Genomic DNA, 57,671 nt, shown 5'->3' with positions numbered 1-57,671 from the left:
GCAAAATACCATGCACCTTACCTGCATATACATAGAGCCGACTTAATAAATGTGTTAAAACAAGCGATTACCACGATCTCTTCGGACGTCATTCACTTAAATCACACGGTAGTAAACGCAAACTCCAATGCAGACGGCGCGGAACTTACATTTTTAAATGGTAACAAAGCACACGGTGACGTCATCATAGGTGCCGATGGAATACATTCCAAAATAAAAGAAATATTTTCACCTTCACTTCCCCCTAAATTCACTGGCAATGTCGCTTGGCGCGCACTGATACCAACCATTAAACTTCCTACAAACTTAATTCCGCCCTCAGCCACAGTCTGGACTGGCAATAAAAGGCATGCCGTTACTTATTATGTAAGTCAGGGCAGATTTGTGAATTTCGTTGGTGTCGTTGAAGAAGAAAACTGGACGAAGGAAAGTTGGAACGAAACTGGAGATTGTGAAGAGTTGCGTTCAATATTTTCTAATTTTCATCCTACAATTCAAACTCTTATAGGCTCAATTGAGGCCTGCTTTAAAACCGCGCTTTTTGACCGTGAACCACTCTCCAGCTGGTCCAATGATCGATCTGTCATCATCGGCGATGCCGCACACCCCATGCTGCCATTCATGGCACAAGGAGCAGTAATGGCCATAGAAGACGCTTCCGTCTTAGCCGCACTCCTTAGTAATCAAAGCAGCACGCTTGAAAAGCCTTTCAGTCAATTTGAAAGCATAAGAAAACCGCGCACAAGCCGTGTCCAAGCTGCCGCCAGTTCAAATATGGCGCTTTTCCATCATGGCACCCACTTTTCACAGCTCTTAAACTATGGCCCAATGTGGTTAGCAGCTCGCCTTGCCCCTTCTTTTGTCAACTCTAGACAAGATTGGTTGTACCTCCATGATGCAGAAAACCCCAATTAGGAGTATTCAACACCCTTAAATCTCGGCTATAACACGAAAGCGATTGTGATTACTGCTAAGCAGTTGTAGCGTGTTATCTGAATGGGAATTTTTCAGTTTAGTGTTTAAGTTAGTGGGACAACGCCATCATGGTCATGACAATTTTAGTCTTAATCGGTGCAGTGCTATTGGTAGCATTGCTTGGTGTGTTGATCTATCGCGCATCAAGAACATTCGACGCAAACCCTAATCACACTTATGTTGTCCAGTCTGAGGGTGAAATTGTAGGTGCCCTTCGTGAACCAGCAACATTGTGGGACCCTAAAATGTCTGTGCTTCGGGATAAGGATGCACCAGATATTACCTACCCAGCCCGAAAAGCACAAACTGGCGAATTTTATACTCGCTCTCTGGTCAATCGAAGAACAGGTAGGATCTCCCTCACTGTTAACACGTGTACGCCTAAACCATTCCGCAGTATCACCTTAGACCGCCATCAACTAGAAATTACTGCTAACGTCGTATTTCGCCTTGATATTGAACGCATCCATATTTGCAGTCAGTTAGATAATTTTGGAGCAACTTTATCTAATCGTATTGAAAACCTCTTTGATAATGAGATCACTAGCTGTCGCGATGAAGATATTCGCGCCCAACAAACTCGTATAGAGCAATCAGTTACTCAAGCGCTGAGATCTATCGAAGAAGATGCCAAAGGTGACAATATGCTGAACGGCATGCCACTTGGTATCAAGATATATGAAGCTAATTTCTCGTTTTCAGAGATTGATACTATGGCTGAAGCGCAAGCAGCACATGCAGGTCCTGAGGGGCGTCCTATCGGACCAATCTGGATCGACCAACAGCACATCGACAAGCTAGCGGACACATTATCAGACCGCACGCCCGAAGTCCGCGACGCAGTTATGCGTATGATAGAACTTCAGACCCGCCAAAACATCGTTGAAATACTATCCAAGTCGGGTGGTCTAGTCGCTTTCACAGCTAAAGAACTTGGCTTAAACGATATCCTTTCGGATACCAAAGAAGAGCGAGGCGGAGCTAACAGAATGGCAGCTCCAAAAGCTGGCTTAAATGGCAACTCGAACAAGGAAAGCTCTTCATCAGAGTTAGACGATGAAGCTCAAGACACACTCGATACAAGCGGTCCTATTCAACGAGACTATTATGGCCGTCCGTTGCCTAAGCAACAATCAAAGCAATAACACCACCCTTGATCACAGAGATAAAAACGCAGTCCACAAGCTGTTGATTTAATAGTATATTATTAAAAATATTTGATCCCACCATCATATATTTTAAATTGAATCTCTCGCATTAAGAAATCGAAAACTACCTTCGGTCCATTCTATGTTGGATGATGTTCGTGCGAATGTCGCAATCTATGGGGGATTGAAATGAAGTCTTACGAAGTTTTAGCTCGACGATATTGCGCTTTTCTAGGCGAAGACCCAGATGAAGAAATTGAAGGGCTACCTATATGGAAGATAGCCCTAGCTGACTTGGAAGCTGCTATAAATGCACTAGAAACATTCGGTGTATCCGCACGCGCGCCAATGACGGATGAGAATATACCTTTATTGGAAGAACAATCGAAACCTGAACGTTCGCCTCCAAACCTTCGGTGCGTTGCTTAGATAGATTTAATCCCCCACCTCAGTTTTAATCTGTCTGTACTAAATTCGCTATCTGACGAACCATAGCGCGATCTTGTTCCTTTACACTGTCGTCCAACTGACCATAATCAACCAGGTGATTGTGCAAGCGCATATTGTTGTCGCGCAATCGTCCCAAGCGCCATCCATTTAACAGCCGATCTAACATCCACCTTTCGTGCTGCAGTCTGGCGAGCCGTTCCAGTTCTTCGACATCATCCATATCGAACACTTGAATACTTCTGGGTAAATCGACGCAACTATGCGGCTGACCATCGGAAGTCCCTTCCTCTAACCATGTTTCTAAATTAAACCCTGCAGAATCAAGGGTTGCGCGCATATGAGCCGCGACACGTCGATTGGACACTCGGTACTCTTCTTCAAGATAATCCCAATTGTGCTCTATGGCAGATATGTTTGCCGTATTTGTCTGTGTTTTGAGATATGTTTCATGAAATGTGCGGGCCAAAGTATCATAGTCTGGAGACAGCAGCGCAGTTCCATCCATCCCCCTTCTCCAAGATCCAAATGGTACAAGTTTCAACTCAGATACATATTTTGCATGCTCTTTCACCTGAATTTCATTATAATTTTCAATGCCATACAAACCACTTCCTTGAAGGACGCTCCTCAATCCTGAACCGTTCCGGCTGTTTACAAAAATTGGTGCATCAAACCACGCCTCTCGTTCAGCGCGGTCTTTCATAGCAACTGCCGTAACAAGTGGCTGCGCATCTTCGCTTAATGCGATATAAACTGCGCAGGGTGGTATTTCGCTACACCTTTGTTTTATAAAGGATTCAACTGTTGGCGAATGCAGGGTCAAATTTCCGGCAACAAAAGATAAGTCTATCGCATTTTTAATTCCTGGATGACGCGCATGAAACTCGGCAGCTAACGCTTTAGCTTGAGGGTCTATAATCGTCACGGCCATCTTCAATGGGTTGGAAGATACTGATGTTATTAAAAATTCTCGAACAAGCGCTTGCCCAAGCTCACCAAACCCAATGATTATAATATGCTGCACAGCATGTTTTTTTCTACGCGCCAACAAGTAAGGAGGATGAGCTAACATGACCTCCCGCGCTACGCCTGCTACCAGAGAGAAGGGCTTCAGCTTAGTGGCTGGGTCCGCCTTGCTTACCCTCTCCAATAGCCATGAATCCATGAAGTGTGCGAGGATCTCCATGTTAGGATAAAGGCTGGCTATCTCCTGAGCTTGAGACCAAGTTTCGACGTCTAAATTATGCGCAACAATTATCCGTCTTGCTCGCTTTGCGCCACAACGCTTCAAATCATCAGCTATAAATTTTGAAGGTTTGAAACAGTTTTCATTGTTAGGAGTTTGACAAAGAAGCGTGACCTTCCGTTTTTGAAGTTTGGCATATTCAAAGGCAAGCGGATGATCTCCCACCACAATATCATGATCACATCGCGCCCATAAAAAAACACGAGAAGCTCTGCCTCCCAACGCAAATAGAAAAAAACGGCCCACCATGAGTATGAAAGCAACAGCACCTGCCAAACGTGCTATTTGTAAAGAAAGAGGCATCTGAGCGAGAGAAGTTGCAACATAAATGTCTGAAGCAAAAATAGCCTTGATACTTAATTGGATCGTTTCAACGAAAACTTGCCAATTTTGGCTCCCTACTTCTCGCAATTGGTAAATGGCGTCTGCAGCATCAAATTCCCAGCGCCACCAGCCATACACCCCCGCCCCAAAAGCCAATAATGATAACCCAATAAAGGACAACCAATATAAAGCGGCTGCTTTTCTAAATGCCAATTTTTCAAGACGGCGTAGAAATATTCTGAGCAGAACAAGCATAACTGGCACCCGTGTATGCGTAAAATGAGCGTCTTGTGAGCTTACTCCATGTGGACGCGCTTACAAGTCGTATCAATTTGAGTGCAAGTTAACTGTCTTTTGAAACCTTACCATTAGTATAGAAAAATACTTTGGAGAGTTTAAGCCGTGGCAAATCCAATTTCGGAAGACCAAATACAAATCATTGCACGCGTCATGCATGAAGCTATTCGCGCATTTCAAGCGGCACATGGTGAGCTTCCAGCACCTCATTGGAATCAAGCACCCAAATGGATGAAAAAAGCATCTGTGGAAGGTGTATTATTTAAAATCAATAACCCCAACGCTTCCGTCTCTGCTCAACATGATCAATGGATGGAGACCAAACTAAAAGATGGTTGGGTGTTCGGACATGAAAAAGATGGGAAGAAGAAAACCCACCCGCTCCTTGTTCCCTACGAAAAACTGCCTTTTCCAGAACGGCAAAAAGACGCACTCGTTGCGGCAATAATCACATCCCTGACGCAAGAATTGTAAGCTGCCGAAACTATCTTTTTAAGATAAAGAGACGAGACCGAATAAGGTTGAACCCAGCCCAACTCACAAGCCCTGCAGCAACAGGGAATGCATATGTCAAAAACGTTTCACCTAATTTGTGATCTAATGTCAGCCCAATTACAGCCCCCAACGGCGTGCTGATTCCTGCGGCAAGTACCGCTACGATTATAGCCAGAGCAGATCGAGAAAACACAGCAAAACACAATACAAGCGTTATTAAACCTTCAGGTATTTCGTGAAGTATCAATCCAATAGCGGTAAGCGTTCCGCCGCCATGATCATGATCGAGTGAAGCTACATAAACCATTCCATCGAGAAAAGAGTGCAAACCTATAGCAACGATTGGAGTAATCAAATGTGCATTGACCTTACCAACATTTGCGTGACCAACTTTATCAAGAATCGCTCCAACACTACAGCCAATGAGAACTAGGATGATGGATACGATATTTGCTGAAAGCGCTTCGGGTAATAAATGCGTAATAGCGATAATTGAAAGAAGTATACCACCAGCAAATGCTGCATAGTCTCCGAATTTTTCAGCCAATTTTCTATTTGATGCCGCAAGCCCAATTCCGAGGCAGGAAAAAAACATCGCTAATAAAGCGAAACCAAATGCAATAGGAATTCCGATCGCGTCTTCTAATAGGTGTATAAACGCGGTCAAAGCGGTCTCCAGAAATCATGCCTCCACACTTTTAACAATAAAGGTGTGGTATAACGCGTCACCCTCATAAACTAGGCTTTGCGAAAGAGGATGTTATATAATAACGTTGTTATGATAGAGCAATATAAATTGCACCCCTAACCCAAATATATAATTCGCCCCAGTTTAGGTTAAAAAGACATGACAGATACATCTTTTGCAATAGAGGTGAAAAACCTTCGTTTTCAATGGAAGTCAGACCAACCTATATTAGACATTCCCAGCCTAGTTCTAACACGGGGGTCACACACCTTTTTAAAAGGTTCTAGCGGCTCGGGTAAATCAACACTTTTAAGTATTCTCGCTGGCATTATCAAACCAGATCAAGGCGAAGTCTTTATCCAAGGGGCTGACTTTCTCTCGTTATCTCCATCCAAGAAAGACCAGTTTCGCTCTGAACACATGGGCATCATTTTTCAAATGTTTAATTTGCTGCCTTTTTTGAGTGTATCTGACAACATTTGCCTTCCATGCAGGTTCTCATCTGCTCGCAAACAAAAGGCCATCCAGAAATTTGGAAGTCTTGAAGAGGAAGGAAAACACCTTCTAAGCGCTTTGGGAATGGCACCTTCAAACGTCTGGGATCGTGCGGTAGGTGAACTATCTGTTGGTCAACAACAGCGTGTTGCAGCAGCAAGAGCCCTAATTGGCGCGCCCGACCTTATTATAGCGGATGAACCAACTTCTGCGCTTGATACAGACAATAGAGATAGCTTTATCAACCTTCTCTCACAACAAGCTAAAGAGCATGACACAACACTCCTTTTTGTAAGTCATGACGAAAATCTAGCAGGTCATTTCGATAAAATAATACACCTAGAAGAGATAAACCAAATTCAAAAACTGGGCGTGGAAGCATGATAACGACAATATTCAATCTCGCATGGAAAAGCATATCCGCTCGAAAGACCACAGCAATGCTGACCATTTTGGCAGTCGCTTTAAGTGTGGCCCTTTTCCTTGGTGTGGAAAAAACGAGGCACGCTGCTCGCACTAGCTTTGAAAGCACTATTTCTGGCGTTGATGCTATTGTGGGTGGGCGAACAGGGCCGATAAATTTGCTTCTATTTTCTGTATTTCGTATAGGCGATGCAACAAGCCCCATGTCATGGGAATCATATGAAGCTATCTCACGTCGTCCTGATGTTGCTTGGGCCATACCAATATCTCTTGGCGACAGCCACAAAGGGTTTCGAGTTCTTGGCACGTCACCTGCTTATTTTGAACATTATCAATATGGCAGCAAACAAAACTTAACTGTCAAAAAAGGACACACTTTCGACCCTCACGCGCTGGAAGTCGTACTTGGATCAAAGGTGGCTCAGAAACTAGGATATGATCTAGGAACAGAACTCACTTTATCTCATGGTGTCGGGGATGTGTCTTTCCATGAACATGACAAACAAAAATTCAAAGTCGTAGGTATTCTCGCGCCAACAGGCACGCCTGTGGACCAAACCGTTCATGTGAGTTTGGAAGCCATTGAGAGAATACACGACACCTCACCCGTCAAACTTGGTGAACACGCTCATGAAGATGAGCATGAAGAACACCATGAGAAAGCAGATGATCATCACCACGAACACGAGCATGAGCATGAGCATGAGCATGAGCATGAACACGAGCACCTTGAACCAACTTCTATCAATGCTGCCTTTGTAGGACTAAAATCTCGTGGAGCCGTTTTACGTTTCAACCGAGAGGTCAACACCTACCCTAGAGAAGCACTGCTTTCTATTATGCCAGGAATGACTCTTTCGTCTTTATGGTCAGTCATTGGGTCTGCTGAAAACGCTCTTAAAGCTATCTCTGTATTTGTCATTTTTGTTGGATTGGCGACCATTCTCATCTCCATATTTACGACACTGAATGAACGTCGCCGAGAGATGGCCATTCTGCGGTCTGTTGGCGCAAGACCACTTCACATTTTCAGCCTCATTATTGCAGAATCAGCACTCTTAGCTTTCGCTGGTGCCGTCATAGGAGTTGTAGTCACTCATATATTGCTCGCTGTTCTCGCGCCTTGGGTAAGCAATCAATATGGATTAGAATTAAAAGACTTAGGGTTTAGCAGTTTTGAGATCGTTACTATTTTAACCGTGACGCTATTCTCTGCACTAATGTCTCTCTGGCCGGCAGCGCGCGCCTTGAAATCAGCACTTTCTGATGGCTTATCTATACGTGTCTAAAACTTACCTCCCCAAAAGGTCTCAAATATGTCCTTGAAACATACTCTTATCCTCTCCGCTTTGCTTTGCTGTGCACCTTCTATTTCAGTTGCACAAACAACGTCGGAAAAAACATATGTCGTCCCGTCTCAAACGGACATTGATCCTTTAGCTTATGTGTTGCCTGAAGATAAGAATGAAACTTTTGAAATTGGCTGGTCTGACCTGCTACCACCCGGAGAAGAGGAAAGAATTGCAGCCCAAATGCAATCGCAAATGCAATCTTTGTTTGATGTGTCAGAAGGAGGCGAAGGAGACGTCGCTATTCAATTTGGAACACACAATACAGTAAAGGTTCTAGATGGACATAAAATCCGAATCCCTGGCTACACAGTCCCTTTTGAGTTCGCCAAAAATGCAGAGATTAAAGAATTTTTGCTCGTGCCATATTACGGAGCATGTTTGCATGCGCCGCCGCCACCTCCCAATCAGACACTCTACGTAACCACAGATAAGCCAATCAAACTCAAAGACCTGCAGCAAGCTGTATGGATTGAGGGGTATGTCGAAATAGTGAGCACAACAACGGATTTAGCCGAAGCAGCATACACTATCAAATTAACGGATATTGAAGTTTACGATAACTGATTTTGTACGAAGGCGAAAAAAATTCTCTAAACCAGTGAATTAATTGAATTTCAGACTTGCAGTCTCCTAGCAAAACCCGCTAGGAGAGTATCCTTGACTAAGGAGAGGTGGCCGAGTGGTCGAAGGCGCTCCCCTGCTAAGGGAGTATACCAGCGATGGTATCGAGGGTTCGAATCCCTTCCTCTCCTCCAGGTCAATGTAAGATAGACATCTCCCTTAAAAACAAGATGGTACAGAAGCACTAAGGGTCAATGCAGGACGCTTTTGATCCAAAATGTAGGACACGTCCTACATTTAGAACTCATCTAATGTTTTTGAGTGACCAGTGAGCGCATCCAATATTCGCTATTTCAGTCAAAATTACTTCTTTATCTATTCTCTATGAAGCGTACATATTCTTGAGCAGCTTTATATCCGGCGAATACACAAGAACGCTGTTAGTCCGGCCCCTGACGCTAATGAAGCTATTAGATCTAGCTGTCCCTCCAGCAGCAAAGCTGCCACAAGGCCGCTAAGACTAATGATAAATAGAATTACTGGAAACAGAAAAACCCTTAATAGGCTTATGCGCACACTTGTACGCCTTGATGCTTTACTCATGTTTTGATTTCAGCCCAACTATCATCACTGCCTGCCTCAGTTAACTTTCGTGAGGCAGAAGAGTTTCGTTTCTTTAACCAAAGAAACAGGCCCGAAATTAGAACAAAGATAGTTATAAGATCCAATACAAACCAAATCATCTTTAGGAGTAATCCCCCATAATCACCAAAGTGCAACGGGCGCGATAAAGACAAGGCTTTCATATACCAAGGCATCTGACGCAACCCGACAACCTCGCCCGAGCCTGCATCAATGAGGACCGGAGTTATAATGTTTTCCGTCAGCGGAGAATTACCATGCAAGAAGACAGTGTAATGAGCAGCAGTAGAATAGTCGCCGCCTGGAAAAGCAACAAATTGCAGGACCATATCAGGAGCTAACTTTACTGTTTCAGCAACAGCTGCATCTAGAGAAGCCCGTTCGCTGATAGGGGGCACCTCAGAATTCTCAGAAATTAAATCTGATAGCTCACTTGTACGCCATGCATCTATTATGGGTTGCTCTAACGTATTTATCACCCCCGTTAGTCCCACAACCAAAACCCAAGCAACAGTCACCACACCAAATAGATTATGATAATCGAGCCACTTTAAACGTGTGGACTGACCTGTTCGTACTGATGCAAAATCCAATTTACGCATAAAGGGAGCATATAGAACCACACCTGAAATTACAGCGACACAAAAAAGAAATCCCATTAATCCAAGGGACAGCATACCAGGTAAGCCCAGAAACATGTCTGTGTGCAGCTGGAGGATGAACTCCATAACATTATCCCCCTTTGCGGCAGGAGGAACGATATTTCCGCTTGTTAAGTCAAAGGACTCAAAGTGCATCGCACTCCCAGCAGCATCGACTGTTGGACCCGTGGTTACGTTAACGACAGGACGTTCTATGTCGAAGCTTACATATATTGGCGTTTCATTTGGTCGATTGGCCAAAGCAATGCTTATTACATCATCTAAACTAATGTACTCGGCTTCTGGATTGGCGGGTTGCCAGCTTTCAGGATTGAGTAAGTCATCAATTTCATCATGAAAGATCAGGGGTAATCCCGTTATGCACAGCATTAACAAAAATAATGTGCATACTAGGCTGGTCCATTTGTGAACCGCACTCCATGCCTTGATTGTCCCTGATCTCATTGTCCCACCCTAAAGCCCTAAAAGTCCAATGATGCCGATAGACTATAGGTCCGTGGATTGGCCAATATTAGATAATTTGCACCTGGAAACCCACCTGTTGAGGCCCAATAGCTTTCATCCATTACATTCTCAACGCGTGCTCGCAGAGTGATCTGCTTACTCGCCCAATCCAATGTATATCTTGTGCCTAAATCCAATCGAGTCCAGCTATCCAATTCCATCGTATTTGCAGCATTCGTATACTGACTTCCAGTATAAACCACACGCCCATCAATAGTTAGGCCTGTAACCCCAGCAACATCCCATTCGGCATTAAGGTTGGTTTGGAATTCAGGAATACCTATCGGTGTATTTCCTTCGTTCACTTCACCTTGGGTGCGCGCTAATTCGGAGTTGAGGTAAGTAGCGCCTCCTAAAAGCCGCATCCCGTCAATCGGCTCACCAAACAGACTGAGCTCTATACCCGTATTTTCTTGCTCGCCGGATGCTGAAAAGACCTGATCAATCACAACGGAATTGGGACGAGAAAGTTGAAACAATGATGCAGTCGCACCAAATTGACCACCATCATATTTAGCACCAATCTCCATTTGCTTTCCGGTGAACGGTTCCAACACCTCGCCTACATTCAAGATGGGTAAGTTACCGCTAGTTGCTGGGGCAATCTCGCCCGGCTGCAAACTTTCAGCGTAATTCCCATACATGGAGAGTTGCGAATTCAGTTTGTAAACGATCCCGATTGCTGGAGATGTTTTGTCATCTTTATAGTTTGATTGACGAACACCAGTATTGTAATTGAAAGTTGATGTTTCAATACGCTGATGGCGCAGCCCAATCGTTATCAATAACTGGTCATCTATAAATCCCAACGTGTCAGCCACAGCAAACGACAAATTGGATGTCTCTTCTGTTTTCAGAGGTGCATTTAATTCACCGCCTGTGAAAAAATCTGCGAGCGGAGCATCTACATCGACAGGATTGTACAAGTTCGTCGAAAACGGCGTCGAAAAGCTAGAAAAAGCATAGGCATTTTTCGACTCCAAAGAAACGTGTGAAGCGGACATGACGACACGGTGACTGACTGCCCCTGTATCAAATCGACCAGATATACCGGTGTCGAACGAAGCAACATCATCTTCACGAGAATTGTCAAACCGGTATGCCGTAAGAGAGCCATCAGCTGCTGCACTAGGGTTTGCTAGAACATTGCTCTCCTCTCCAGTTCTTACTCCTCCGCCTAACCATACAGTGACCGCATTATTTAGATCATACTCACCACGCGCTGTAAGAAATGTTTGTTGTTCTTCTGAGTAAGTCCAAGGTTGAGCAAAATTCACATTTGCATCAGGCTCTTCTGGGATCGCTGCAAGCGGTCGTACTTGTGGGCGTGGCGCATCTAAACGATTGTCCTGATATCCAAGATCGACAGAAAAACGAAATTTATCACCAGCATAATCAGTGCCAAGTGAGAATGCTTGAAGCGAACGATCTTGGTTTTCGATGGCAGTTTCACCATCGCGTACAACGCCATTGAAACGAACGCCCCAATCACCACTTTCGCCAAAGCGTTCACCGATATCTAACGCTCCATATAGCTGACTCGCATTTTCTATACCTGCTGAGATACGCTTTATTCCGCCTGCTGGGGCGCGTTTTGGGACTAGGTTAATCGCACCTCCGACACCACTTCCTCCCGGTGCTGCACCATTTACAAATGCATTCGCACCGCGCAGAACTTCCACGCGTTCTATAAACTCCGCAGCAACAAACTGGCGAGGTAAGACACCAAAAACGCCGTTAAGTGTTATGTCATCGGAATAAACTGGAAAACCGCGCAGCATATAAACCTCTTGGAAATTCCCAAAGCCTTTGGCTACCCGAACATTCGGGTCATTCTGCAGGACATCACCAATACTTTCTGACTGCTGGTTCAACGACAATTCGGATGTGTAAGCTGTTCCAGAAAATGGCGAGTCTAGAAAATCCAAATTACCTAGCAAACCCGTTCTACCACCACGCGCCACCTGACCGCCTGCAAACTTGCTGGTCAATTCTACTTGCGAACCGATCACTACGACTGTGTCGAGCTGACGCTCTCCATCTGAAGCAGCAACCTCCTCTTGCCCCAAAGCTAAGGGGCTTACAGTACAAAAAAGCACGCAAGCAGTAACAGCAGCCGGACGAAGGGATAACATAAAAACACCTTTATGAGAATGATTATCAATATTATCTGGAGGCTTTACAGCTATCTCTGCACTCTGTCAAACGAAGACGAAATTGCTCTACTGAGGGCTTCCTAAAAGCACCAATTTCACTAGTTACTGTTTTCACGCATTGATGTTGTAAGAGCTAGTCTGCCGTTGGTCATAACGAACTTTATGTGCAGCAAACTGTCTGCAATTGCTCAGTTTCACCCCTTTGATCAGCGGAGACGAAATTAAGCTAGACACTGCTGAAAGCTTGTAGAGTTTTCCAGACAAAAAGTTCCATTCAATATAGAAACTAAAAAGTGAGACAACTTTCTCAACTTTCCACGCGCCGACGCTTCTTTTATCTATTTAGGCGGAAACAATTTTGTACAGAAAAGCGCTAGTTTACACAACTTAGCTGCATTTTACGATGACATTTTTCAATGGGAACTTTATCTTCATGCGCGGACGCCATTCCCGAAAAGGAATGGCGCGAGTGACGGGGTTCGAACCCGCGACCTCCGCCGTGACAGGGCGGCACTCTAACCAGCTGAGCTACACCCGCGCATCGCCAAACTTTGATTAATCATTGTTTGGAGCGCTGTGTGTAGTCTAGTGTACATACGATCGTCAAGCACTAATCTTACGGAAAATGCAACTTTTCGAATTTTTATTTCAGCTATTACGGCAAGAGGTCGCGCCGCCCACTGGAATCACCATTTTCCACCCCTCAGGAGAGCTCATACGAATAGATGCTTTAGATATTTGTGAACCACCTTCAACGGATTCAGCTTCGTTTATCGTCACCCTCAGCTCAACACCTTCAATCGGGGCAGTATAAACCTGTTCAGTGTAATGAAGATCCAATACATCTCCAGATACATCCGACCTGATTAACGTGGTCTCCGATCCATTCAGCACAATTTTAGCTGTACCTTTTCCCGCTTCACCAAAAAATACAAACCGTGGCTCAGGTCGAGAAGCAAACAAAAACAACCCGCAATCACCGAGCTCCAATTTCTGCGCATTCAATTCACCTAACTCATAGGGCAAACCTGTTTCATCCGTCACAGCGACGACTTTAGGCTCTTCTACAGGTGCTGACTCTATTGGCGTTGATGCACACCCAGCTACGCATGTAAGCGCCACCAAGGAAATAAATTTCAATAAATTTACAAACAAAATACATGCCCTTCATACGTGGAACAAAATTCTTTTTAAGATGCTGGAGCTGAGGCCTGCGCAATTGCAGTCTTGGAATAAAGATAAGCGCCCTGCTCTGGCTGAGCTACAAATCCAAAACTTATCAATGCATTAGACAGTCGAACATCTTGCGTTTTGACATGAGATTCTACGTCATAACTCAAATCGCTACGAAATAGACCTCGAGCTTGAAGCTGATCAATTCCGCTTTTATTCTTCATATCAACAAGAAAATGCTCACCCTCACACAAGATAGAACCATCCATCTCTGGACCATCCCACCCCCAAGACCGCCCTACAGCAGACAGTATATCTGAAGTCAGATGACCAGAAGCATCTAAGCATTGTCCTTCAGCATTCGTCTTTAAATGACGAATTGATAGATTTAACTTTGACGGGGAACGCCGTAACTGCATGTCCAAATGCTTCACAGCGTTTAATTGTATATTCCCCAAAACATCTCTCACAGTAATGGATTTATCTAACCCAAACGCCATGAGGCCTTTGCCTGATCCAACAGCACCTGCAAACTCAAATGCTAACTCAGGTTTTAGCTTCAGAATACTCAACGGTTTTAAGGATATGTTGAGTTGACCAATGGCTTCTCCGGCAATGTGCACATCACTTAAACCACCATCCCAAACAGTGCCCACGACACGATCATAATAAACCCCTTTAGATTTCAGAGCGCTAAGATCAACGACAAACTTCAGAGGCAAATATGCAATAATTGCCCCTATAAACAATGCGATAAACAGTAACCCTACAGATATGAACCGCATTTAATTGCCTCCTCGACTGACGAAGACATTTGCATTTACCGTCACCGTATCTTTATTGGCACGAATGGATGCTTTGCTTACCGCAATTCCGTGATTAACTTCTAAATCTGTCAACCAAGCATATAATGCTCTTGGGTCTATTTGCTCTATCCAGAGCGTTAAGTCTCCGTTCTCAGTGGGTTCGATCCGGTTTATTTCAATACCAAATACTGCAGAACTATCCGTCACGACGCCCTGTATAGGACCGTTGGATTTGGCATTTGTTTGACGCGGGGAATTTTCAAACGCCCGCAAAGTTTGAACGACTTCTGTATGCGTAGCAGCTTGCGCATTATAGCGTCGAGACGCTTGATCTCTAAACTTTGAGGACGGCATATAGACAAACTGAAATAAAATCACTGCCAGAGTTAACATGCCGCATAGGCATATTAATAATTGCTCTCGTGGGTCGCGCGTATTCCACCAATTCTTCAAATTCATAATGTCACCGTGATTTCACCAGCGCGCGAATTACCCACTTGCCTTGAACCACCTTCACGTACAGATCCGCCAAGTGCTTCAATTGTTTCCTTAAATTGCGTCAACTCTTCGTAATTTGCATACATTATGCTTGCTTGAATTTCTTTGCGTCGCGCGTCATAGCGTAATGAATCCAAAGATATGCCCTCAACCTCCTGCACCCCTACTGATAACAGGCCGGATAGCTGGAGGAAGTCGGATGCTTGCCCTGTGCCAGCAGTCAGAGTCTTAAGTTGTGCCCGCGCGTTCACAATGCGCTTCACGCCTGGAAACACCCGTCGCACCTCATTTGTTACAGAAGTACTCAAGACTCGAGTCTCAGATTTAAACGTAAGACCTTCGGCAATATTATAGCCCGTAGCAATCAACACACTCACCATTGCCAAAACAAGTGGCATTTTCCATTGCTTAAATGTATTAGAGCTACTTGAAGATTTAACGACATATCTCCCCTGCATTAATGTGAATTTTTCATTCACCACTTGGGCAGCCAATATGTCTAAACTATCGCTCGTGTCGTGTGCGATTTCACTAAGTTCTATTGTATTTGATTGTCCAGCATAATCCCACTTTTCGGCCGCTGATTGAACAATCTTTTCAATCAATCCACCATCTACATCAGGATCAAAACTCGCCCCCCAATCTTGATATCGATAGAGGCTTCTATTGTTTAGTAACAGGCAGGTGACGTGTTCGCTATTTTTGGGAAGACAAAAATAATCAGGCAATATTTTAAATGGAACCAAACCAACTTCTTGCAAGGCATTTTGCCAAATGGTCATGTAATCGTGTGATACAACGGCCAATGTATAATGACGCGTCTCATATGCATGATACCCAATTGAAACATGCTGACCGTCAATATCCGCCGCAATATCATCTTCAATTACGAAGGGCGCAATTGCACGTAATTGGGCGTCATTTTTGGCATTCAATACTGCCCTAAAGGCGGAAACATTCTGTCCGGGTAAGACAAGAACAAACCGGTCGTGTTTTATGTCTGCCAAGTCTTGCAATGATGCAAACCCACGGGTGAGAATATCCCCCTTGTCAGACAGTAAGCGCCAATCGCACCCGTCTGCTGGACTTTCTATTGCGATTGCGACAAGCCAATTTGCCATCAGAAATTCCCATATCTGCGAGAGATGTTCGTGATGTCTCCGCTATTTGTAATTTGTAAAGTCGAATGCAGACTAATCACAGTCTGGTAATAGCTTATCTGTGCGATCACATCAAAATACTCAGACTTGAGACCAAATAAGTGCTTATCTTCATCTTCTATTTTATCATTCTCAAATACTGACAAGGCCCACATATCATCTACATTCTGAAACCCTGTCACAGGACGTTCGCCTAAAATAGCGTTGACTGTCGTATCGCTAAAACTAGGTCCTAAATAAGTGAGAAACAGCGGCAAATCTTCCAGCGTCAGCGTATTTATGTTTAAAGGTGACAACTTCATATTCGGACGTGCACAAAGCCAAGGTGCCATTTTGTCAACCATCTCGGGAGTGAACCCTTTTATAACTTTCAACTCGCTGACATCGGCTAATAGAGTGGCGCTCGTTCGATAAGGTGGTTGTTGAATTGAATAATCTGGATCTTCTGCACCGCCATATTCAGGTGTATTATTTGTATCAATCCAATCAGCTATACTATTGGCCAAACCCACAGACTCACCAAGAGAGACGCCCGTATACTCAAATAATCGTGCAAGACGTTTTATATTCTCACCATCCGCAACGATTACCCTCTCACCTTCTCCCAACCTAACCACAGCGTTTAAGTTAAAGCAGTTGGAACCATCTTCGACTTTTCCTTTGATTGACCCACCATCAATGGGAAACAAAAGAGGAGTACGTGTCCATTCATCTAACGCAGGATAGCGTTTTTCTTCGCCTTGTGGAGACAATTTTCGCGCTGCATTAATGGTTGCAATTGCAAGCTGCTCCGCCCCCAACGCATACAATCTTGCTTGCTCTCGCTGTGCCATATTCCCCGACAATTTCATGGAGAAACGCAAACTTTCAATCACGCTTAGCGCGGTGACAGACATAACAGAAACTATCAATAAGGCGGTAATCAATGCTGCGCCATGCTCTGCATCTTTGCTTTTTCTTGATGCTTTATTTCTGTCAAAGATTTTATGGATTATCGCTTGGAACATCATCAATGCCCCGCAGGAGTTGCAAAAAGCAATTGAACTGGACCATAGCGTTTTGAGTCCAGAGTCAAAGAAACTGCGGGCGGCGCTGCAATACCTTGCAAGTCAGATGAATTAAAACCCTGCCAACTATTGCCCCAGCCTGTTCCGTCAAAAAATGCGACCTTTACGGATGAAAGATCTGACATAAGGACACGATCATGGATTGGAGTCTCACTCACAGCGTCAACCCGCGCACGTGTTCGACGGATAAAATTACCTTGCTCAAACCTATATTGAACGTGCTGAAGCGTTGAAGCAGCATTGCTCAAACCAGGCATTTCATTTCCATTACGGACGAAAGTAAGCAACTCAACATTGTCCAGATCAACGCCTCCCTCAAATACTGCTTCAGAAGAAAAGCCAAATTCATCACGTGCAAGCCGTGTTGTGACTTGAGCTAGATCACTCTTCAATATGGAGCGCGTTTGTTCTAAGGCTTGGACTTCACCCAGCACATTCTCCAACGTATTTTTAGTGGAAAGAGTATTGTCCAACATGATGAGCCCCATCACAGACAAAATGCCCATAATGAAAGTTGCGACCATTACCTCAACCAATGTGAACCCAGCTTCGCTACGCATTACGAGGTCTTCCCCTTGAATGCGGTGAGTGACACATTTACAGATTGCTCACCTTCAAAGCCTTCATCATAGACCCACGCTTCTATTTTCACTTGCTGAATAAGTGGATTAGGGGTGGTAGAAATTGTCTTTCGCCATTCCCAATCACGTCCACCCACGACTGTGCGTCCCGTCGAAACACCAACTTCTAATGGGGTGCGTTGCACCAATGTGAGCGTCATTTCATTGTCAGCTACAATTGTCGCGAGCATCCGCTCTTCAATGGCGCGAGCACCATGAGTATTTTCAGATGATACGTGAATTAAGCCGAGTGCGGCGATCGCAAAAACACTTAGAGCTGCCAACACTTCTATTAGTGTAAAACCGGCCTCATCGCATGGATTAAATTCTACACCCCTCATCGGTTTACACCACCATTAACGGAGGTGGTTATAAGCTTCCCGCTGGTATTGAGTGCGTAAGAAATATCATAGGCAATGGATGACATACGCACAATTGCCGGCGTCGCCTCTCCCGTCGGAAAAAAAATGATAGGCGGTTCGGGTTTAATCTTTTTATCTTCAAGGTTTTTACGTTGTGTCTCTATGCCCAACAAAGACACGCTTACCTTGATTTCTTGCGTTGTGAGGCTTTTCTCTACAAAACGCGATGATGCATTCAGCGCAATCCATTCGCCTTTATGAAAACGTTCAAATAAATTCTGCCCATCAATATGCGTCCAACTCACAGCCTCACCTGAAGCAATTGCTTCACGCGAGAGTGAATTTATTGCTTTGGCGAGATTAGCTGCCTGTTCTTGTCCATCATCCATGCCTTTGGGCATGGACATGACGACCACACTGGACATCAGACCAATAATAAAAACCACAACGAGCAATTCAATTAGCGTGAAACCATTCTCATGCGCATGGGTTGGAGATGGATTTAGTTTGTCCAATTTCCAATATCCGCATCCAGCTCTTCACCACCTAATTGTCCATCCGCACCGAAGGAATAAATATCCACGACGCCATGCTCACCTGGATAGACGTATTGATAATCATTACCCCATGGGTCCAATGGAAGACGTTTAATAAACCCACCAGCAGGATAAAGCTCGGGACGCGACAAATCTTCTGGCGCAGTTACAAGAGCTTCTAACCCCTGCTCAGTTGTCGGGTAGTCAATTAACTGCAAGCGATAACGGTCAAGACTGCTTTCCAATGTTGCAATATCTACACTCGCCTTTTTAACGCGAGACGTATCCACATTTCCCATCACATTTACTAGCACCACAGTTGCGAGCAATCCCATGATGAAAACTACAACCATCAGCTCAACGAGCGTGAAACCTGCCTCTTCTGAGGTGGCGTTCTCTATCGAATTATTCATTTTACCGTTCGTGTGTGCGTCATGTGTCATCTTATCACCATTTCTTTTTCTCTACGCCGACTAGATTAAAGCACCGGAATTTAATTGTAATATCGGGAGCATAATCGCCAAAATAATCAGCATAACCAGCCCCCCCATAATCACCGTTATTATCGGTTCGAGCAGACCCAATGCGACGCTGGAAGTTTTCTCAAATTCACGTTCAAGATATTCCGCCCCTTTATCGAACATCACCCCTAATTGACCACTTGCTTCTCCGCCTGCAGCCATGTGAGTCACTAAAGGAGGAAACGCCCCCGTTCGCGCCATAGATGCACTCAATGAGCCACCTTCGCGTACATCTTCTATTACTTTTTCCACTGCATCACGCAAAACCAAATTAGGGGTGGTTTCGCGTGCAGCTCGTAGACAATCCAGCACCGGTGCTCCTGAAGAAGCCAGCGTAGCAAAAGTGCGTGCAAACCTAGCTGCTGTAACGCTACGAACAACTTCACCAATGATAGGTAGATTTAAACTAATTTTATCCAGCCGACGCTTCACACGCTCGACTTTGGACACATTGCTCAAAACGATAAAGCCAACAGCCAGCCCCCCGATGATAAACACTCCATAGCTTTGCAAAAAGCCAGAGATATTGACCATAATTTGAGTAAGCAGTGGTAAGGTTTGGCCCATCGTATCAAATTGTTCGACCACACGCGGAACAACAAAAACCAACAAAGCGACGACAACCATCAAAGCGACAACTGCAAGGACAGCAGGATAGATCATCGCGGCGACCACCTTCCCGCGCATATCTTCGCTTTTCTCTTGGTAGTCTGCCAAACGCGACATCACGGAGTCCAATGCGCCGGCACCTTCACCCGCTGCAATAATGGATGTGTATAGAGAGTTAAAAGCGAGACGTTGCCCAGACATTGCGTCTGAAAGAGTTTGTCCTTCAACCACATTTGCGCGAACATCCGCTAAAACTGTACGCACATTGTTTTTCTTTGATGTCTCACCCACAGCCGCCAATGCTTCTTCCACAGGTGTACCTGACGTTATCAGCATAGCTAATTGGCGTGTCAGAAGAACATTATCCTTAGAGGACAATTTTAGCTGGCGAGTTTTCTTGTCGATCTTTCCTTTAGATGCATCCACCTTTAGCGGCGTCAGTCCTTGCTTGCGCAATTCACGACGTGCAGACTTCAGGGAGTCTGCCGAGACAACCCCTTTGGATTTTTTACCTTGCGCATCTAGCGCTTGATATTCAAACGCTGCCATCAGAATCTCTCGATTGTCTTACAACGCGGAGCACTTCTTCAGAAGTCGTCAATCCATGACGCACATGCTGCGCACCGCACCCTTGCAAGGTGTCGGAGTTTGAAAACGCATATGCTTCTATATCTTGCTCACGCGCATTATCATGCACCATGCTACGCAAAGTCGGGTCCATAACGATGATCTCATAGATCCCCAAACGCCCTTCATAACCAAGTTGATTACAGTGTTCACAGCCTTTCGCATGGTAGAATGGACCCGTTTCTGTTGCTGGTAAGTTGAGTAGTTTCAACTCATTCGCATCGGGTGTGTAAGCGACTTTACAATGGCTACATAAGCGCCGCACGAGTCGTTGCGCGACGACTGCCGTCAAAGTAGATGACAGCAAAAAGGGTTCAACTCCCATGTCACGTAGACGGGTGACGGCAGCAGCCGCTGAGTTCGTGTGAACGGTAGAGAGCACCAAATGCCCTGTTAAACTCGCTTGAACGGCAATTTGAGCAGTTTCACCATCACGGATCTCACCGATCATAACAATGTCCGGGTCTTGACGCAAAATAGCACGCAACCCTGCCGCGAACGTCATACCAACTTTCGTGTTCACTTGAGTCTGCCCGACGCCATCAAGGCCATATTCTATCGGGTCTTCTACGGTAAGGATGTTGCGAGACTGGTCATTTAATAGCGTCAATGCAGCATATAGAGATGTTGTTTTACCCGATCCCGTTGGCCCTGTGACAAGCACAATACCATTGGGCTCCTTAAGGACATTTTTCAATGTACTCAGCACCTTAGGTGGCATTCCAAGTTCATCAAGATCTAGTCTTGCCGACTCTTTATCTAGCAAACGCATAACAACACGCTCACCATAACGCGCTGGTAAGGTCGAGACACGCACATCAATCGGACGCCCACCCAAACTCAATGATACACGACCATCTTGGGGCACACGTTTTTCAGCGATGTCCAACCGAGCCATTACCTTGATGCGCGATACAAGCAGCGGTGCCACGCGGCGCGACGGTGTTAGAACCTCACGCATAACGCCATCTACACGCAAACGCACTGATAAACGGTCCTCAAAAGGCTCTATATGTATATCCGAGGCCTTGGTGCGAACCGCTTCTGCTATCAACCCGTTTATGAGACGTATGACGGGTGCATCGTCAGAGGTGTCCAATAGGTCGGCGTTCTCATTCAAGCCGGCTGCAAGACTATCTAAGTCTCCGCGCTCATCCAACGCATCATCAATATCTGATGAATCGAACCCATCACCAGAATAGACTTCTGATAAATGTCTATCAAATTTAACACGGTCGAGCAGCACAGTTACTAAATGGCAATTAGCAATTCTACGCGCTTCCACTGCCGCCATAGGGTCAGCTCCCACAAGCATCCCCAAGCACATAGATTCGCCTTCTGGAAAAAGAACAACACCTTTTTCTTTTGCAAAACTATAGCTTAAACGTTGCTGTGAAACTTTACTCACTCAAACCCTCTACTCTCTCAATCTCAACTTATTCTTCAACGCCGAGAACTTCTTTCATAAACACATCTAAATTGGCGCGTTCATCTCTTGAAGCAGCAATCTGTTCTTGGCGGATGTATTGATACTTTTGCTGTGTCGCTCGACGCATTGTATCAGCATCGCGAATAATCGTTGGTTTTAGAAAGACCATTAGATTAGTTCGCTTCTTGGTCGTACCTTCTGAGGAAAACAGGCGCCCAACGCCGGGAATGTCTCCCAAAAGCGGCACTTTGGAAACATTCAAAGTTTCCTCTTCTTTGATCAAACCACCCAACACGATTATTTCGCCATCATCTGCCAAGATAGTCGTATTTATTTCGCGATTATTCGTAATGAAGTCAGTACCAGACACGGAGTCAAATATAGAAGAAACTTCCTGACGAAGTTGAAGCTTAATACTGTCGCCTTCACCTATTTGCGGCGTGACTTCGAGTGTTACCCCCAGCGGTTTACGCTCGACAGTACGAAATGGATTTGAATTGTTATCGCCCAGTGCTTCACCAGTCGTAATAGGGACTTCTTGACCGACAGTAATGGAAGCTTCTTCATTATCCAAAGTTAGCAAGTGCGGCGTCGATAAAACATTTGATGAAACGTCAGTATCTACTGCATTTAAAATCGCACCAAAAATTGTTCCGTCCGATGTTTCGCCACCAATCCCCAGCAAACCACCTGCGCTACCAAGTAAGGAGTTGATAGCAACAGTTTGCAAAGAGCTTGATGTGGACGTGGTATCACTATCGCCATTCCCATCATCACCCAAAATCAAAGCACCAGCCAAAGCCAACACATTTGGCGTTGACCGTGTAAAATTCGTAGCAGCAAATGGTGTAGTTGAGCTTCCAGTACCAGATAATACGAATTCTAAACCTAACTCTCGGGCCGCATCATCTGATAATTCCACAATAATGGCTTCCACAAGCACTTGCGAACGACGTCGATCTAACTCCTCGACGACACGCTCAAGCTGGCGAACAACCATTGGAGATGCACTCACAACAAGCGAATTTGTAGGCTCATATACAGCTATTGTGGGCACACTTACGTTTGATTTATCTGGACTTGTTTGTTCTGCTAAACGTTTACCCATTGATTCCAAAATGGGCGCTAACTCAGCCGCTTCTGAATGCTTGAGCGATAAAACTTTAAGAGATTCATCATCTTTACGATTTGACACATCAAGGCCGCGCACAATTTCATGCACAGCCGCAACATCTCTTGCATCACCTTTGATGATGATTGAGTTATTACTTTCTATCGCGAGTGCTGATACATCATAACCGCCACTTCCACGATTAGCGGCCTTCATGCCATTGACTGTCTTGGCCATTTCAGTGGCAGACATATTCACCAACGCCATTGTCAGCGTTTCATTTCGATCTTGGTCTATCTCGGCAACAATTTTCCGCACACGCGAAATGTTTGCAGCATAGTCCACTACGATTAGCGTATTTGACGCTGAGCTAGCAGTAAGTTGGCCTTGCGGGTTTGTGATGGGTTTAATCATCTTAGCAGCTTCAGCCGCGTCAAAATTACGAAGTCTCAGCACCGCAGTTTCAAATTGATCGCCGCCAACTGAAGGGCGCGCCAAAGCAGCTTCTGCTGAAGCTGATTGCTCTGGCACAATCTTATACACACCACCTTGGGACGGAATGGCTGTAAACCCATTTACCCGCAGAGTTGAAAGGAAAACCTGAAAAACTTCTCGATCCGTCAGTGGTGTCTGGGAGGATACACTTATACGTCCGCGAACACTTGGATGCACAACAAATGTATGCCCAGTAATAGCAGAGACATCATCAATCAGCACAGATATATCGACGTCCTTTAGGTTCATCACATGCGTTTGTGTACCATCCGCACGCACACGCGTTTCACCCAAATCATCGGCAACAGCATATTGGCCCAACGGCGCAATAAAACCACCTAGCATGGCCAGAGCCGCGCCGTGTAGAACCTTATTTCTTCTCGAAACCATTATCTCTACCCACTCTCTACGGCGCTATTCCAACACATTAACTGTCAGCTTCATGGCACGGCCATTTCTAACAAGAATTATATCTGCACGCGTCGTTTTCTCCAGCGAACTGATCATAGCTTCATAATCAGTATCAGGACTTAATTCTATTCCATTTATGGACTGAACTGTATCGCGTGCTTTTAGACCAGATTTGACGAATACAGCACTATTTAGCGGGAACACGGTCACGCCAGGCATATTATCAACGGTGTTTGCATCAAAACGCGCCCAATTGAGAATATCTTCAATTTCTGCTCTCGCCATATCAGATGTTGCGATGATCAATGCTTGGCTTGATGTCTTGGACGGAGCTGGCTTAACTGACTTCGCTGGCACTTCTCTATGCTCGACAACAGCGCTCATTTGCTTTGATTTAGTCGACTCGTTTGCTGATTTAATCCCAATATCATCATCATGAAAATTAGAAAGCCGCTCTAGTCTTCCCTCTCTCGTCAACAATACGCCATCGGCAAAGATGCTATCGACGGATACATTTCTGAGACCCTCTAGAGGATCACCTTGTTTATACCGTTTTTGGACACCACCACCAACGGTAATGAAAGCAATCCCACCACCATCTCCATCAGCGCGCACGCCATTTAACGTAATATCAAGTTCTGTTTCGGGAGCATCGGGCTGCTGAACTGTGACAGCTAGAACAGGCTCATTCTGCAAGGTCCGAAACGGCGTAATGCGCGACAGCATGCTTACATCAACTGAGCTAACCTGAAGGGAATTTACCCTTCCCGATTTTATGGCAGGCGGTGCTTCATTGAAATTAGGACCAACCGCGAAAAACCATACAAATCGTGCACAGAACAATGCTAAAACGATCAGGGAAACCAAAATTATGGTTAATCTCGATATGCGAGGAAGAAGCGTTATAAATGCTTCAACGTTAAAACGACTTCCTTGCATAGATTTACCACCACAACGCATTGTAATTTTTTGATTGGATATAGACAAACCTCATTGCGTCATATGAGGCAAGTCCCAATACAAAATACGCGCACACCATATTAGATGGAGTGCGCGTACCCTAACTAATTTAGAAACTACGTTTCAATGAGAATGAAATAGTACGCCCAAGCTCATAATTGTTAACGATAGCTACTTGATCGCCCGCTTGTTGATACCAGTCATACTCTTCGCCAAGTATGTTTTTCAATTTGAAACCAAAGCTATAGTCTCCGCCAAGAAGATCAAAGTCACGGTTATATACGAAATCCACTGACATTGGCGGCTGTTCAATCACCTCTGGACGACGAGCACCCACATTGTTGGCACCGAAACGAATACGTTCACTTGCAAAGTTGAACAGAAGGTTAGCTTCTGACTCAGCTTCTAGATCAGTGTATCCGATCTGGAAATTCAGCAAGTGATCAGACTGACCCGACATTGCACGTCCGCTATCAATGTAGAAACGCGCTTGGTCTGTAATAGCCGCTGCCTCAGGTGTACGTGAAGTAAAGGTAAATTCATGCCCTTCTTCATAGCTAAGTTCACTTTGAGACCATGTGTAGTTTGCTTTCAGCGAGATATCTTTAGATGCTAACCATGACCACTCTAACCAGTCAGATACTGGAAGGAGTTGCTCATATTCCAACTCTACACCGTAAAGTTCGGCCTTAGGCACGTTCACGAATGTTGTTGTCAGGTTTTCATCCGAAGTCAGTACTTCTTCGATAACATTTTCAAGTTCTTTGTAGAATGCACCTACAGTGATGAACTGATCACGGCTGAAGTAATACTCCAAACGTCCATCATAGTTTTTCAACTCTGCATCCAACAAATAACGGTTACCAAAATATCCGACATCTGTTTCTTGGTTTTCGAAGAATGTTGGTGACATCTCTCTAAATTGAGGACGGGTTACCGTTTCTGAATACCCGACACGCAATTGTAAATCGTCAGCAAAGTTCCAAGTTACTGTTGCAGCTGGAAGGAAACGTGTTTCTTCGATCGGCGTTGAAATATTACCCGGACCTGATTGGAAAGGACGTGTTTCAACAACTTGGATTGAATCCTCATAACGTCCACCCAGCGCAACACGCAAGAAGTTCGTTACCTGAGCATCTATCCCAAAATAACCGGCATCCACCTCAAGCGTTGCCACAGAATAATCTGGGCTTTCCGTAGAAGATGAAACAAAGAGTGGTACATCATCGCCATTCACACGCTCATTTAGAGCGTAATCAATGCGCAATCCACGTAGATCTGTTGGGAAAGTTGATTGGAAAGTGAAATCAGTTGATTGCGATTCACGGTCCTTCTCAACATATGCGTAACCAGCCTTAATGTTGAACTCTAAATCACCAAAATATAGTGGGAGAAGGAAATCAAAACCTAGGTCAGTCGTGTCATCCATAATTTTGGAGAAACGGAAACGTGTGTCTCCACCACTTGCAGCAAGTTGAAGAGCATCATCAGTTTCGTTTTCCTGACGTTGATACATGTAAGCAACATCATAAGGCGCATCACGTTCAGCTTCTGAATAAGAAGCGCGCCATGTCATTTCCAAATCAGCAAGGAAAGGAAAAACACTCTTACCTTGAGCTTGCGTTGTCCAAAGTTGACGCTCAACCCAAGTCAAAGAGCCCTGGTGTTCAAAGTTCCCTGAGTCGTTATCAACGCGCTCTGTAATCTGGCTCTCTTTATCCGTAGATCGAGTTAAAAAGCCAAGAAATGACGCTTCGTGGTTGTCAAAAAGGTCAAACCCAACAGAAGCCAAGCTGCTGATCTCAATATTATTTTCAGTACTGCGACGATCACCAACACCTGAGTCATTCAATGTATCAGCAGAGGCAAGGAAACTAACACCGCTCTTACCTTCTTTAGTCGTCCATCCATTTGAATAGGATGCTGCTCCCAATATTCCCATGGAAATAGCATTCGAGAAATCAAAGCGATGACCACCAGAAAAATTCATTCCGATATCAGGACCAACATAACCTTCTTGCATAACCAGCAACGAAGAATTGTCTATGATTTCAGAGGAATAACCTACCAATTGATCATTTGTTTGGTTGGCAAGGTTAAATTCACCATCGCCCAATAACGCACCAACACTATCCGGCAAATCACGTGTTCCGTCATCATAACCAAGATAATCAGAATCGCTACCATCATACATCAGTCCATCTTGGAAAGATGTTTCAGTGTTTCCAGAGGTTGATAAACCAATATTGAAGAATGGCGCATCCGGCACGGATTTTGTTCTGATATCAACGTTACCACCACCAAATTCTGCGGAATATTCAGGTGAGTAGGTTTTTTGAACGACCAAGCTTTCCAAAACAGACGTTGGAAACAAATCCAACGGAGCTACACGACGAAGTGGCTCAGGGCTTGGCAAAGGAGAACCGTTCAAAGTTGAGCTAGAATACCGCTCATTCAAACCACGTACATATACAAATTTACTATCAGCAACAGATACACCTGTTACACGGCGCAACGCACCAGCAACATCACTGTCCCCTTGCACTGCAAAATCTTCTGCAGACAAAAGGCTAGAAATCTCAGACGTTTCACGTTTTTCATCGGGAATGAAAGCCCCACGAATAACGATTGTATCTTGTACCAGATCATCAGCGGGCTGCGCTGCTTCTACTTCTGCACTTTGCTGCTCTTGAGCAAACGCGACTGACGGACTTGTCAGAGCTGTGGCTGCGAGCAGTGCCACTACACCTGAATAAAAACGAACATACATAAGGTAATCCCCGATACGAGCCTTGTCACACGAGCGTTTGCTCGAATATCCCAAAAAAAACAAAACAAGAGAGAGCCACATCCCCTGATGCGGCTCTCCCTAGATCAACAAGTGTTTAGTTAGCTGATGTTACATTGCGTGATGAATCGATGGTCCATCCAAGGTACCATTTGTCATCAGCATCTTTAACAGCACCAATGTAGTCAGTAGCTTCAAACCAAGCATCTACAGTGCTCATGTCCTTAGCTGTAACTGCTGCTTCGGCAGTGCTTGGCACAACACCAGTTGCATTTCCAAAGAATGAGAAACCACCCAATGTTGTTGTCGATATTGTGTCGATGTTGTTGTCCGCATCGAAGTGATCAGCAATGAAGGTTGCTGGAATATCACCATCATCACGCAGCTCGTCACCAGTGTTGTCTAGCAACATTGAACTGAAGTCTGAAACTGGTGTTGTTCCATCGAACAATTCGTAAGTTGATGCATCATCAATGTCCCAACCAAATGGTGCACCAGTGATAACTGTGTTTGCTACAGTTGCACCAGAACCACGGCGGATACGTGCACCAGCAACCCATTCTGAGTTACCAATGATCGTCAAGTTAGACAATTGCGGTGCAGAACGTGGAAGCAAGTCGTTTGGACGTTGGTTATCACCTTCAATACCATATGCATCATCACGAAGCGTCTCACCTGGCTCAACGATCGCATACTGAACGCGTCCAACCCAACCATCAGTCCAGTCAATCGCATCATCTGACTGACCAGTTACAACGATGTGTTTCGCATCTACAGTTCCACCAAAGAACTCGATACCATCGTCAAGGTTGTTGTGAATTTGGACATACTCAATCTCAGTACCTGAACCCACACCTTGTGCGGCGATACCGTTAGCTTCGTTGTCATCGTTTACGATCACACCGGCATACTCAACACGCACATAGCGAAGAGCACCAGAGTCATCATTTGACACTTCACCACCGTATGAACCAGAAGCGAACTCACCAGTTTTCTCACATCCACCATCAGCAACAGTGTCGCCTGTTGTGTCACATACGTTGACCGGAGCTTTACCGTTCAACATGATACCACCCCAGTAACCACGAGTGTGCTGAAGTGTTTCACCTGACTTAATGTTGTTTGTAAGAACTTCTTCTGCTGTGAAAACAACTGGAGCAGCTGCAGTACCAACCGCTTCCAACTTGGAACCACGAGATGCAACAAGATAAGCTTCCGCACCAGATTGAGCGAACACAGTAACGCCAGCATCAACACTCAAAGTTGCTTGAACAGAACTTGGAACGTTTGCAGCTTCTTTACCACCGTCAGTACCAATGAATGTAGCACCAGTTAGGCGATAGATAAGGTCATCACCATTGCTCAAACGCACGTCAGAAGTAATGTTTAATGGAATATCACAAACTGTTTTACCATCTACAGGATCACTTGATGAAGTCGTTGTACCTGTTGGACATGTCGCTGCTTCTTCTTCAAAAACAGTACCTTCTTTTGTCCAGCCCGCAGCCCAGTTAGATGCAACTGTTTCTGTAGGAGAGAATGCACCGATGTAATCAACAGCTTCTAAGCCTTCACCCGTTACGTCGAATGCAGTCACAGCTTGCTCTTGTCCACCTGGGAAATATTTGTTGAGCAATGAAGATGTATCTACGACAACATTTGGGTAGTTTGTCAAAGCGAAGTCTGCAGGAATATCATCATCGTTACGGAGCGCGTCACCTGTCGCGTCTACCATAACTGATTCAATTTTGCTTGTTCCGTCGATAATCAAATCATAAGTCGCAGCGTCATCGATATCCATGCCGAATGGCGCAGTACCAGCAACAATAGAGTTTACAAACTTAACAGCAGAACCACGACGGAAGCGAACACCGGCAACCCATTCGTCATTCCCAAGGATTGTCGCGTTTGAAATCACTGGCGCAGAGCGTGGAAGCAAGTCGTTTGGACGTTGGTTATCGCCCTCGATACCATAAGCATCATCACGAAGGTTTGTGCCCGGAGTCACAAGTGCGTATTGCACGCTTCCTGTCCAACCATCTGTCCAGTCAATCGCGTCATCAGATTGTCCAGTAACAACGAGGTGATCAACTGAAACAGTACCACCAAAGAATTCAACACCATCATCTAGGTTGTTGTGAATGTGAATGTGGTTCACTGTTGTGCCTGAACCAACACCTTGGAATGCGATACCGTTTGCTTCGTTTGAGTCGTTTAGAACAACACCACCGTGCTCCACACGTACATAAGTCAGCACACCAGAGTTATCAGCAGCGTTATCACCACCGTAAACACCTGAGTTAGCTTCACCTTCTTTAGTACATCCACCATCAGCAACGTTGTCACCTGTTGTGTCACACACGTTGATTGGTGCGAAACCATTGATCATGATTCCACCCCACTCACCGCGGGTTGTCTCTGTACCTACGTTAGTGATGCCGTTTTGACGCTGGAACTCAGCGTAAGATGTGAAAACGATCGGGCTAGAAGCAGTACCTTCAGCCATGATTTTTCCGCCGCGTGGAATAATCAAAGAAGCGGCTGAACCATCACCAACAACTGTAGTACCAGCCGGGATAGTTAGAACAACTTCTTTTCCGTCAGCAGTAGCAGTTGTTGAAGCAGCACCTGAATCAGCACCGATAGAAAGTGTTTCGTTCAAGTAATAAACAACACCTGTTTCAAGTGTTAGGTCAGTCGCTACTGTACCTGAAATCTGAACGATGTCTGTTGTACCACCATCAGCAGTCGCAACTGTAACACGTGTAAGGTTAGGGTGGCTAACATCAGCAGTACCAGCACCTGTTGCACTTGCAGGAATTGATGTGCCTGTTGGAGGTGTTGGTGTTGTTGGGCCTGTTGGCTCACCAACTGGTGGCGTCGTAGTACCAGGCGAAGAAATGTTTGTATCTGAACAAGCAAAAATTGCTAAACTAGCTGAACTAATTAGCAATGCGCGGCGAAAATTCTTTACCGAAGTCATTCTGGGTAAACCCCCTACAGAGTGGCGTGAAGCAAAACTTTTGTTTTCCAGCAATTACCGCCCCAACGGCTCAATATTGCTAGAAAGACATCCGCGCTATCGCACACCTATGTGACAGTCGTGTAACAGGAGGGCGTTTCTATACAGATGTTGTTGCAATCAAAACGCTTCAAGCTGCGCGCAAAACAAACAAATCTATCGATTAAAAAACCAAGTATATTCGCAACATCACTGCGCTAAACTTTCGTCAGTGCACTGTCTTCATTGATTTTATTGAATTTGTTTTTGATGGAAAAATTTGATCACGCCTAAAGCGACATTTGGCCAAATGGGCCACAAAGCCACACCCACCAGAAACCGAGGGCTATATGGGGACCAAACGCGATTCGAATATCGCGCCGCACACGCCCTTCTCTTAAACTCTTAAACCCCACAAACAAAAGGCCGGACACAGCCCCCACTAATAACGTGGTTGGAATCGCAACCCACCCCAACCACATACCTGCAGCCCCCAAGAGTTTCGCATCTCCCATCCCCATTCCGTGTTGGCCTGTACGTTTGACATGCACGACGTCCACTATTCGTAGGATTGCATATCCCGCAACCAAGCCAATTAAATGATGATGCAAATTTTCAAAGCGAAATACACTTACCCAAGCAGCCCCCATCCCGATAAGTGCATATGTCAAAACATTTGGAAGTATATGGTGTTCGATATCAATCAATGATGCCCATATCAGCAAAATTGAAATGCAAATACTAGGCACGAGCAAATCAAGCGGCAGCACAACAAATGCGCTAAATATAGCTATGAGTGCTAAGCCAACTGCCAACACAGAATGTAGGGGGGATTTAAGCTTCAAGCGCGCCAGCATTTCAAACCTTTAGCTCTCAAAGCTTATCTAATTCCAGAGATAACTACTCGTCAGCATCCACAAATGGCGCAATCGTTACACTCTCACCGCAGCCACATGCATCGGTTTGGTTTGGATTCTTAAACACAAATTTTGAGTGAAGAGGCGAAACCTCGTAATCAATTTGCGAACCCAAAAGAAATAACACGGCTTTGGCGTCGACTATAATTTCAACACCATTATCTTCCACGCGTTCATCAAGCGCATCAGGTGCTTCGGCATAATCCATCACATATTCCATGCCCGCGCAGCCGCCATTCTTCACGCCTACCCGCAAATAGCCTGCATCACGCTCTGACATAATCTCTTTAACGCGTGCCGCAGCCGCATCTGAAAGTGTCACTATTTTAGGTCTGGGTCTTCTAGCCATGATATATATGTGTGCTTTGCTAGCTTGAATTACAACATATTCAATTGAAGGCGTGCCTCATCAGACATGCGCGAAGCATCCCAAGGCGGATCAAATACAAGGCTCACCTTGCAAGTATGTACGCCTTCAACCTTCATCACAGCTTCCTCAACCCAACCAGGCATTTCGCCCGCAACAGGGCACCCGGGTGCTGTCAAAGTCATCTCTACATCAGCATGACGCTCATCATTCAAATCAACTTTATATATGAGGCCAAGCTCATACACATCGACAGGGATTTCCGGGTCATACACTTCTTTAATGCGTGCAATTATATCATCAGTGATGCGATTTAACTCATCCTGTGGAATAGGCCCAGTTGATGCCGGAGCTTCAACAGCAGCGGGTTCAATTACATCGCGTTTTATATCGTCAGCCATTATTTTCTCTTCTAAGCTAAAAGCATGGCGCGCGCTTTTTCCAGCGCCTGCACAAACATATCAGCTTCTTCCAATGTATTATAGATCCCAACGCTAGCACGCGCTGTTGCACTTACCTTTAAATGGGACATTAAAGGCTGAGCGCAATGGTTTCCCGCACGAATAGCCACCCCATATCGGTCTAATATCTGCGCAAGGTCATGTGGATGCGTACCTTCGATAGAAAAAGTCAGCACCGGCCCCTTGCCTTCAGCTGTCCCGTGAATGGTCAACCCATTTATACCACGCACACCCTCTGCTAGGCGCTCATACACAGCCTTTTTGTACGCACGCGCGTCAGGAGTTACATATTTTTGCATCCACTCCACAGCAGCACCAAACCCAACAGCCTCTAGAATAGCAGGCGTACCTGCCTCAAAACGGTGCGGCGGCGCATTATATGTCACGCCATTACGGGTGACAGTATCAATCATTTCACCGCCCCCTTGATATGGACGCATGGCAGATAGGATATCTAACTTTCCATAAAGCGCGCCAATACCCGTCGGGCCATACATTTTATGAGCCGAACATACATAAAAATCAGCATCTAACGCTTGAACATCAATTTCCAAATGCACAGCGGCCTGACATCCATCAAGCAATACAAGTGCACCAGCATCATGCGCTTCTTTAATTATAGTCGCGACATCGGGAACCGTGCCCAGCACATTCGACATATGCGTCACAGCTACAATGCGTGTCTTTTGCGATAGTTGCGTCCTGAAGCTCTCCATATCAAGGGAGCCATCTTCAGACACTTCAATCCACTTGATGACTGCACCGAAACGTTCGCGCAAGAAATGCCAAGGCACGATGTTAGAGTGATGCTCCATGACGGAGACCATAATCTCGTCACCAGCTTTAATCGTTTCCGCTAAGCCTGATGCAACTAGATTGATCGCTTCTGTTGCCCCCTTGGTAAAGATCACCTCATCGACAGATTTTGCGTTCAGATGAGAGCGCACAAGTTCTCGTGCTTTTTCAAATGCATCTGTTGTTTCGTTTGCAAGCGTATGCAAACCACGATGAACATTTGAATAGGCTGTGCGCGCCTGATTAGACATCGCATCCAACACAAAATCAGATTTTTGTGACGAAGCTGCACTATCTAAATATACAAGTGGCTTTCCACCAATCTGCCGATCCAGAATTGGAAATTGTTGACGTATTGTTTGAATATCAAATTCTGATTCTAAAGAGAGTTCATCAGCCATCGGCGTGCCTCCTCTTCGAATATATCTCGTAAGCCATCATCTGTAATCTGCGCAAAAGCTTCAGCGATAAAACTCTGTGTCAGCATCGCCTTTGCTGTAATCAAAGGTATCCCGCGTTGACGCATATAGAAAAGAGCATCCGCATCCAGCGCGCCTGCAGTGTTTCCGTGCGCACACTGCACATCATCTGCATAAATTTCCAATTCCGGTTTTGCGTTTACTTCCGCACCATCTTCCAGCAACAAAGTGTTATGTGCCATCGCCGCATCAGTTTTTTGTGCATTGCGTGCAACATAAAACTTGCCTTGGAACGCGCCTTTGCCACCCTTTTTAACAGCACCCTTTGTAACTTGTGCAGTTTGACAATGCCCTGCCGAATGACGCACGAAACTGGTAAAATCGACGTGGCGTTTATCTCCTAAAAGATAAGCAGCATTCAAGGTTGCATTCGCACCCTCTTCACGATGCACGACTCGCGTCTCGACGCGGCAAAGCTTGCTACCTGTTGCAAACGCTGTTTGTGAAAAATTCGCGTTCTCATACAGGTGCACATTTGTCGTCACAATCTGCACTGCGTTCAAATCGGCCGCTTGATAAACCAAACGTTCTGCTTTTGCATTTTTCTCTAAAGTGTATTCAAGCGCTATGGACGAAAAGCCGCCTTGGTTCAAATGGCTTTCAACAATCGTTGCCGATGCACCTTCACGAAACACAATCTCAACATGCGCAAAATTATCAGCCGCATCCGCATCAAATTCAATTTTCAAAGGCTGAGTTTGTTCACCAGCGATTTCAATTGTAACAATACTCGGACTGTTTGCCAAAGCTGATGCAAGAGCGGCCATTGGCAATTCTTCAGCAGCTGCGAATGCTGGTGCATCCACTTGCTGGGTCCAGCGCACACCAGGCGGACGGTTAGCAGGCGCAGAGAACCCCTCCTTGCTGAAGCGTAGCACGGGCATAGCACCCGCAGAGAAGGCATCGCCCACAGGCGTAGCAGAATCTGTTTTAGAAGGCTTCAGCGCAGCTCTCACGTCAGACCAACGCCATCCTTCAACACGGCGGTGAGGCAGCCCCTTAGCCGCAAAAGCTTCAAAAGCACGTGTACGACGCGCATCCGTTTTTAGTCCGTTATAAGCCTCAATCAGACGAGTTTCAGCGGGACTAGGGTCATGGATAAGTGTTTGATTGCTCACGCATTCGCCTCCGCCAATACGCCGTCATAACCCTCATCTTCAAGGCGCAACGCTAGTTCAGGTCCACCCGTTTTGATGATCTTACCTGCTGCAAGCACATGCACTTTGTCTGGCTTAATGTGATCAAGCAAACGCTGATAGTGTGTAATCACCAACATACCACGATCGGGCGCACGCAACGCGTTCACCCCATCCGACACAACACGCAAAGCATCAATGTCCAAACCTGAGTCTGTTTCATCTAGAATCAAGAACTTAGGTTCAAGCATCATCGCTTGAAAAATCTCAAGTCGTTTTTTCTCTCCACCAGAAAACCCAACATTTAGCGGACGTTTAAGCATGTCGGCATCAATTTTTAAAACCTTTGCAACCGCACGTGCTTTTTTCAAAAACTCGGGTGCAGAAATCTCTTCTTCACCGCGACGTTTGCGTTGGGAATTCATCGCTGTACGAACAAATGTCATTACAGGAACACCAGGAATTTCCAGAGGATATTGAAAGGATAAGTATAACCCCTTCGCAGCACGCTCTTCTGGGTCCATTTCTAAAAGGTTTTCGCCGTTCAACTCAGCACTACCAGATGTTGCCTCATACCCATCGCGGCCCGTTAAGACATATGAAAGCGTAGATTTACCCGCTCCATTCGGCCCCATAATCGCGTGCACTTCGCCAGCCGGCACATTTAAGCTCAAACCTTTGATAATCTCTTTGCCTTCGCCATCTTCTTTTTCAACACGAGCGACGAGTTCATTTAGGGCTAGCACGAGATGTTACTCCAACATTCTTTATATGTTCCATTCACATAGGAACTGATTTCTAATTCACAATACCCGACAGGGTTAGTATGTTATTTTAAAACGGCGTCAACATTGAACGCGATAGAAATTCGCGTTCCGCTACCTCTATAAGCGTTTACACCATGACGAAGCCAAGCTGGAAACAGAACCAGGTCACCCGGTTTGAACCTAAATTGCGGCATTAACGCTATCGGGTTACCTTCTGCATCTGCAAAGCGAAACTTCGTGTTATGCATCACTGATAAAGGGAACCGAGGATCCTCGAAGTAAAACTCTCCACCAAGACCGGGTTGCGAGTCTGCCCCTCCCATATCAACATAAAATGCTCCAGACCAAAGATTTCCAGGGTGCATATGCAAGTGATTGGAAGCGCCGTCTTCTGATACATTTGCCCACATCTGACAAAGCCAGTGATAGTCATCGTGCGCCCCAGCTGCGAAAGCCGACATTCTTTTCGCCAACCCAATCGCGGTATCTTTAATCTTTTCCGCACCGCCGCCACCCCAAGCCAACATATCTACGTCAGAATGCCAGCCTCCGACATTGGAACGATTGATACCTGCATCATTCTTTTTCTTTTCAAGAACAACCCGTTTAATTTCAGAGATCATCCCTTCAGATTCCACTAAATTGCATTGAGCAATCGGCGTTTCAAACAGAGGCATGCGTGACGCTTGGGCGCGTATATGAGAATAGTCCGCCATGATTATGTGTTCCGATTTAAATACCCTAAACAGGAAATTTCAATCTGCGCACCCAGTGGCAATGCGGCGACTTCTACAGTTGTTCTGGTCGGAGGTTTAGAACCAAAAAACGAACCATAGACTTCATTCATTTGCGTATAATTATTCATATCCGCCAGATAAACTGTACAACTGATCAAGTGGCTCAGGTCAGCATCGGCCAGTTTGAGAGTTTTCTCTATCGCAGCAAAAACATTGCGCGTCTGCTCTTCGACACTATCAGGCAGCTCTGTTGTTCCAGGCTTTAGCCCAATCATACCAGATAGATACAAAGTTTCACCGTGGCGTATCATTGGTGAAAACAAAAGCTTTTGATCTTCTGCAGCATTCTCTGGTCTAAAGTGTTCTATCTGGCTAGTTGCCGAGCAAGCCGACAAGAATAGAACTGCTCCTAGAGTTGCAACAATTCTCGAACGAAATTTCATGACTATCCCACACTTCCTTCAAGGCTGACTTCCAGAAGTTTCTGAGCCTCGACAGCAAATTCCATCGGTAATTTCTGGATCACATCCCGCACGAAACCATTTACCAATAACGCTACGGCTTCTTCTTCATCCAAGCCGCGTTGACGACAATAAAATAATTGGTCTTCAGAAAGGCGGGTCGTAGTGGCTTCATGCTCTAGTTGAGCATCAGCGCGCTTATTCTCAATATAGGGTACTGTGTGAGCACCACATGTTTGGCCTATCAATAAGCTATCACATTGCGTAAAGTTACGGGATCCTTTGGCCTTACCACCGACTGACACCAAACCACGATAAGTCGAGTTTGATTTCCCAGCAGAAACCCCTTTTGATATAATCCGAGACTTGGTGCGCTCACCTAGATGAATCATTTTCGTACCAGTGTCAGCCTGCTGATGACCATTCGTCACCGCAATTGAATAAAACTCACCAACACTGTCATCACCACGCAATATGCAACTTGGGTATTTCCAAGTCACGGCAGACCCAGTTTCAACCTGAGTCCACGACACTTTCGAGCGTTTGCCGCGACAATCGGCACGTTTCGTCACAAAATTATATACGCCGCCTTTACCATCCGCATCACCCGGCCACCAGTTTTGCACAGTCGAATATTTAATTTCAGCATCATCTAGTGCAACTAACTCTACAACAGCAGCATGAAGCTGGTTTTCGTCGCGCATAGGAGCCGTACAGCCCTCAAGATAGGACACATAAGCCCCTTCATCAGCGACAATAAGCGTGCGCTCAAATTGACCAGTACCTTGTGCGTTCATTCGGAAATATGTCGACAATTCCATCGGACATCTAACGCCTTTGGGAATGTACACAAATGTCCCATCTGAAAAGACTGCACAATTAAGTGTTGCAAAAAAATTGTCGGACTGAGGAACAACGGTTCCTAGATATTTTTTGACCAAATCCGGGTATTCGTGAACCGCTTCAGAAATGGACATAAATATAACGCCAGCTTTCTTCAACTCAGCCTGAAACGTAGTCGCAACGGACACTGAATCAAACACAGCATCGACCGCTACCCGCGGCTTCTCCCGGGCTTCAGCAGCTGATTCAGACGCGCCTTCAACCCCTAAAAGAACTTCTGCTTCTCGCAAAGGAATACCCAATTTTTTGTAGGTTTCCAAAATCTCTTCCGGCACATCATCAATTGAGTCGTACTTAGCCTTGCCCTTAGGCGCTGCATAATAATACGCGTCTTGGTAATCAATGGGAGGATAGTTCACCATCGCCCAATCAGGCTCATCCATTGTTAGCCAACGCTCATATGCTTGCAATCGCCAATCTAGCAACCATTGCGGCTCGTTCTTTTTTTCCGAAATAAATCGGATAACGTCTTCATTCAGCCCTTTTGGCGCGAACTCTTGTTCGATATCCGTGGTAAAACCAGCATTATATTTATCAGACTCAAGCGCACGCGCTGCATCTACTGTAGCCTGATCAACGCCGTCTTTTACGATATCTTCAGGGCGTGTGTCGTCGGCCATCAGGCATTCTCCTTATTCAGGGTGTTTGAAATCACCCCTTTTCGCTGCGCCGCACGAATCCATGCATCGCTCGCTCTTTCAAAATCTTCATCTATTGTGGCCCAGCCGAAACTAAACCTAATCGCACCTAATGCGAGCTCATCGGGAACGCCCATCGACGCCAACACATGAGACTGCTTAACCTTACCCGAGGAACAGGCCGATCCAGATGACACAGCCACCCCTTCAAGGTCCATAGCCATTACTTGGGTTTCAGCTCGCAAACCTTCAACGCTCACGCAAGAAGTATTCGGCAAACGCGGTACGTTTTCTCCAAACACGGTCACATTTGCCACACTTTTCAGTCGTGCTTCCATATTATCACGTTTCGATGCCAAGGTCACAAGCTTAGCCTCTTCATTCAAGGCCGCATCTACTGCTGCGCCAAACCCAGCTGCACCAATCAAATTTTGTGTTCCAGAACGAAGTCCCATTTCTTGCCCACCGCCAAGCAAGGTAGCTTTGAAGGGTGCGCCTGCACGGATATAGAAAGCACCAATTCCCGCTGGCCCACCGACTTTATGCCCTGACAAAGTGACATAATCCAGCTCTCCATCCAACACTGAAACCGGCATTTTACCCAGTCCTTGCACAGCATCACAATGGATTAATCCATCTGCCGCATGGATTAAATTCGCGGCAGCTTCCACGGGTTGAATCACACCTGTTTCGTTATTGGCGAGCATTAATGACAAAAAAGGAGAACGTCCTTCATGAGGCCAATTTTTAAGTAAATCTTCTAACCATACCAGATCAATTTGCCCATCTGATGTGACTTGGGCGCTGATTGCATCAGGCAATTGAGCCAAAACAGCATCATGCTCGAAACCGCAAACAATCGGCATAAGCAAGGGCTCTTGCAAACGCACACCGTTTAAAATGGCTGCATTCGCCTCAGTTCCGCCGCTCGTAAACGTTAAATCCTCACGGCATGCACCTATAGCTGATGCAACAATCTCTCGTGCTTCCTCTAAACATGAGCGCGCAGACCGTCCAAGGCGGTGCACGGAGGAAGGATTAGCTCCAATCTCCATAGCCATAACCATTGCGTCTTTTGACTGCGGTCTCAAAGGAGCAGTTGCGTTATAATCGCAATATATCGGATCAATTTTAGCCAAAGCCACTATCCTAAATCTGCTCTAATACGCCGGACATGCCCTTAACATCCCCTGACATGACATCCTTGATAGAAACACCAGAAAGGAATTTGATGATATGTAACCTTAATTCCCGCCACAAATCATGTGTCGCACACCGTTCTAGTCGGCCTGTGCAAGGCTTACCCCCCATTTCACCACATCGGGTTGTTTGGATAGGCTCATCAACGGCAACAATAATTTGACTTACCATGGTTTGGTCAGGTCGATTTAACAGCAAATATCCTCCACCCGGACCGCGCACACTTTTCACAAGGTCAGCACGACGCAGCTTGGCAAATAATTGCTCCAAATAGGACAATGAAATCTTCTGACGGTCAGCTATATCTGACAATGAGACAGGACCATCATGTTCATGTGATGCAAGGTCCACTAGCGCCATAACTGCGTACCGACCTCTGGATCCCAACTTCATTATATATTCTCCTGCAAACAATTCTCAGCTTGGATTTATATACCCGATGAATTTAGTCAAGTAATAAGCTAAAGTTAAGTTCCTAACAGAAAAACTTGTAATTTACCCCTAGATTGAGGTATCGCCTGTTTTTTACTTCCATTGGTTTTAGAAGGATTCCGTTTATGCCAGAAGTCATTATCCCTGGTCCTGCTGGTCGTATCGAGGCCCGGTACGAAGAATCCGAAACACCCGGCGCACCAATAGCTCTTATCTTGCATCCTCACCCAAAAGCTGGTGGAAGCATGCAAGACCCTGTAGTTATTACACTTTATGAAATGTTTGCCAAACGCGGCTTCTCAACTCTTCGGTTCAATTTTCGTGGAGTCGGGCGCTCACAAGGCACATTTGATGCAGGCCCCGCCGAACTTTCAGATGCAGCTTACATTCTCGACTATCTAGAATCGATCAATGACAGCGCACGCGCTTGTTGGGTATCAGGATATTCTTTTGGCGCGTATATTTGTCTTCAACTTTTGATGCGCAGACCTGAAATCGACGGTTTTATAGCAGTTGCACCACCCGCAAACCACTATGACCTCGCATTTCTTGCACCCTGCCCAGCCTCTGGAATCATTATTTCTGGTGAAAAGGATGGCGTTGCTGCGCCGTCTGATATTGAGCGCTCGCTTACTAAAGTACGTGTTCAAAAAGGTGAAGTCATTGAGAGAGAGACTGTACCAGGTGCCAACCACTTCTTCCAAGGTAAGCTTGAAGAATTGGAAGCAACAGCTGCAGCCTATTTGGATCGTCGCCTAGAACTTACAAACGCAACGTCACTTCCTTCCATTGAAGAATTGGAAGATGAAATTGATGATGATGAAGATGAGGATGATGACGAATAGAATTCGCCATCTTCCATAATTAGAATTTTTTATCGGGCGGGCATAACTAATTGTCCACCCGATATTGGTTTTTCTACCCCTGTCGTCTCGGGAAAACTAATTGGCAGATCAAGAACTGATCGCGCTGCAAGATAGGCAAATGCTTCGGCTTCCACTGCGTCTCCACGCCACCCCAACACGGAAGCATCCACGAGAGCATCTCCAAATTCTTCACTTAAATATTGCATAATCATGGGGTTGTGCCTGCCGCCCCCTGTGGCAACAACGAGATTTGGCCGAGACGGCATTTGAGCAATGGAATGAAGAATTGTACGGGCTGAAAATGCCGTTAGAGTCGCCGCTCCGTCCTCTAAGGACATATCTGACACTAGTTTCTCCGATGAGAAATCGTATCTATCCAATGATTTAGGTGGCTTAGCATGAAAATAGGGGTGTTTGATCCATTCTTCTATCTTGTCTTCATGTACTCTACCCGCCAAGGCAAATTTGGCGTTTTCATCGAATGCACCTTTGCCGTGTTTCTCAATCCATTCATCAATTGGCCCATTACCCGGCCCAGTATCAAATGCAATCGGCGCATATCCTTCTGCTTGCCAAGTAAAATTCGCGACACCACCCAAATTTAGAACGACACCCCCAATCTCACCATCTCCGCGCTCTCTCGCAGCACGTTCAAGAAGCGCAGTATGATAAACTGGTGCCAAAGGCGCTCCTTGTCCTCCAGCTTCCATGTCTGCAGTACGCAGGTCAAAAACTACGGGCATGCCAAGCTCATTTGCAAGCAATTGCCCATCTCCCAACTGCAACGTCTTCCCCTTCTGCCCCTCAATCGGCGGACTATGCAAAACAGTCTGCCCATGAAAGCCAGCCAGTACTGGTTTCTCACCATCCCAGTATTCAAGGAGTTTCTTCGCTGCATCAGCATGCGCTATGGTCATCACCTTTTCCGCATTTGCAAAACTCTTAGGTCGAGGCCCACTCCAATTCCAATTCAGCGCGTCTTTGGTTGCAGTTGACAGCGTTTGCCTTTGCGCACTGGTATAACTAATCGTAATCCACTTACCGAAAGCATGGATACGTTCGCCATCCGTCTGGATAAGCGCAACATCAACGCCATCAAGAGACGTTCCGCTCATAAATCCTAGTACCCATTGTGGTCCGCGCTTAAACAATTGTACCAAATGATTGGACATAACGCCTCTTCCCTCTTCCAAAGCTCGTAAGTCTTGTGTTAATCGCCCCACTTAATCAAAGGAGACGAATCTAATGGCCGATACTGCCTTCATGCCTGAATCTGCACTTCTACGCACTCTTTTTGAGCGTGGATATGTCTATCAGATTACAGATGAGGCTGCATTAGATGAATATGCCAAAACGGAAATGCCGATTGCATATGCTGGATATGATGCGACGGCTTCCAGCCTACACGTTGGACACCTCGTTTCAATAATGATGCTTCGTCGCCTTCAACAAGCAGGTGGTAAACCTGTTGTGCTCATGGGCGGCGGCACCACAAAAATTGGGGATCCCACAGACAAGGAAAAATCTCGCCCTATCCTTACGGAAGAAGAAATTCAATCAAATATTGAGAGCATTAAATCAGTGTTTGAAAAATTTCTGAAATTCGGTGACGGCCCGACCGATGCGGTCATGGTGAACAATGATGATTGGTTGTCAGAAATCAAATACATCGAGTTTCTGCGTGACTACGGAAAACTGTTCACAATCAATAAGATGATTATGCAGGACACAGTGAAACGTCGTTTAGAAAACGAACAACCCTACACATTTCTAGAGTTTAACTACGCTCTACTCCAAGCATATGATTTTGTTGAATTAAACCGCCGGCTCAAAGTACGCCTTCAATTGGGCGGATCTGACCAATGGGGTAATATAACAAACGGAACTGAGCTATGTCGCCGCGTTGAAAACACCCAAGCATTTGGCTTCACAACACCATTGCTAACAACCGCATCAGGTGCCAAAATGGGGAAGACAGTGGGTGGTGCTGTATGGTTAAATGCCGACCTTAAGAGCCCATATGATTACTGGCAATTCTGGCGCAATACTGAAGACGGCGATGTCATCAAATTCCTAAAGCTTTTCACAGACTTATCAATGGAAGCTATTGCAGAACTTGAAGCTTTTAAAGGCCCCAAGATCAATGATGCGAAGATCGCTTTAGCTGATGCAGCGACAACAATGCTTCACGGTGCTGAAGCAGCAAAAGAAGCTAAACTAGCTGCCGAAAAAGTCTTCAACCAAGGTGCAACCGCCGAAGGCATGCCATCATTTGATGTCCCTTTCGCCGACGTTGAAGCAGGTTATAGCGTAGTAGATGCTTTCGTGCTGTCGGGGTTGTCTGCGTCTAAAGGTGAGGTGAGACGCCACATCAAAGCAGGCGCTGCTAAGCTGAATGGTGTCTCCATTGCGGATGATAGCGCCCTGATCAATGTCAGCGACCTAGAAGAAGATAAGTCGGCGCGCTTATCCATAGGAAAGAAACGCCACGCACGGCTAAACGCGGTGTAACACCTTTAAAATGCCAAAAGAAAAAGGCTGCTGATGTTTCAGCAGCCTTTTTTAACGGCTATATTATTTAACGCAGTTCAGCGGGCAGGCACTGAGATTTACCATAATCTAAATACCGATTATATTGACCTTCAGCATCTTCAGAGATGCTTTTTAGCTGGTCATTTCCCGCATAATTTTCACTTCCCCAGTCTCCCCAATCAATCCGCATTGCAACAGACATTTGAGGAGCAAAGACGGTCGTCTCTGGCGTATCAAAACTACTACGCACTTTAAAAATTGGCTGAAGACCAAACTCTTCTGAGTCGAACTCTCCAACTGACACAATTTTCACTTCGGTCGGCACATTAGTCTCGGTTAGACTTGTACCTTCAACAATTGTGCTATCATTTTCAGATATCGGCCACATTTGCTGCAAAGCACGTCGTTCAGCGCTACTTGGAGCCATATCTCCACACACGTGCCAATACAGACCAGAATATTCAATGAAGTAATCTTCTTGCTGAGGAGGATCACCATATTCTGAAATATTTGCATACAGTGTATAGTCAGCCCCTGTCGCAACTACCAGCTGTTTAACCTCCATATCAGCTTCCCCATCAGCATATGCCATATAGGTGAGCAAGCTTCCCTCTTTGGGAGGCACGTAAGCAGAATAGATACCTGATTGACCGCCAACGCCTGATGCACAAGAAGCTAAAAGCGTGGTCCCTAAAAGAGTTGACCAAATTACGCGCATACCGAACTCCCAACTATAAAATCATCATTCCCGCATATGACTATGTATCGTCGGCAGGTTTTTTCCAAGTACCACTGATCGCAGGTAGAATGTATCAGCTTTTATATCTAATCGTATTATGCGAATGAAGCAAAACTCAAACCGCTTGATTAATCATCGCCGATATCAGCATGCTCATTCGCTGCACACGCAGCTTTCAACAAGCCAATAGTCGCAGATGCACCAGCACCTTCAGAACAGCGCAAACCAAGATCCAATAGGGGTTTTTGACTTAGTCTATCCAAAATAGCTCTGTGAGCCGGTTCCGAGGAAAGGTGCCCAGCCAAACAATGATCAGCACCACCTGATTTTAGAGCATGTACGACAGACGCCGCAACACATGTTGAAAACACATCTAAAATAACTGGTATGCCTTGCATTCGCGCGGCAATAATTGCCCCAACTAGCGCTGCCAATTCGCGTCCACCCACGCGACGAAGAATCTCAAGTGGATCACTCAACTGCCCACGATGGGTTTCCATCGCCTTGCGCACAACTTCAACACGCGCCTCAACAACTTCCGGCGGCACCCACGCACCAGCACGCACCCAGTATGTCGCATTGCCGCCAAACATGGCACACGCAACAGCAGCGGCTGCAGTTCCACCGCCTATGCCTGTTTCACCGAGCACAAGCAGGTCTGGTTTTTCTGCAATTGCTTCCATTCCAAATGCAATTGTCGCTGCACATTCTTTTTCTGACATGGCAGGACCTTCAGAAAAATCTGCAGTTGGTTTTTCGATTGCCATTTCAAATACGCGCAATCCAGCACCACCAGCTGCCGCAATGTGATTTGTTGCAGCACCACCGGTTCGCAACATTTCTACCATGCGTTTTGTGTTTGCACCGGGTTGAGACGCAACGCCATGCTTCGTAATGCCGTGGGATGATGCATAAATAGCAACCATCGGCCTTTCAATCTTAGGAATGGGCGTTCCCTGCCATTGCGCCATCCAAGCGACAATCTCGCTCAATCGACCCAAACCACCCGGCGCTTGACGCAAGTGATTTTGACGTTCAATAGCCGATTGTTTAGCCGCCAGATCACCGTCTGGCGCGCTCTCAACAAGCGCACGAATATCATCTAGAGGTGACATGGTTCCGTCCAGTTCTAGATCCAAATTATAAGCGAGACTCATATATGCCCCTTTCACCCCATTCAATCAACACTAATTTCGTGACGATTATTTGATTTTAGGGCTCGACTTAGGCATTGTTTTTGTTAACCAATTGAACAACACAAATTCTAATTGAAAGATATGAAGTTGCTCCAGTCTCCCTGTAAAAATTCGTGCGAACTGGATGCTGCACTTCAAAACTGTCTTGGCTGTGGACGTTCTCTTTCTGAAATAGAGAAATGGTCTCACTATTCTCCTGAACAACGTGCGTCTATCATGAAAGAACTGCCCGATAGACTAAAGAAAAACACCTCTAGCCACCAAACAATAGCAACCAAAGCCTAGATATGACCCGCATCCTTACACTCGCCATTATCATACTTGCGACACTTATTCTGGTTGCATTCCTCACAGGTGGCAGCTTTGAAAGCCGAACAGGTGAAAGCATTTCAATTACCAGAATTTCTTTGCTTTGTGGTTACCTCATTCTGGTATCAGGTGGTATGTATGCGGCATTTAAATCCAATGCAGGACAAATGCTGAAATACGCGGCTGTATGGATTGCCATTGGCGGTTTAATCGCTCTTCTTTATCAGGTGACACATTGAACAGTAAAATTGGACCATATTTTATCGTTTTCGCGGCCGCTTTTGTTATTGCAACTGTTCTCCACAAAAGTATGGATACATTACAGCCTAAAGAGAGTGACGCACAGATTCAAACAGCTGTGACGAACGTAAAGAAGCCTATGACGCAGTTTGATATTGCTGCACCTGGTCAACTCGCGGCGTCATTGCGTAAACGCCCTGACGGACACTATTGGGCGCAAGCGCGCGTCGACAACCTCTACCAAATCAATTTCATGGTCGATACCGGTGCAAGTATCTGTGTGCTAACGCCAGAAGATGCTAGACGCTTAGGTTATGACTTTGCGACAATGGAAAAAGATATAAAAATAAAAACAGCCTCCGGTTCAACATATGGCGCATCTATTACAATTAAACGCTTAGAAATAGGCCGTGTACTTCTAAAGGATGTGGATGCTGTCGTCCTCGATGACAATCTGGAACAATCACTCTTAGGCATGTCCTTCCTTGAACGCTTGACGTCATGGGAAGTGTCAAAGGCTGCTATCATTATTCATCAATAGGGTCGCACTGTTGAAAGACTAAGCAGTCTGGAGCTGAACCGCCGCAGCGGCTTCGTCCAAAATCTCAATCGCCTCAACGCCCATAGCTTTTGGCCCGCGCTCGGACAATATACGCCGCCATTTGCGTGCACCAGGTAAGCCGTTAAATAACCCCATCATGTGTCGCGTCATACAATGTAGGTTAGACCCTGCTTGCAATTGGGCCAACATATATGGGCGATACACTTCAAGCGCTTCGTGTTCTGATACGTCCGCCACATCCAAACCGAAGACACGGCGATCAACCTGCCCCAAAATACCGGGGGTGTGATAGGCTGCACGTCCAAGCATAATACCATCAAACCTTGGAAGCTCTGAAAGCCCAACTTCTAAATCTGGCAAACCACCATTGAGCGCAATAATCAAATCTGGACGCGCTTCTTTCAAGCGCGCTACGAGATCATAATCCAATGGCGGCACATCTCGGTTCTCTTTTGGACTTAACCCTTTAAGCCAAGCCTTGCGAGCATGCACGATAAACACGTCACACCCCGCTTTAGAGACTGTCTCAACAAAGCTAAACAATCTCTCTTCAGGCTCGTCATCATCCACACCAATGCGGCACTTTACTGTCACAGGAATATTTACCGCCGCCTGCATCGCAGACACACACTCACCTACCCGCTCAGCCTCCCGCATCAAACATGCGCCAAATGCACCGGACTGCACGCGATCAGAAGGACAACCACAATTTAGGTTGATTTCGCTATACCCAAAATCCGCACCTATTTTGGCCGCTTTCGCGAGTTTCGCAGGGTCCGAGCCGCCAAGCTGGAGCGCCAAAGGTTGCTCGTCTGGATTAAAGCCCAACAATCGCTCTAAATCGCCATGCAATATAGCATCGGCTGTCACCATTTCAGAGTACAGCAACGCTTTCTTCGTAAAAGCACGATGAAACATACGGCAATGCCGATCCGTCCAATCCATCATTGGCGCAACGGAAAATTTAAAGCGCTCATTCGGCATATGAAACAATTACTCTCAATAGTTTAGGGAGTGTCGCTTGAGCTATGTCAGCTCGGCCCAAACCACTCAAAACTCAATGCAAACTCAAACACCCAATATTGGGCTGTCCAACTTGATGAGCATATAAACGACCTGCCCCAACTAGGCAAATACCGGCAGATTTCAATTTGGAATTAGTGCATGCGCATGCGGGCTAATAAACCTCGACAAACTTTAACTTGGTTGCCCTACAGATAACCACTTTGTCTTATTGAATTGTCTTTTCTTCTGCACGTAAGCCATACCGATCGAGAAAGGCATAACCGGCTGCGAGTGCGTCTTGTCTCGAAACAGACATTTTCGACATAACATTCACACCTAATAAGAATGCCAACACGCCGTGCGCAACTGCAGGCACATCAAGATCAGGAGACAGCTCTCCCTGCTCAATTCCATCTGACAATACAGTTTGTAACTTCTCAGCCAAACCACACAGTGCGCCATTTAGCACCTGCCCCAAGGTTTCAGTTTTGCCGATAAGTTCAACAGCGCAGTTTACGAGTAAACAACCGGGCCGAATATCGTTTCCAAACCGAATTTCTACCAGCGACACCATAAGGCGTGTGATTACATGCTTTGCACCATCAGCTTCATTGCACTTTTCTAAATGCAGCTCCGGCAATTGCGTTAGATACAGATCAAACACTTCAAGAAAAAGTTCTTCACGAGATCCAAAGGCATTGTAAAAACTTGAACGCGTAATCCCCAGCATTTCAGACAATGACTTAACTGAGCAAGCTTCGTAGCCCTCAGCCCATATTCTATTCATCGCTTTTTCAATCGCTGCTTCGCGATCAAAATTTGAAGGCCTACCCATGAAATGCCCTATTTTGCATTCGTTTGCGAGGATGCACACAACTTACTCAACACTTGTAGAGCATACAGAGAGAACAATCAATTTACTCCGTTCGCACCTCATATTGTAGGATAAATAAGAGACTAAGCCTAAGCATCGACGCGCTAAAATTCATCCACCAGTCACAGACATTGTCCGTGGCGAAGAAGGTGTATCTATATGTGCGGCGTCAAAATCATGACGTTCAGGTTTTTTAGCCAAAGCACGATCCAATAAGGCATTCATCGTGTCATCGCTTGGGTCATCCCTCAAAGCAGACCGCAAGTCTTCACCTTCTTCGTGTCCCAGACAAGTGTATAACCGCCCCGTGCACGTCATACGGATACGATTACAGGTCGCACAGAAATTATGTGAAAGCGGCGAAATAAACCCTACACGCCCACCCGTTTCAGCAACATGCATATACCGTGCAGGACCGCCCGTTGAATCATCTAAATGCGTTAGTGTCCACTGAGACTCCAACCGCTTTTTAACGTCCTGTAGAGATAAAAAAGAAGAAGAGCGATGCGTCATCTCTTCGCCAAGCGGCATAACTTCAATCAAGCTCAGATCAAACCCGTTGCCATGGGCCCACGCAATCATACTGGGTATCTCGTCCGCATTCGCATCCGCCAGCGCCACGGTATTTATCTTTACCTTCAACCCAGCTTTCGCTGCAGCCTCAATCCCTTCAAGCACTTGAGGCAAAACATCCCGCCGCGAAAGGCGCGCAAATACATTCCTATCAAGGCTGTCTAATGAAACATTGATCCGCTTCATACCCATATCAGCAAGCGCTTGGGCATGTTGAGCTAACTGTGTGCCATTCGTCGTGAGCGTCAACTCTTTAAGGCCGCCACCACCTAACCGAGATGCAAACCGCGACAGCAGCGCAATGGCGTCCTTGCGCACAAGCGGTTCCCCACCCGTAATACGCAATTTGGTGATTCCACGTGCAATGAATGCATCCACCAACCGCGTCAGTTCTTCAAAAGACAAAACGTCTGACTTAGGTAAGAAAGTCATGCGCTCAGGCATGCAATAGGTGCAACGCAAATCGCACCTATCTGTTATAGACAGTCGCAAATAACTAATCGTCCGTGCAAACCCATCTTGCAAGACAGGTAAGCCAGTCGGCAAGGGCACAACGGGATGTTCCTCCACACTTTGCGCATGATTTACGCCATGTGCAGACACACCCAGTTGATCAATTAGCCGATAGACCATTCAATTTATCTTTTCCGTCTCGTGAAACTACAAGCTTGTCGCAGCTTGCTTTATCGCCCGACGGATACTCATGTAAGTCGCACAGCGACACAAGTTACCACTCATCGCATCATCAATATCTTGATCACTCGGCGTTGGATTTGCCTCAAGAAGCGCCACAGCGGACATTATTTGACCAGATTGGCAATAGCCACACTGAGGCACATTCAAATCAACCCACGCATCGCGGATAGCTTTTGCAGCTTTCCCCTCTTTTCCTTCAATCGTCGTCACTTTCGCGCCATCCAGCGCATCGTGCGGAATTGAGCAAGAGCGCGTTGGTTGACCATCCAAGTGAACAGTGCACGCACCACATTGCGCCACACCACATCCAAATTTTGTGCCTGTCATTTTCAAATGATCACGCAACACCCACAATAAAGGTGTACCCGGAGCGGCATCTACAGTTTCGTCTTTACCATTAATGTTAATCGTAACAGCCATGTTTACAGCCTCCCCTATGCGTCTTCTGAAGTGTTAAGCGGTAGAGTGTAGTCATCCGCACCAATGATCGGCAGTGTTCTAAATCGCTGCCCAGTCGCCGCAAATATCGCATTCGCCAAAGCTGGTGCGGCAGGCGGTGTGCCTGGCTCACCAACACCCGCTGGCGGTGCATTCGACTCGATAATATCAACCTCAAACTCACGTGGCGCTTCATCCATCCGCAACACACGCCAGTCTGGGAAGTTAGCTTGCTCTACTGCGCCATCCTTCATAGAAATTCTGCCGTAAAGTGCGTTTGATAAACCGAATATGGTTCCACCTTCCATTTGCGCTTTTACGTGTATCGGATTGATAATCGTCCCCGCATCCACAGCAACCCAAACACCAGGAATTGAAAGGTTACCCTTTTCATCCACAGCCACCTCAACAACTGTCGCAACATATGTCAGGAAGGAGCGGTGCACAGCGATACCAAGGCCATGTCCCTTTGGAAGGTCACGTCCCCATTTCGCCATTTCTGCCGCACGTTTAGCAACATGTGTAAGACGGCCCGTTTCAAATGGATATTCAGCGGCATCCGCACCATAGTTTGGATAATTTGTATTTTCATCCGCGTTTGGGTCATCAATACGTGATGCCCCGATCAGCTCGATCAAAAAGTCTTTTTGGTCACGCCCTGCAGCGGCAGCCATTTCAGCCACAAAGCTCTGGTTCGCAAATACTTGGTGAATATTGGCAACGGAACGCAACCACCCAATCCTAGCATTTGCTTCTGCTTTTATGCCTTCAATCTGAAGATTTGGCACGTCGAACGCCACGTCTGTAGCACCCATTCCAACTTCAAAATTAGTCGGCGCATTTGAACCGGGATTGAAAATTGATGTAATCGTTGGGAAAGCAGCACGGTGCAAGTAAGATGTACACTTGCCATCTGCATTCAAACCACCTTCGAAACGATGCACACTTGTTGCGTGATAATATCCGTGTCGAATTTCATCTTCACGCGTCCACACCACTTTTACAGGTTTCCCAACTTCGCGTGCAATGATTGCTGCTTCAACCGCGAAGTCACATTTAGATTTGCGTCCAAATGCGCCACCCAACCAAGTCGCATGAACTTTGATTTTTTCAATATCCACACCCAATACATCAGAGATAGTTTTGCGTGTTGTCTGTGCATCTTGAACACATGCCCACACTTCAAGTGCATCCCCTGTCCATTCCGCGGTCGCACTTGGAGGCTCAATCGGCGAGTGAACCAGAAATGCAGTCTTATATTCAGCCGTTACTTTTGTATCAGCTTCTGCGTAGGCCTTATAAACATCGCCGCGTTTGCGATGGATATCACCTGCTGATTTCGTGCGCTCACTCAAAACATCTAGGAAGGCATCAGAGTCAAACCCTGCATTTGGTCCTGTATCCCACTCAACACTCAAAGCTTCACGGCCTTGGATTGCTGACCAAGTATCTTTGGCGATTACTGCAACACCACCTAAAGCCTTAAAGGCAACCGGCGCAGTCACTTCAGGCATCTGCACTGTCTGCAAAACACCCGGCACTTGAAGACTTTCGGCGTTATCAAAGGACTTCACCTTTCCCAAAACTTGGGGAGGGTGCGCAATTACAGCGTAGACCATGTCAGGGCGCTGCACATCCATACCAAATGTGCCTTCACCGTGAACAATTTTCTCAACTGTCAGGGAAGAAATCGCCTTACCGATCAAACGCCAGTTTTCACGATTTTTAAGTGTGATCTCTTCTTCTTTTGGCACTTGCAGGTTCGAAGCTGCTTCAGCCAGTTGACCATATGTAAGTGTTTTATTGCTTGGCTTGTGCGTCACTACACCTTGTTCAGCATGACAGTCGCCTACAGCAACCCCCCAATGGTTTGCAGCAGCTTGGGTCAACATTGCGCGCATCGCACCACCCGCAACTCTCAAGCGGTGGAAATTGTACCGAACAGAACGCGATCCATCCGTATTTTGGTCACCGTATTTAGGGTTTCCTAAAGCTTGAACAACTTCAACCTTATCCCATTCCGCTTCTAACTCTTCGACCACGATCTGGCTCATAGATGTCCAAGATTGTTGGCCCATCTCCGCACGGTGACAGGTCACTTTGACCGTGCCGTCTTTTTCAATTGAAATCCATAAGGATGGCGTTGCATCGCCGCCTTTTATATTTGTCAGTGGGCTGGGACCGGCTGGCGTTGGCGGCGTAGGGTCAATAACAACCTCTTCCTCTCCAGCTTTTGCACATCCTGCAAGAGAAACACCAATGACGAACACACTCGACGCAGCCACAAAGCTTCGACGACTTAAATTTACCGGACTCGCATCTTGGGCAGGTGAAGTCGTATTCACATCCGTTTTTTGAGCGGAATGACGCGCCCCTTTTATTAGATCAGATATGCTAGAATACATATTTTCTTCCCCTAAATTGCAAAATGCCCACTATCATTGAGCCTCAAAAATTCGGAACCGGTAATCTACAAACTCTATTGTTGAATCCATATATGCATTCATCATATCATAACAACACATGAACAGGCATAGTTCTCAAGTTTTTATAAGAAATTGTTATACAAGACGAATTTTGCTTAACTAAAACTAATGCAGATATATCTTTCTAACTCGACGAAAACTAGATACCGATACACACCTCCTGATATGTCTGGGGGGCGCTGCTAAAATCCCCAAAAGCACATGGAATGTTACATTTGTCACAAAATCCTTCACCATCGTCAACCGAGCATCCGTTGGATGTCATCACATCCGCGTTATCATTTATTTCAAAAGGCTCAAAAACAGCGCTTGTTTTTGTAACGGATATTCTAGGCGGTGCTGTGCGTGCACGCGGTGCAGTTATGGCAGTATCTGAAGATGGAGAGATTGCAGGCTACTTATCAGGTGGTTGCATTGATGCAGATGTAAAAATGCAAGCAATCTCTGCGATCAGAGAAGCGAAATTTAAAACACTGCGCTATGGTGAAGGTTCCCCTTTTTACGACCTAAAACTCCCTTGCGGCGGTGCAATTGAAGTTTCGATTTGCCCAAACCTTTCTCCTGCAGTGCTCTCATCTATCTCTCAGCAGTTACACAAGCGCAAACCTATTTCCATCAAGGTCAGCCCCCAAGGTCAAGTACTAATTGATACACCTCGTTTTTCAGATCCACCCCCAATACCCGAATGGAAAAACGGCTCTTTTCACGTCACTTATCTGCCCAAACTTCAGCTAAGAATTGCCGGACGCGGCACTGACCCAATAGCACTGGCACGCATAGCCAATGCGAGTGGCATCCCTGTCTCCTTATGGTCACCCGACACTGACACATTGGAAATAGCCAACTTAGAAAACATCCCGCAAAGCCTGCACTTAAAAACATCGGATACAACACCACAACACAATGATGATATTTGGACAGCTTTCGTCCTCATGTTCCACGACTCCCAATGGGAAACATCCCTCCTCAAAAATGCTTTGGCGGGAGATGCGTTTTATGTCGGTGCTGTTGGCAGCGCCAAGACGCACGCCAAACGTTGCATTTTATTGCAAGAGGCCGGAATCGAAAAAGATGAGATTGACCGCATACATGCCCCGATAGGATTGGTGCCCTCCCTACGCGATGCATCCATGTTAGCGATCTCCACTCTGGCTGAAATTATTGATGCTTTTCAAAAACGCCACACACCGTCATGACATTGGATGATGTGGATTTCGTTTTGCTCGCTAGCGGCCTATCTTCAAGATATGAAGATGGTGACAAACTTCTTGCGAAATTGTCTGGCAAACCAATTCTTGAATATTCTGCCCGTTTAGTTTCCCAAAATACGAAGTCTGCAAAGCTCGCAATACTAGGACCAGACCAGGCCGAACGCAGACATATAGCAGATGCACATCACTGGACCATCATAACCAACCCATCCCCACAACAGGGTCAAGGCAGCTCCCTTGCTGTGGCATGTCAGACACTAAGCGCGCGGCAAAACTTGCGCCCTTTTATAGTGTTACTAGCAGATATGCCATTCATCCCTAATCACCACCTTGAGGCACTCATCCTTGCTTTTAAAGATGACGTTGATGCTGTTTTTACTGAAGTTGAAGGCAAATTAATGCCGCCCGCATTATTCTCCCACCAACTCACCCACACATTCACCTCACTCACTGGAGATAAAGGTGCGAAATCAGCCCTAGGGAACGACCTAAACCTCAAAAAAGTCCAACTTGATGCCGCATTAGCATTTGATATTGATAGCGCCGCAGACTTAGAACACGCTCATCGCATTGTTTCTGGAATAAAATCTCAGCCCTAAACCATTTCCTGAAAACACAGACAATAAAAAAGCCGCCTCCCCGAAGGGAAGCGGCTCTTTCAGCTTACAATAAGCAAACCTTATGCAGGTTTGATGTTGTCTACAGCCATTTTTCCGCTGCGTTGGTCTTTTGCAGTGTCAAAAGAAACTTTTTGACCTTCTGAAAGACCGTTCATGCCAGCGCGCTCAAGAGCTGTTGCGTGTACGAAAACATCGTTTCCGCCATCGTCAGGTGCGATAAAGCCGAAGCCTTTAGTGTCGTTGTAGAATTTTACTGTTCCAGTGTTCATGAAACACTCCTGTATTTTTGTCTGTGGGCTCAAAACGTATGAACCCGGTAGTTCGAGTTTTTTTGGAGGTTTCTAAACTTACGACCAACTAACGCCGTTTATGCCTGATTGTCCGGCCAAAATTCGAGCCTAATTAATGAAGCTTGTGGAGAAAATAGCAAGAGCAATAACTAAAAAGATACGTATTAATTCAATTTAGTTGTCGTTTTACCTGCTAAAACCTCCATTTTACTATCAAGCACACCAAAAGGCATACCAAAAGTGCTACTGACTTTCGGGCAAACCTTGAACGAGCAGCACATCAAAATCAGCCCAACCGCCATCGATTCTTGCACGTTTCAGCTCTTCATATTCAGGACTATCCCAAAATTCCTTCGCAACTTCTATAGAGGGCCACTTACCAATTACGTAACTTTGTGGCGCATATTCACCTTCTAACACCTCAACACCGCCCCCCACTGCTATATAGCTCGCACCATATTTCTCGTATAAAGGTGGAAGCTTAGACACATAACCTGCTCCAAATGCGTCTCGGTCCGTTACATCTCCAAGAACGATCATATATGCAGGCGCGCTAGCTTCAGTTACCACTTGAGTGTCTACTGCCTGCTGTGACACCTCGACTGGTACGACTTCAGCATTCGGAGCAGTCTTGTTTTCAGTACCGCCAAGCACGCTCATTGCGCCCGCACCAATTAGAACACCTATAATTGTGGTTGCGACATATTTGATCATAGCTCAATCTTTCTTGAAATTATTTGCAGAATGCTCTTTCCAATTGATATATCATTTGAGAAAGTAGCAAAAAGCAAGAGACCAAATCAAATCGGAGATTATTTTGACCCACGACCTTTCCAAACCGACAATGGTCACTTCCAACAAGACCGCACGTGAAATATTTGAGGAAACCCGCTCAAACCCTGCACGCGCACGTTTTGGTTTTGGCTCAAAACTCGCCATTGTGAATGTAGACCCACAAAAATCCTACACACGCCCAGACCTCTACCCAAAAACAGCATATATCACTGATCCTAATCAGATGACCTACATCAATGATATTTCCAAAGCTGCACGTAACAAAGGTCTCCCTGTGATTTGGACACATGTTGCTTATATGGAAAACGCGGCAGACGCTGGCGTTTGGGGCACCCGTACAGATACCCCCGACAGTCTCCAAAACATCAAATACGGTTCTGAACGCCATTCATTTGATGACCGTGTAGAAATAGATGAAAAAGTAGATGCGGTTTACACAAAACGTATGCCGAGCGCCTTCTTTGAAACGCCGCTCCAAAGCTTTTTGACGTGGCACAAAGTTGATACTGTTGTTATCACAGGCGGTTCGACATCCGGTTGCATCCGCGCAACCGCAGTTGATGCCCTCAGTCATGGCTACCGTACAATTGTTCCAATCGAAACTACAGCTGATAAACACGAAAGCTTCCACTTCGCGAACCTCACTGACCTTCTCATAAAATATGCAGATGTCGTGAACGTATCCGAAGTATTCGATGCGATTGAAGGATATAAAGGCTAATGCACTCAGATCCCAATCTCTATGATTATTGGCCCTATCAAGGACGCCCCAAAATCAAATGGCCCGATGGTAAAAAGCTCGCCTTCTGGATAGCTCCAAACATTGAGTATTACGAATATATGCCGCCGACAAACCCTTTGCGTCAGCCTTGGCCGCGCAAAAATCCTGATGTCGTTGGGTATTCTCAACGCACATGGGGAAACACCGTTGGCCATTGGCGGTTAATGGATTTATTCGATAAATATAATTTGCGTGGCTCAATATCTCTTTCGATTGGTCTCATAGACCATCACCCTGAAATTATTGAAGCTGTCGCTGCGCGTAAGTGGGAATTTTTTTCACACGGGATATACAATACGCGCTTTAGTTACGAAATGAACGAAGCTCAAGAACGTGCAGTTCTTGAGGACTCTATTCGCACTGTTGAACAAGCCACAGGTGAGCGTATTCGTGGGTATTTAGCACCTGCATTAACGCACACAGAAAAAACGCTCGACCTCATAGCCGAATATGATTTCTGGTATACATGCGACCTATTCCAAGACGATCAGCCCCAGCCTTTAAAAACGAAAACAGGCAAACTGGTATCCATGCCATATTCACTCGAAGTGAATGATGTCATCACCTATTCTGTTCAAGGCTGGAGTCCAGAGCGCTACACAGAATTGCTGATAAATCACTTCAACCAGCTTTTAAAAGAAGGTGAAAAATCTGGAACGGTTATGTGTATTCCATTGCACGCATACCTTGTCAGCCAGCCACATCGCCTCGCGTGTTTTGAAGAGGCTCTAAAACACATCTGCTCTCACAAAGACGACGTCTGGTTCACAACAGGCGCTGAAATCGCAGAATATTTTCGTGAAAATTATTGGGACCAATCGCTCGAGGACATTAAATCTCGCGGCGTAATGACAGGAGGGACAGGCTTTGCCCCTACCAGATAGTTACCTAGAATATCCGCATCGCTCACATGGAATGGATCAGGACCGTTACGGTTGGGACCCAGCAGATCGTCGTGCTCCGATAACACTTAAATCGGGCATAAAAACACATGCGAACATACTTATTCCGCTAGAGTTTTTCCCGTTAGATCCTGCTGCCAAACCATTCAAACACCCAGGCGCAATGCAAACCCCTTATCCGGATTTGCGTCATTTCACGACACGTGATTACGGAAATCGTGTTGGTGTTTATCGTCTTTTAGAAGCACTTGCGGAAGCGAATGTAAAAGCCACTTTTGCCATCAACGCAGAGATCGCCAAACGCTATCCTCCATTGTTAACGGCAATAAAAGAAGCCGGACACGAAATAGCAGCACATGGTGTATCAACCTCTCACATTCACTATGAAGACCTCAGTGAAGATGAAGAACGCGCTTATATCAACACCGTGCGCGAGACTTTTCCCGATGCTGTTACTTGGATGTCTCCAGCTCGCAATGAAAGTACACGTACGTTGGACCTCATTAAAGAAGCAGGCTTTGACATTTGTTTGGATTGGGAAGCAGATACACGCCCGCTCATGATGCACACTCAACACGGCGATATTTGTGCACTACCAAATTACAATGAACTATCTGATTTCAAATTGCTTTTGGATAGAAGCCAATCAGAACGTGAATGGATCAAGCAAA

Annotated in this window: 57 protein-coding genes and 2 tRNA genes (2 of these 59 only partly in view); 18 read left to right on the top strand and 41 right to left on the bottom strand. The window is 45.8% G+C overall.

The features are described 5' to 3' along the window. From ACFQS8_RS01985 to ACFQS8_RS01975, 3 genes are all read left to right on the top strand, one after another. Positions 1-915: the 3' portion of an FAD-dependent oxidoreductase gene (locus tag ACFQS8_RS01985; protein ID WP_382165209.1), read on the top strand. 273 nt of this gene lie to the left of the window's left edge; 915 of the gene's 1,188 nt are visible here — the last part of the coding sequence; its start codon lies beyond the left edge, outside the window; the stop codon is at positions 913-915. 128 nt (positions 916-1,043) lie between these two features. Then, positions 1,044-2,120, top strand: coding sequence for a hypothetical protein (locus tag ACFQS8_RS01980; protein ID WP_382165207.1), 1,077 nt, complete (start codon positions 1,044-1,046; stop codon positions 2,118-2,120). A gap of 192 nt (positions 2,121-2,312) precedes the next feature. Continuing rightward, positions 2,313-2,552, top strand: coding sequence for a hypothetical protein (locus ACFQS8_RS01975; protein ID WP_382165205.1), 240 nt, complete (start codon positions 2,313-2,315; stop codon positions 2,550-2,552). Between the two features lie 25 nt (positions 2,553-2,577). Here the strand turns inward: ACFQS8_RS01975 and ACFQS8_RS01970 are convergent, their stop codons facing one another. Continuing rightward, the gene (locus ACFQS8_RS01970) at positions 2,578-4,398 is read right to left on the bottom strand and encodes a RyR domain-containing protein (protein ID WP_382165203.1); all 1,821 of its coding nucleotides are present in this window, start codon (positions 4,396-4,398) and stop codon (positions 2,578-2,580) included. 147 nt (positions 4,399-4,545) lie between these two features. On the opposite strand from ACFQS8_RS01970, the gene ACFQS8_RS01965 reads away from it, so the two are divergent. Continuing rightward, complete coding sequence (locus tag ACFQS8_RS01965) at positions 4,546-4,914, top strand: RyR domain-containing protein (protein ID WP_382165201.1); 369 nt, start codon at positions 4,546-4,548, stop codon at positions 4,912-4,914. A 10-nt stretch (positions 4,915-4,924) separates the two neighbouring features. On the opposite strand, the gene ACFQS8_RS01960 is transcribed toward ACFQS8_RS01965, so the two are convergent. Beyond that, positions 4,925-5,602, bottom strand: a complete 678-nt coding sequence (locus ACFQS8_RS01960; protein ID WP_382165199.1) for a ZIP family metal transporter — start codon at positions 5,600-5,602, stop codon at positions 4,925-4,927. Between the two features lie 180 nt (positions 5,603-5,782). Between ACFQS8_RS01960 and ACFQS8_RS01955 the strand changes: the two genes are divergently transcribed. The 4 genes from ACFQS8_RS01955 to ACFQS8_RS01940 all read left to right on the top strand — a co-directional run bounded on the left by ACFQS8_RS01955 (position 5,783) and on the right by ACFQS8_RS01940 (position 8,648). Then, positions 5,783-6,502, top strand: coding sequence for an ABC transporter ATP-binding protein (locus tag ACFQS8_RS01955; protein WP_382165197.1), 720 nt, complete (start codon positions 5,783-5,785; stop codon positions 6,500-6,502). Then, positions 6,502-7,830, top strand: a complete 1,329-nt coding sequence (locus ACFQS8_RS01950) for an ABC transporter permease (RefSeq protein ID WP_382166570.1) — start codon at positions 6,502-6,504, stop codon at positions 7,828-7,830. Before ACFQS8_RS01955 ends, ACFQS8_RS01950 begins: the two co-directional genes overlap by 1 nt. Before the next feature lie 27 nt (positions 7,831-7,857). Next, a complete protein-coding gene (locus ACFQS8_RS01945) occupies positions 7,858-8,457 on the top strand; it encodes a DUF3299 domain-containing protein (protein WP_382165195.1) in 600 nt (199 codons plus the stop codon). Positions 8,458-8,558: 101 nt separating this feature from the next. Further along, a tRNA-Ser gene (locus ACFQS8_RS01940) sits at positions 8,559-8,648 on the top strand. Between the two features lie 405 nt (positions 8,649-9,053). Here ACFQS8_RS01940 and ACFQS8_RS01935 read toward each other — a convergent pair. From ACFQS8_RS01935 to ACFQS8_RS01795, 29 genes are all read right to left on the bottom strand, one after another. Beyond that, positions 9,054-10,202 (bottom strand): PepSY-associated TM helix domain-containing protein, encoded by a 1,149-nt coding sequence (locus tag ACFQS8_RS01935; RefSeq protein WP_382165193.1) that lies wholly within the window; start codon positions 10,200-10,202, stop codon positions 9,054-9,056. 17 nt (positions 10,203-10,219) lie between these two features. After that, the gene (locus ACFQS8_RS01930) at positions 10,220-12,397 is read right to left on the bottom strand and encodes a TonB-dependent receptor (protein WP_382165192.1); all 2,178 of its coding nucleotides are present in this window, start codon (positions 12,395-12,397) and stop codon (positions 10,220-10,222) included. A gap of 482 nt (positions 12,398-12,879) precedes the next feature. Then, a tRNA-Asp gene (locus tag ACFQS8_RS01925) sits at positions 12,880-12,956 on the bottom strand. A gap of 110 nt (positions 12,957-13,066) precedes the next feature. Next, complete coding sequence (locus tag ACFQS8_RS01920) at positions 13,067-13,573, bottom strand: hypothetical protein (protein WP_382165190.1); 507 nt, start codon at positions 13,571-13,573, stop codon at positions 13,067-13,069. Between the two features lie 35 nt (positions 13,574-13,608). Next, a complete protein-coding gene (gspN, locus tag ACFQS8_RS01915; RefSeq protein ID WP_382165188.1) occupies positions 13,609-14,376 on the bottom strand; it encodes a type II secretion system protein N in 768 nt (255 codons plus the stop codon). Further along, entirely contained in the window at positions 14,377-14,856 is a 480-nt protein-coding gene (gene gspM, locus ACFQS8_RS01910; protein ID WP_382165186.1) for a type II secretion system protein GspM, read from the bottom strand. Further along, entirely contained in the window at positions 14,853-16,016 is a 1,164-nt protein-coding gene (gene gspL, locus ACFQS8_RS01905; protein ID WP_382165184.1) for a type II secretion system protein GspL, read from the bottom strand. The genes gspM and gspL overlap by 4 nt, the downstream gene beginning before the upstream one ends. After that, positions 16,016-17,065 carry a type II secretion system minor pseudopilin GspK gene (gene gspK / locus ACFQS8_RS01900; RefSeq protein ID WP_382165182.1) on the bottom strand — a complete coding sequence of 350 codons (1,050 nt, stop codon included), beginning with the start codon at positions 17,063-17,065 and terminating at the stop codon, positions 16,016-16,018. Before gspK ends, gspL begins: the two co-directional genes overlap by 1 nt. After that, the gene (gene gspJ, locus ACFQS8_RS01895; protein ID WP_382165180.1) at positions 17,065-17,682 is read right to left on the bottom strand and encodes a type II secretion system minor pseudopilin GspJ; all 618 of its coding nucleotides are present in this window, start codon (positions 17,680-17,682) and stop codon (positions 17,065-17,067) included. The genes gspK and gspJ overlap by 1 nt, the downstream gene beginning before the upstream one ends. Then, positions 17,682-18,083: a type II secretion system minor pseudopilin GspI gene (gspI, locus tag ACFQS8_RS01890; protein ID WP_382165178.1), complete on the bottom strand. Its 402-nt coding sequence runs from the start codon at positions 18,081-18,083 to the stop codon at positions 17,682-17,684. Before gspI ends, gspJ begins: the two co-directional genes overlap by 1 nt. Then, complete coding sequence (locus ACFQS8_RS01885; protein ID WP_382165176.1) at positions 18,080-18,619, bottom strand: GspH/FimT family pseudopilin; 540 nt, start codon at positions 18,617-18,619, stop codon at positions 18,080-18,082. Before ACFQS8_RS01885 ends, gspI begins: the two co-directional genes overlap by 4 nt. Next, positions 18,607-19,053 carry a type II secretion system major pseudopilin GspG gene (gspG, locus tag ACFQS8_RS01880; protein WP_382166569.1) on the bottom strand — a complete coding sequence of 149 codons (447 nt, stop codon included), beginning with the start codon at positions 19,051-19,053 and terminating at the stop codon, positions 18,607-18,609. Before gspG ends, ACFQS8_RS01885 begins: the two co-directional genes overlap by 13 nt. 60 nt (positions 19,054-19,113) lie before the next feature. Further along, complete coding sequence (gspF, locus tag ACFQS8_RS01875; protein ID WP_382165175.1) at positions 19,114-20,319, bottom strand: type II secretion system inner membrane protein GspF; 1,206 nt, start codon at positions 20,317-20,319, stop codon at positions 19,114-19,116. Further along, a complete protein-coding gene (gene gspE / locus ACFQS8_RS01870) occupies positions 20,306-21,805 on the bottom strand; it encodes a type II secretion system ATPase GspE (RefSeq protein ID WP_382165174.1) in 1,500 nt (499 codons plus the stop codon). The genes gspF and gspE overlap by 14 nt, the downstream gene beginning before the upstream one ends. Before the next feature lie 28 nt (positions 21,806-21,833). Further along, positions 21,834-23,822 (bottom strand): type II secretion system secretin GspD, encoded by a 1,989-nt coding sequence (gene gspD, locus ACFQS8_RS01865; RefSeq protein WP_382165172.1) that lies wholly within the window; start codon positions 23,820-23,822, stop codon positions 21,834-21,836. Positions 23,823-23,846: 24 nt separating this feature from the next. Further along, the gene (locus tag ACFQS8_RS01860) at positions 23,847-24,782 is read right to left on the bottom strand and encodes a type II secretion system protein N (RefSeq protein ID WP_382165170.1); all 936 of its coding nucleotides are present in this window, start codon (positions 24,780-24,782) and stop codon (positions 23,847-23,849) included. 130 nt (positions 24,783-24,912) lie between these two features. After that, positions 24,913-27,573, bottom strand: a complete 2,661-nt coding sequence (locus ACFQS8_RS01855) for a TonB-dependent receptor domain-containing protein (protein ID WP_382165168.1) — start codon at positions 27,571-27,573, stop codon at positions 24,913-24,915. Positions 27,574-27,688: 115 nt separating this feature from the next. Continuing rightward, the gene (locus ACFQS8_RS01850; RefSeq protein ID WP_382165166.1) at positions 27,689-30,574 is read right to left on the bottom strand and encodes a hypothetical protein; all 2,886 of its coding nucleotides are present in this window, start codon (positions 30,572-30,574) and stop codon (positions 27,689-27,691) included. 308 nt (positions 30,575-30,882) lie between these two features. Further along, entirely contained in the window at positions 30,883-31,449 is a 567-nt protein-coding gene (locus ACFQS8_RS01845; protein WP_382165164.1) for a prepilin peptidase, read from the bottom strand. Positions 31,450-31,492: 43 nt separating this feature from the next. After that, the gene (locus ACFQS8_RS01840; RefSeq protein WP_382165162.1) at positions 31,493-31,858 is read right to left on the bottom strand and encodes a HesB/IscA family protein; all 366 of its coding nucleotides are present in this window, start codon (positions 31,856-31,858) and stop codon (positions 31,493-31,495) included. Positions 31,859-31,887: 29 nt separating this feature from the next. Continuing rightward, the gene (locus ACFQS8_RS01835; RefSeq protein WP_382165160.1) at positions 31,888-32,277 is read right to left on the bottom strand and encodes an SUF system Fe-S cluster assembly protein; all 390 of its coding nucleotides are present in this window, start codon (positions 32,275-32,277) and stop codon (positions 31,888-31,890) included. Positions 32,278-32,288: 11 nt separating this feature from the next. Beyond that, positions 32,289-33,533: an aminotransferase class V-fold PLP-dependent enzyme gene (locus ACFQS8_RS01830; RefSeq protein ID WP_382165158.1), complete on the bottom strand. Its 1,245-nt coding sequence runs from the start codon at positions 33,531-33,533 to the stop codon at positions 32,289-32,291. Continuing rightward, complete coding sequence (gene sufD / locus ACFQS8_RS01825) at positions 33,512-34,729, bottom strand: Fe-S cluster assembly protein SufD (protein WP_382165156.1); 1,218 nt, start codon at positions 34,727-34,729, stop codon at positions 33,512-33,514. The genes ACFQS8_RS01830 and sufD overlap by 22 nt, the downstream gene beginning before the upstream one ends. Continuing rightward, entirely contained in the window at positions 34,726-35,493 is a 768-nt protein-coding gene (sufC, locus tag ACFQS8_RS01820) for a Fe-S cluster assembly ATPase SufC (RefSeq protein WP_382165154.1), read from the bottom strand. Before sufC ends, sufD begins: the two co-directional genes overlap by 4 nt. Positions 35,494-35,576: 83 nt before the next feature. Next, on the bottom strand, positions 35,577-36,230 hold the full coding sequence (locus ACFQS8_RS01815) for a TIGR02466 family protein (protein WP_382165152.1): 654 nt from the start codon (positions 36,228-36,230) through the stop codon (positions 35,577-35,579). Between the two features lie 2 nt (positions 36,231-36,232). Continuing rightward, complete coding sequence (locus ACFQS8_RS01810; protein ID WP_382165151.1) at positions 36,233-36,694, bottom strand: RidA family protein; 462 nt, start codon at positions 36,692-36,694, stop codon at positions 36,233-36,235. Positions 36,695-36,696: 2 nt separating this feature from the next. Then, positions 36,697-38,235, bottom strand: a complete 1,539-nt coding sequence (sufB, locus tag ACFQS8_RS01805) for a Fe-S cluster assembly protein SufB (RefSeq protein WP_382165149.1) — start codon at positions 38,233-38,235, stop codon at positions 36,697-36,699. Continuing rightward, the gene (locus ACFQS8_RS01800; RefSeq protein ID WP_382165147.1) at positions 38,235-39,398 is read right to left on the bottom strand and encodes a cysteine desulfurase family protein; all 1,164 of its coding nucleotides are present in this window, start codon (positions 39,396-39,398) and stop codon (positions 38,235-38,237) included. The genes sufB and ACFQS8_RS01800 overlap by 1 nt, the downstream gene beginning before the upstream one ends. Positions 39,399-39,402: 4 nt before the next feature. Next, the gene (locus tag ACFQS8_RS01795; RefSeq protein ID WP_382165145.1) at positions 39,403-39,846 is read right to left on the bottom strand and encodes an Rrf2 family transcriptional regulator; all 444 of its coding nucleotides are present in this window, start codon (positions 39,844-39,846) and stop codon (positions 39,403-39,405) included. A 164-nt stretch (positions 39,847-40,010) separates the two neighbouring features. Here ACFQS8_RS01795 and ACFQS8_RS01790 point away from each other — a divergent pair, with 164 nt between their 5' ends. After that, a complete protein-coding gene (locus tag ACFQS8_RS01790; RefSeq protein ID WP_382165143.1) occupies positions 40,011-40,730 on the top strand; it encodes an alpha/beta hydrolase in 720 nt (239 codons plus the stop codon). A gap of 29 nt (positions 40,731-40,759) precedes the next feature. Here ACFQS8_RS01790 and ACFQS8_RS01785 read toward each other — a convergent pair whose 3' ends face one another. Beyond that, the gene (locus ACFQS8_RS01785) at positions 40,760-41,923 is read right to left on the bottom strand and encodes an anhydro-N-acetylmuramic acid kinase (protein ID WP_382165141.1); all 1,164 of its coding nucleotides are present in this window, start codon (positions 41,921-41,923) and stop codon (positions 40,760-40,762) included. A 73-nt stretch (positions 41,924-41,996) separates the two neighbouring features. On the opposite strand from ACFQS8_RS01785, the gene tyrS reads away from it, so the two are divergent. Next, complete coding sequence (tyrS, locus tag ACFQS8_RS01780; protein WP_382165139.1) at positions 41,997-43,262, top strand: tyrosine--tRNA ligase; 1,266 nt, start codon at positions 41,997-41,999, stop codon at positions 43,260-43,262. Positions 43,263-43,329: 67 nt separating this feature from the next. Here the strand turns inward: tyrS and ACFQS8_RS01775 are convergent, their stop codons facing one another. Next, the gene (locus tag ACFQS8_RS01775; RefSeq protein WP_382165137.1) at positions 43,330-44,001 is read right to left on the bottom strand and encodes a hypothetical protein; all 672 of its coding nucleotides are present in this window, start codon (positions 43,999-44,001) and stop codon (positions 43,330-43,332) included. Positions 44,002-44,150: 149 nt separating this feature from the next. After that, positions 44,151-45,179 (bottom strand): nicotinate-nucleotide--dimethylbenzimidazole phosphoribosyltransferase, encoded by a 1,029-nt coding sequence (locus tag ACFQS8_RS01770; protein ID WP_382165136.1) that lies wholly within the window; start codon positions 45,177-45,179, stop codon positions 44,151-44,153. A 120-nt stretch (positions 45,180-45,299) separates the two neighbouring features. On the opposite strand from ACFQS8_RS01770, the gene ACFQS8_RS01765 reads away from it, so the two are divergent. From ACFQS8_RS01765 to ACFQS8_RS01755, 3 genes are read left to right on the top strand one after another with little or no spacing between them, the layout of a single operon-like run. Then, positions 45,300-45,503, top strand: coding sequence for a DUF1289 domain-containing protein (locus ACFQS8_RS01765; protein ID WP_382165134.1), 204 nt, complete (start codon positions 45,300-45,302; stop codon positions 45,501-45,503). Between the two features lie 2 nt (positions 45,504-45,505). After that, on the top strand, positions 45,506-45,766 hold the full coding sequence (locus ACFQS8_RS01760; protein ID WP_382165133.1) for a hypothetical protein: 261 nt from the start codon (positions 45,506-45,508) through the stop codon (positions 45,764-45,766). Continuing rightward, positions 45,763-46,308: a TIGR02281 family clan AA aspartic protease gene (locus ACFQS8_RS01755; RefSeq protein WP_382165131.1), complete on the top strand. Its 546-nt coding sequence runs from the start codon at positions 45,763-45,765 to the stop codon at positions 46,306-46,308. Before ACFQS8_RS01760 ends, ACFQS8_RS01755 begins: the two co-directional genes overlap by 4 nt. 18 nt (positions 46,309-46,326) lie before the next feature. On the opposite strand, the gene dusA is transcribed toward ACFQS8_RS01755, so the two are convergent. The 5 genes from dusA to ACFQS8_RS01730 all read right to left on the bottom strand — a co-directional run bounded on the left by dusA (position 46,327) and on the right by ACFQS8_RS01730 (position 52,320). Then, positions 46,327-47,313: a tRNA dihydrouridine(20/20a) synthase DusA gene (gene dusA / locus ACFQS8_RS01750; protein WP_382165129.1), complete on the bottom strand. Its 987-nt coding sequence runs from the start codon at positions 47,311-47,313 to the stop codon at positions 46,327-46,329. A 247-nt stretch (positions 47,314-47,560) separates the two neighbouring features. Next, positions 47,561-48,169, bottom strand: coding sequence for a TetR/AcrR family transcriptional regulator (locus ACFQS8_RS01745; protein ID WP_382165127.1), 609 nt, complete (start codon positions 48,167-48,169; stop codon positions 47,561-47,563). A gap of 150 nt (positions 48,170-48,319) precedes the next feature. Further along, positions 48,320-49,414 carry a GTP 3',8-cyclase MoaA gene (moaA, locus tag ACFQS8_RS01740; protein WP_382165125.1) on the bottom strand — a complete coding sequence of 365 codons (1,095 nt, stop codon included), beginning with the start codon at positions 49,412-49,414 and terminating at the stop codon, positions 48,320-48,322. Positions 49,415-49,441: 27 nt separating this feature from the next. After that, positions 49,442-49,897, bottom strand: coding sequence for a (2Fe-2S)-binding protein (locus tag ACFQS8_RS01735; RefSeq protein ID WP_382165123.1), 456 nt, complete (start codon positions 49,895-49,897; stop codon positions 49,442-49,444). Positions 49,898-49,911: 14 nt separating this feature from the next. Continuing rightward, positions 49,912-52,320: a xanthine dehydrogenase family protein molybdopterin-binding subunit gene (locus tag ACFQS8_RS01730; protein ID WP_382165121.1), complete on the bottom strand. Its 2,409-nt coding sequence runs from the start codon at positions 52,318-52,320 to the stop codon at positions 49,912-49,914. Between the two features lie 287 nt (positions 52,321-52,607). Between ACFQS8_RS01730 and ACFQS8_RS01725 the strand changes: the two genes are divergently transcribed. Then, on the top strand, positions 52,608-53,597 hold the full coding sequence (locus ACFQS8_RS01725) for an XdhC family protein (protein ID WP_382165120.1): 990 nt from the start codon (positions 52,608-52,610) through the stop codon (positions 53,595-53,597). After that, positions 53,594-54,211, top strand: coding sequence for a nucleotidyltransferase family protein (locus ACFQS8_RS01720; protein WP_382165118.1), 618 nt, complete (start codon positions 53,594-53,596; stop codon positions 54,209-54,211). The genes ACFQS8_RS01725 and ACFQS8_RS01720 overlap by 4 nt, the downstream gene beginning before the upstream one ends. An 80-nt stretch (positions 54,212-54,291) precedes the next feature. On the opposite strand, the gene ACFQS8_RS01715 is transcribed toward ACFQS8_RS01720, so the two are convergent. Continuing rightward, a complete protein-coding gene (locus tag ACFQS8_RS01715) occupies positions 54,292-54,501 on the bottom strand; it encodes a cold-shock protein (protein WP_382165116.1) in 210 nt (69 codons plus the stop codon). A gap of 264 nt (positions 54,502-54,765) precedes the next feature. After that, positions 54,766-55,236, bottom strand: coding sequence for a DUF1330 domain-containing protein (locus ACFQS8_RS01710; protein ID WP_382165114.1), 471 nt, complete (start codon positions 55,234-55,236; stop codon positions 54,766-54,768). Positions 55,237-55,366: 130 nt separating this feature from the next. Here ACFQS8_RS01710 and ACFQS8_RS01705 point away from each other — a divergent pair, with 130 nt between their 5' ends. The 3 genes in view from ACFQS8_RS01705 to ACFQS8_RS01695 are tightly spaced (each overlapping or abutting the next) and all read left to right on the top strand, a layout consistent with a single transcriptional unit that may run on beyond the window. Beyond that, the gene (locus ACFQS8_RS01705; protein WP_382166568.1) at positions 55,367-56,038 is read left to right on the top strand and encodes an isochorismatase family protein; all 672 of its coding nucleotides are present in this window, start codon (positions 55,367-55,369) and stop codon (positions 56,036-56,038) included. Continuing rightward, positions 56,038-56,982 (top strand): polysaccharide deacetylase family protein, encoded by a 945-nt coding sequence (locus tag ACFQS8_RS01700; protein ID WP_382165113.1) that lies wholly within the window; start codon positions 56,038-56,040, stop codon positions 56,980-56,982. The genes ACFQS8_RS01705 and ACFQS8_RS01700 overlap by 1 nt, the downstream gene beginning before the upstream one ends. After that, positions 56,966-57,671, top strand: partial view of a polysaccharide deacetylase family protein gene (locus ACFQS8_RS01695; RefSeq protein WP_382165111.1) — the 5' portion only. It continues 206 nt past the right edge of the window; 706 of the gene's 912 nt are visible here — the first part of the coding sequence; the start codon lies at positions 56,966-56,968; its stop codon lies beyond the right edge, outside the window. The genes ACFQS8_RS01700 and ACFQS8_RS01695 overlap by 17 nt, the downstream gene beginning before the upstream one ends.

Source organism: Hirschia litorea (assembly GCF_042665075.1).
GTDB classification, from domain to species: domain Bacteria; phylum Pseudomonadota; class Alphaproteobacteria; order Caulobacterales; family Hyphomonadaceae; genus Hirschia; species Hirschia litorea.
This window is presented reverse-complemented; position numbering and strand designations above follow the sequence as displayed.

Bases quoted from the DNA above. Each gene is read 5' to 3' on its own strand.
- ACFQS8_RS01980 (WP_382165207.1), top strand. From the start codon at position 1,044: ATGGTCATGACAATTTTAGTCTTAATCGGTGCAGTGCTATTGGTAGCA.
- ACFQS8_RS01975 (WP_382165205.1), top strand. From the start codon at position 2,313: ATGAAGTCTTACGAAGTTTTAGCTCGACGATATTGCGCTTTTCTAGGC.
- ACFQS8_RS01970 (WP_382165203.1), bottom strand. From the start codon at position 4,398: ATGCTTGTTCTGCTCAGAATATTTCTACGCCGTCTTGAAAAATTGGCA.
- ACFQS8_RS01955 (WP_382165197.1), top strand. From the start codon at position 5,783: ATGACAGATACATCTTTTGCAATAGAGGTGAAAAACCTTCGTTTTCAA.
- ACFQS8_RS01945 (WP_382165195.1), top strand. From the start codon at position 7,858: ATGTCCTTGAAACATACTCTTATCCTCTCCGCTTTGCTTTGCTGTGCA.
- ACFQS8_RS01935 (WP_382165193.1), bottom strand. From the start codon at position 10,202: ATGAGATCAGGGACAATCAAGGCATGGAGTGCGGTTCACAAATGGACC.
- ACFQS8_RS01930 (WP_382165192.1), bottom strand. From the start codon at position 12,397: ATGTTATCCCTTCGTCCGGCTGCTGTTACTGCTTGCGTGCTTTTTTGT.
- gspN (WP_382165188.1), bottom strand. From the start codon at position 14,376: ATGCGGTTCATATCTGTAGGGTTACTGTTTATCGCATTGTTTATAGGG.
- gspM (WP_382165186.1), bottom strand. From the start codon at position 14,856: ATGAATTTGAAGAATTGGTGGAATACGCGCGACCCACGAGAGCAATTA.
- gspL (WP_382165184.1), bottom strand. From the start codon at position 16,016: ATGGCAAATTGGCTTGTCGCAATCGCAATAGAAAGTCCAGCAGACGGG.
- gspK (WP_382165182.1), bottom strand. From the start codon at position 17,065: ATGATGTTCCAAGCGATAATCCATAAAATCTTTGACAGAAATAAAGCA.
- gspJ (WP_382165180.1), bottom strand. From the start codon at position 17,682: ATGCGTAGCGAAGCTGGGTTCACATTGGTTGAGGTAATGGTCGCAACT.
- gspI (WP_382165178.1), bottom strand. From the start codon at position 18,083: ATGAGGGGTGTAGAATTTAATCCATGCGATGAGGCCGGTTTTACACTA.
- gspG (WP_382166569.1), bottom strand. From the start codon at position 19,053: ATGAATAATTCGATAGAGAACGCCACCTCAGAAGAGGCAGGTTTCACG.
- gspF (WP_382165175.1), bottom strand. From the start codon at position 20,319: ATGGCAGCGTTTGAATATCAAGCGCTAGATGCGCAAGGTAAAAAATCC.
- gspD (WP_382165172.1), bottom strand. From the start codon at position 23,822: ATGGTTTCGAGAAGAAATAAGGTTCTACACGGCGCGGCTCTGGCCATG.
- ACFQS8_RS01860 (WP_382165170.1), bottom strand. From the start codon at position 24,782: ATGCAAGGAAGTCGTTTTAACGTTGAAGCATTTATAACGCTTCTTCCT.
- ACFQS8_RS01855 (WP_382165168.1), bottom strand. From the start codon at position 27,573: ATGTATGTTCGTTTTTATTCAGGTGTAGTGGCACTGCTCGCAGCCACA.
- ACFQS8_RS01850 (WP_382165166.1), bottom strand. From the start codon at position 30,574: ATGACTTCGGTAAAGAATTTTCGCCGCGCATTGCTAATTAGTTCAGCT.
- ACFQS8_RS01845 (WP_382165164.1), bottom strand. From the start codon at position 31,449: ATGCTGGCGCGCTTGAAGCTTAAATCCCCCCTACATTCTGTGTTGGCA.
- ACFQS8_RS01840 (WP_382165162.1), bottom strand. From the start codon at position 31,858: ATGGCTAGAAGACCCAGACCTAAAATAGTGACACTTTCAGATGCGGCT.
- ACFQS8_RS01835 (WP_382165160.1), bottom strand. From the start codon at position 32,277: ATGGCTGACGATATAAAACGCGATGTAATTGAACCCGCTGCTGTTGAA.
- ACFQS8_RS01830 (WP_382165158.1), bottom strand. From the start codon at position 33,533: ATGGCTGATGAACTCTCTTTAGAATCAGAATTTGATATTCAAACAATA.
- ACFQS8_RS01815 (WP_382165152.1), bottom strand. From the start codon at position 36,230: ATGGCGGACTATTCTCATATACGCGCCCAAGCGTCACGCATGCCTCTG.
- ACFQS8_RS01810 (WP_382165151.1), bottom strand. From the start codon at position 36,694: ATGAAATTTCGTTCGAGAATTGTTGCAACTCTAGGAGCAGTTCTATTC.
- sufB (WP_382165149.1), bottom strand. From the start codon at position 38,235: ATGGCCGACGACACACGCCCTGAAGATATCGTAAAAGACGGCGTTGAT.
- ACFQS8_RS01795 (WP_382165145.1), bottom strand. From the start codon at position 39,846: ATGAAGTTGGGATCCAGAGGTCGGTACGCAGTTATGGCGCTAGTGGAC.
- ACFQS8_RS01790 (WP_382165143.1), top strand. From the start codon at position 40,011: ATGCCAGAAGTCATTATCCCTGGTCCTGCTGGTCGTATCGAGGCCCGG.
- ACFQS8_RS01785 (WP_382165141.1), bottom strand. From the start codon at position 41,923: ATGTCCAATCATTTGGTACAATTGTTTAAGCGCGGACCACAATGGGTA.
- tyrS (WP_382165139.1), top strand. From the start codon at position 41,997: ATGGCCGATACTGCCTTCATGCCTGAATCTGCACTTCTACGCACTCTT.
- ACFQS8_RS01775 (WP_382165137.1), bottom strand. From the start codon at position 44,001: ATGCGCGTAATTTGGTCAACTCTTTTAGGGACCACGCTTTTAGCTTCT.
- ACFQS8_RS01770 (WP_382165136.1), bottom strand. From the start codon at position 45,179: ATGAGTCTCGCTTATAATTTGGATCTAGAACTGGACGGAACCATGTCA.
- ACFQS8_RS01765 (WP_382165134.1), top strand. From the start codon at position 45,300: ATGAAGTTGCTCCAGTCTCCCTGTAAAAATTCGTGCGAACTGGATGCT.
- ACFQS8_RS01760 (WP_382165133.1), top strand. From the start codon at position 45,506: ATGACCCGCATCCTTACACTCGCCATTATCATACTTGCGACACTTATT.
- dusA (WP_382165129.1), bottom strand. From the start codon at position 47,313: ATGCCGAATGAGCGCTTTAAATTTTCCGTTGCGCCAATGATGGATTGG.
- ACFQS8_RS01745 (WP_382165127.1), bottom strand. From the start codon at position 48,169: ATGGGTAGGCCTTCAAATTTTGATCGCGAAGCAGCGATTGAAAAAGCG.
- moaA (WP_382165125.1), bottom strand. From the start codon at position 49,414: ATGGTCTATCGGCTAATTGATCAACTGGGTGTGTCTGCACATGGCGTA.
- ACFQS8_RS01735 (WP_382165123.1), bottom strand. From the start codon at position 49,897: ATGGCTGTTACGATTAACATTAATGGTAAAGACGAAACTGTAGATGCC.
- ACFQS8_RS01730 (WP_382165121.1), bottom strand. From the start codon at position 52,320: ATGTATTCTAGCATATCTGATCTAATAAAAGGGGCGCGTCATTCCGCT.
- ACFQS8_RS01725 (WP_382165120.1), top strand. From the start codon at position 52,608: ATGTTACATTTGTCACAAAATCCTTCACCATCGTCAACCGAGCATCCG.
- ACFQS8_RS01720 (WP_382165118.1), top strand. From the start codon at position 53,594: ATGACATTGGATGATGTGGATTTCGTTTTGCTCGCTAGCGGCCTATCT.
- ACFQS8_RS01715 (WP_382165116.1), bottom strand. From the start codon at position 54,501: ATGAACACTGGAACAGTAAAATTCTACAACGACACTAAAGGCTTCGGC.
- ACFQS8_RS01710 (WP_382165114.1), bottom strand. From the start codon at position 55,236: ATGATCAAATATGTCGCAACCACAATTATAGGTGTTCTAATTGGTGCG.
- ACFQS8_RS01705 (WP_382166568.1), top strand. From the start codon at position 55,367: ATGGTCACTTCCAACAAGACCGCACGTGAAATATTTGAGGAAACCCGC.
- ACFQS8_RS01700 (WP_382165113.1), top strand. From the start codon at position 56,038: ATGCACTCAGATCCCAATCTCTATGATTATTGGCCCTATCAAGGACGC.